Genomic DNA, 47,623 nt, shown 5'->3' with positions numbered 1-47,623 from the left:
AAAAAACCCCCATTTGGTTATTAGTTCTTCGACAGTTCTATTATACCAAAATGGAGGTTTTTTTCTTTTTGATTAAATCTTTGTGGTTTCCATTTTTATGGAAATGTTTTTCAGTGGTCTCAGGCCCTTCATAAAGACACTATCTACCCACTCTATCTCAACAACGTCCGCATGAGCCTTTCACGAAGACATTACCTACCCGCTCTATCTGAAAAATGTCCTTCACATGGTCGTTCATCAAGAATACATTTTTCTAAAACCAAGTCAAGACCCTCCAAAAAAAAACAAAAATGCCCCAAAATGGTCGCCTAAAAGACAACCATTTGAGACATCACAACGTTATGCTTTCGCTTTTAAAGTTTCAAGTAATTCTTCAATGTAGTGCTGTGCGCTTTGAGCAGCAATACTGCCATCGCCTGTTGCAGTTACAATTTGGCGAAGTGTCTTTTCGCGAATATCTCCAGCCGCGAAAATACCAGGTACCTTTGTTTCCATCTGGTCATTCGTTTCGATATAGCCATTTTCGTTCGTAATTCCAAGCTTTTCGAATGGCTTAGAAAGTGGCACCATACCAATATAAATGAAGACACCATCTGTTTTGAACTCTTGTTCTGAGCCGTCAACCGTGTTCATTAAAGTAACACTGCCTACTTTTCCACCATCCTGGCTATGAATTTCTTTAACCGTATGATTCCAGATGAATTCGATCTTTTCGTTATCGAATGCACGTTGCTGCAGGATTTTCTGAGCACGTAATTCATCACGACGGTGAACAATCGTTACCTTCGATGCAAAACGAGTTAAGTAGACACCTTCCTCGACTGCTGAATCTCCGCCACCGACAACAAGCAATTCTCTTTGTTTGAAGAATGCTCCGTCACATACTGCGCAGTAAGAAACGCCACGTCCACCAAGCTCTTTTTCACCTGGTACTCCAAGCTTTTTATACTCAGCACCAGCCGAAATAATGACGGCACGAGCCTTATATTCTTTAGAGCCTGCGATAACCGTTTTGTATTCTTCCCCATCAATGACCTCTTTGATATCGCCGTACGCATATTCCGCACCGAATTTTTTCGCGTGCTCGAACATTTTCGTAGATAAATCAGGTCCTAAAATGGATTCGTAGCCTGGATAATTCTCAACATCTTCTGTGTTAGCCATTTGCCCACCAGGTATTCCACGCTCAATCATTAATGTCGAAAGGTTTGCACGAGATGTATATACAGCAGCTGTCATTCCAGCTGGACCAGCTCCAACAATAATCACGTCATAAATTTTTTCTTCAGACATGTGTACCCCACTCCTTTGTAAAAAAACAACCTGCGAATAGTATTTCCTATCTACTCATATCCTATAAAACGACAGCCATTAAGTCTAAGATTATGCTCACAGGTTGTAGCTTTTCACAATTTTTATATATTTTTGCACGGTGGATAGGGATAGCTCATATTGGTCCGCCACAAACTGTTGCGATACCTTCTCTTTGTGAAGCTTTCTCCATGTATATTCCAAAGCCGCTGCAAGAGCTTTTTCGTTTTTTAGATTTTGGACATCTTCGGCTTTTGCCCATAATAAAAAACACATCATAAAAAGTGTAGCATTGGCTTTTCCAATCGGTTGGTGGAATTGATACAACGCCATAGCCGTTTGGTGAGCAATATGTGTATCTATCTTTCCTGTTAAGAATTGCAGATACTCTTTTTCCACTGAACTATTTGCCTTAAAAGAAGACAGAATCTCAGCCTTTTTAGCGGAAAATGAAGATAGAAATAGACCAAATAAGCGCTCTTCTACATGGGTCTCTACTAGGTATTTCTCAGCAACCCGTTGACTACTCTCAAATCCTTGAACAGTCGACTTCGACTTATTCCAAGGCTCTTGCCCTTCCTTTTCCGGATTAATCTGAAGAACCTTCTGCCAGCTTTTTTCAGCCGTTTGCATTCTTCCAGTATAATAAGCCGAATAAGAAAGCCAATAGTAAAACGGACCTTCACCTTCAAATCCTTGCTTGTAGAGCTTTTTTAACCACGAATAAGCTAATTCATAATCGCCGATTAACGCGAAAGTTGTTCCAAGCTTAAATTGGTGCTCAGCAGACATCGGCACTACTTTTTCAAGAATTTCCTTGATTTCTTTGACCGTGCCCCAATCCTGCTCGTAAAAAGAGAACACCGCTTTATTACATAAGGCATGAAGATTGCCATGATTTTTTTCCAAGACTTCATTTAGAAGATCAGCCGCTTGCTGCTTCTGACCTAAATAATAATAGGCCAAGGCTAAGTTATTGTAGGCAGACCAGTATTCTGGAAACTCCTCAATCACTTCCTTTAGAAGCTTCACCGCATTTGGAAAATCTCCTAGTTCAAGAAGTTCACGCGCTTCTTCTTGCTTCGAGATCAAATCATCATGCTCGTAAAAGTCCTCTTCCATGTCTTCTGCTTCAAGCGTCAAGAGGTCGAGAAGATCCTCTGCATCTTCCGCGAATTCCCCATCGCCTTCAAGTCGCATATAGAGAGAAGCATGCTGGTAAGCATCCTTAAATAACCCAAGGTGAGCATAATTGTTAGCGAGAAAATAGTGGCATTCCACCATGTCCTCATCCCATTCTTCTAGAATCATATGAAGGAGACGATTCGCCTCTTGATATTTTCCGTTTTCTGAAAGGATAATCGCTAATTGGCAAGCGATCATCGGCTCCCCTGGCTCGAGCTGCATCGCTCGTTCTAAATATTTAAGTGCTTTATGATTATCACGTCGTTGGTAAGCCTTCAACCCTTTTGTGAAGTAATACTCACCCGTCGGTGTAAAAGATAGCAGTATTCCTGTTGTTGATTTTGTTGCTTTCGAGTCTTTACTCATGGAATCCTCCATCATTTCAAGATATACCAAAGAAGTATACCACAAATAAGGGGTATTTGGTACCTTTGCAGGAATCGTAATCCGTTACTGTTGATGGACATTTTGCCACATTTGTCCAGTCCGATTTTACAGTTTAGAGTACTATTATTTCCGCACTCAAAAACCTTGGAGCAATAGCACCCCGAGCTGAAAAATAGCGGGAAAATTTACGGTTAATTAAGCAATTGGCTTTAAAAAAAGCTAAATAGACGGAAAGATTCCGCCTATTGACTCGAAATATTCGAAAATGAGAGCTATTGCGGTTGCCTAATCGGAAAATTTCCGCTTATTTGCCTCGAAACAAGCTCCATTCTACATATAACGGAAAAAACTCCGCTTATATTGCTATTTTGATACAACAACCCGACTGTCATTGCTACTCTTTCGATTCATGACGCTTATTAAGAACCTTCAAAACTTCAGTAAAAGGAAGCTTTTGCTCTTCTAGAAGAACGAGTAAATGGTATAGGAGGTCCGCTGCTTCCCATTTTAACTCTTCCGCATCACGATTCTTCGCCGCAATGATGACTTCAGACGCTTCCTCGCCAACCTTTTTCAAAATCTTATCGACGCCTTTTTCAAATAAATAGGTTGTGTATGCTCCTTCTGGACGTTCCAGTTCACGAAGGTGAATAACTTGTTGCAACGACTGTAAGATTCGATAGTCTTCAAGACTACTAGCCACCGAATCCCCAACTAGACTCTCTGTAAAGCAACTAGTGGTCCCATTATGACAAGCTGGACCCTCAGGCACAACGAGTACCACAAGGGCATCCTGATCACAATCGTATTTGATTTGCACAATTTTTTGCGTATTTCCGCTTGTTTCCCCTTTATGCCATAGCTCTTGACGTGAACGGCTGTAGAACCACGTCTCCTTCGTCTCCAGCGACTTTTCTAGAGAGTCACGATTCATATAAGCAAGGGTCAGCACTTCCTTCGTGCCCGCATCCTGGACAATGGCCGGAATTAATCCTTTTTCATCAAACTTGAGCTGTTCCAAATTCATCGCACGTTCACACCCTTATTTTTCAAAAATGTCTTCACTTCTTCTACCGATGTTTCTTTATAGTGAAAAATCGATGCCGCTAGAGCCGCATCTGCTTTTCCCTCATCAAAAGCTTCCGCAAAGTGCTCAGCATTGCCAGCTCCACCAGAACCAATAACCGGAACCGAGACCGCTTCACTAACTGCTTTCGTCAGTGCCAAATCAAATCCCTTTTTCTCACCGTCACAATCCATGCTTGTAAGGAGGATTTCCCCTGCTCCGCGGCGCACCGCTTCCTTCGCCCAAGAAATCACTTCTAAATCGGTCGCCACTCTTCCCCCATGTGTGTACACCCGCCAAGAGCCAAGCTCTTCATCGTATTTCCCGTCAATCGCGACAACAATGCATTGGGAGCCAAAAAAATTGGCACCTTCTGTGATCAGATCCGGATTTTGCACGGCTGGGGAATTCAATGAAACCTTGTCCGCGCCCGCACGCAACAGAACCTTCATTTCCTCTAACGATTTAATTCCTCCCCCAACGGTAAATGGAATCGCAAGTTCTGATGCAACAGCCTTTACTACTTCAACCATTGTTTTTCTTCCTTCATGTGAGGCAGAAATATCAAGAAAGACTAACTCATCCGCCCCTTGTTCATCATAAAAACGGGCAAGTTCAACTGGGTCTCCTGCATCACGAAGCTCAACAAATTGAACCCCTTTGACCACGCGTCCATCCTTTACATCGAGACATGGAATAATTCGTTTCGTTAACATTTACCTCACCTCCACCAAAGCTTCTGCCACCGAAAATCTGCCTTCATACAGGGCCTTTCCAACGATTGCCCCTTTGACGCCGCTTCCCTCGTATTTCTTTAAGGCCGTTAAGTCAGTTAACTGACTGACACCACCTGAAGCGATGACTTCCTTCTTCGTTACAAGCGCCATTTCTTCTACGGCCGCAAGATTCGGACCAGACAGCATTCCATCGGTCGCAATATCGGTAAAAATAAACGTCTCCGCTCCCGTCTCGGCAAATCTTTTACCAAGATCAATTGCCTTCATCTCTGAAGTGTTAAGCCAGCCATGGGTCGCGACATACCCATCTTTCGCATCAATGCCAATCGCGATTTGACTTCCATATTTACGCACCATTTCCACCGCAAATTTCGGATTGGAAATGGCAATGCTCCCGATAATGACTCGGTCAACTCCATTTTCGAGATAGTGAAGAATATCGTCCTCTGTGCGAATTCCACCGCCAATTTGCACCTTAGCATTCAACTTTGAAGCAGCCTCCAAAACGAAACGGTCATTCACCCGCTTGCCATCCTTCGCACCGTCCAAGTCAACCATATGAATCCAGCTTGCACCCTCATCCGCAAACTTCTGAGCCATATCAAAAGGGGAATCCCCATAAACTGTTTCTTTTTCATAATCTCCTTGAAGAAGGCGGACGCACTTGCCGCCGCGCATATCAATTGCTGGATAAATGGTAAAGCTCATAGTTGAGACATCCTTTCCTTTGTTAACTCGGTAAAATTGCGAAGCAGCTCCATGCCAAGCTTGCCGCTTTTTTCAGGATGGAATTGCATGCCAAACACATTGCCACGCCCAACTACCGCTGGTACTTCCACATCGTATTCACAGCTTGCAATGACCACGTCCTGAGCAGAAGTTTTCACATAATAGGAATGCACAAAGTAAACAAAATCCTCTTCAATATTTGCTAGAATCGTAGATGAGTTGTTGAATATCAGCCTGTTCCAGCCCATATGAGGAACCTTATAATCTTCCCCAGTAAAACGAACGACTTCCCCTGGTAAAATAGCGAGACCTTTGGTCAGCTTATTCTCCTCACTTTGATCAAATAGAAGCTGCATCCCGAGACAAATACCGAGAAGTGGTTTGCCCGATTCAACGAACTGCTGGATCATTTCCGTTAAGCCCGTCTCATTTAATCGTTCCATCGCATCTGGAAAAGCTCCGACTCCTGGTAAAATAAGAGCGTCTGCTGAGAGCAGTTGTTCTTTTTGCTCTGAAATGAAGTAGTTGACACCTAGTCTTTCCAACGCCTTGCTAACACTGAACAAATTCCCCATCCCATAATCAATGATTCCGATCATTTATAACATTCCTTTCGTGGAGGGGATTCCTTTGATTCGTGGGTCAATCGTTGTGGCCTCATCTAAAGCACGAGCCAACGCTTTGAAAATCGCTTCGATAATGTGGTGAGTATTTTGGCCATAATGGACGATGACGTGTAAATTCATTCGTGCCTCTAACGCTAACTTCCAGAGGAACTCATGGACAAGCTCCGTATCAAAGGTTCCAACCTTTTGACTCGGGAACGTCGCACGCATTTCGAGATGCGGACGATTGCTCAAATCGACAACGACTTGGGCAAGGGCTTCATCCATTGGAACAAAAGCATTGCCATAACGTTTGATGCCTTTTTTATCACCCAGGGCTTCTCGTAACACCTGACCAAGGCAAATCCCAATATCTTCGGTCGTATGGTGATCATCTACATCTGTATCACCATTGGCCGCAATCGTTAAATCGAATTGACCATGCTTCGTAAATAAATCAAGCATATGAGTCATAAACGGGACACCTGTTTCAAGGTTGGATTTCCCTTCTCCATCTATATTCAACGAAAGCTCAATACTCGTTTCATTCGTTTTTCGCGTGATACTTGACGTTCTGCTCATCCTTCATTCCTCCTAACCTATTTCCACCGAGCTTCAATCGCTCGGGCATGAGCTTCTAGCCCCTCTAAGCGGGCAAAGGAAGCAATTTTTTGACCATTCTCTTGAAAAGCTGATTCGCTATACATAATCACACTTGATTTCTTTTGGAAGTCCTCTACATTGAGGGGACTGGAAAATCTCGCTGTACCATTCGTCGGCAAAACGTGATTTGTTCCAGCAAAATAATCACCAACCGGCTCAGAACTGAATCTTCCGATAAAAATCGCTCCAGCATGTTTGATCTTTCCGAGTAGCTCCATCGCATTTGCTGTCATGATTTCAAGGTGTTCAGGGGCTAGTTGATTAACAGTTACAACTGCCTCATCCATATCGCGTGCTATGTAAATGGCACCAAAGTTCTCTATTGCCTTTGCTGCAATCTCTTTTCGAGGCAACTCAGCCAGTTGCTTTTCTACCTCAGCAGCTACTTCATAAGCTAACGTTTCGGAAGTCGTAACTAGCACACTACATGCTCGCTCGTCATGCTCTGCCTGCGATAGCAAATCTGCCGCTACCTCGTTTGCCCGAGCTGTTTCATCTGCTAAAATACTAATCTCACTTGGTCCGGCAATCATGTCAATGTCCACATCCCCGTAAACCTCACGCTTCGCAAGAGCCACATAGATGTTTCCCGGTCCCGTAATTTTATCAACCGGAAGAATCGTTTCGGTCCCATAGGCTAAGGCAGCAATGGCCTGCGCTCCGCCAACTTTATAAATTTCCTTAACGCCTGCTATATTCGCGGTCACGAGAACTGCCGCAGGAATTTTTCCATTCTTCCCAGGTGGAGAAACCATCACAATTCGTTTCACCCCAGCCACTTTTGCAGGAACAACATTCATCAAAACAGAAGAAGGATAAGCAGCAGTTCCACCCGGCACATAGAGACCAACTGAATCAAGTGGAGTCACCTTTTGTCCAAGAATCGTGCCGTTCTCCTCTGTCGTCATCCACGATGGACGAAGCTGTTTTTCATGAAAGGTGCGGATGTTAGTAGCAGCTTCCTGAATGATTGCGACCATCTCATCATCAAGGTCCGCATAAGCTTCATCGATTTCTTCCATTGATATGAGGAGCGAGTCAAGCACCGCTCCATCAAATTGCTCAGTATATCTTTTAACAGCTGCATCGCCCTCTTTTTTCACCTGCTCAATAATGGCCTTTACAGCTAAAAGCTGTTCTTCCGTGCCACTGTCAACCGTCCTTTTAATAGAAAGAGTGTCGGACACCTGTAGGATTTTCATCTTAATTTCACCCCTTCTTGCATTACGCTCGTAAGTCTCTCCACAAGCTCATTAATCCGCTCATCCTTCATCCGATAACTGACTGGATTGACAATTAATCTGGAAGTAATATCAACAATCCGTTCATATTCCACGAGTCCGTTTTCGACAAGGGTTCTGCCCGTTGAAACAATATCAACGATTCGGTCCGATAACCCGATAAGAGGAGCCAATTCAATCGAACCATTCAACTTAATGATTTCTACCTGCTCCCCTTGCTCGCGAAAGTAACGGGCCGCCACATTCGGATATTTGGTCGCTATCTTTGGGGCAACATCATTCATTCGCGTTCCCGGAAGGCCTGCGACCGCTAAATAACATTTACTAATCTGCAAATCTAGCAGCTCGTACACATCTCGTTCTTCCTCAAGCATGACGTCTTTACCGGCAATTCCTAAATCAGCCACTCCATGCTCTACATATGTAGGAACATCCATTGGCTTTGCTAAAATAAAGCGAAAGCGTTCCTCTTCCACATCTATAATCAATTTTCGTGAATCCTCAAATTCAGGTGGGAGTTCATAGCCTGCCTGGCGAAGAAGGTCTGCTGCTTCTTCAAAAATTCTTCCTTTTGGCATAGCAATCGTAATCAAGTCTTTCACGATTCGTTCCCCCTCCCTGCTTTTCCGATTAAAAAGGTTACTTCTCCATACTGCTCAGTGAATTGATCGATATTTTTTACTCCATTAATATCCTGAAGCGCCACTTTTACACCTTCACCGCGCTTATCTCTGGCAAGTTGAAAAGCTTCCTTTCGGCGTTCATCCGAAAATAGAATGCAATGAGCCGGTTCTGCCTTTTTCAACTCTCCTAATGCTTCAAGTAATCGGTCTACTCTTAGCGCAAATCCAGTCGCTCCTGTTGTTTTGCCGAATTTTTCAACGAGAAGATTGTAGCGTCCCCCGTTTCCAATAGGAAATCCAACCTGGTCCGCATACACCTCAAATAATATCCCCGTATAATAGCTCATGTGACTCACGAGTGTTAAATCAAACTTGAGCTTCTCTTGTTCACCGTAATCAACTACGATTTCCCAGAGCTGCTGGAGTTGGAGAAGCGCTTCTCTTCCTTTTCCGTTCTCGAGTAGGCTCTGCGCAAAATCAAGAACTTCCTCTCCACCCTTGAGCTTTAGAAAGTCCAACAGTCGTTGCTTATCTATCGAAGAAAGATTTAATCCTTTCACATGTTCTCTATAGCCTACAAAATTTTTTTCATATAAAAACTTCGTCAAAGACTGGGCTCGTTCCTCTGTGCCTAAAATTTGCAGGAATAACTCTTGTACAAATCCAATATGGCCAACAGAAATTTGAAAATTTTCTAGGTTTGCTTGCTTGAGTGCTGAAACCATCAGAGCGATCACTTCTCCATCCGCACTGACCGTTTCATCGGCAATCATTTCAACCCCAATTTGTTCAAACTCAGCTGGCCTTCCACCTTCTCGTTGCTGGGCTCTGAACACACTCGCTGAGTAGGCAAGTCTTAAAGGCAAATCCTCTTTTAATAGTTTCGACGCCGCCACCCTCGCAATCGGTGCCGTCATATCTGGACGAAGGACAAGCGTGTGTCCCTGACTATCTAGTAATTTAAAAAGCTGTTGGTCTAAAATGGCTGATGCCGTTCCAACCGTCTCGTAATATTCAAGAGCGGGCGTCTCCATAAATTGATAGCCCCACTGCTTCATTTCATTTCCAATTGCGTTTCGAACCTGGCTTTTTGCTTCATATAGCTCAGGTAATGTATCTCTCATCCCTAAAGGCTTTTCAAACATAAATAGCTGGCTCACAATATTCCCACCTTTGAAATTTTCCGAATCCTTTAGTTCGCTAACATATTAGCAAAGTGAAGTTATATGTAAGTTTACTCCTCGTGTAAGGTTCCGTCAACCATAAATTTCTAGTTCATTGGTAGGCTATTAGGTGAATTGGTTACTTGTACGCAGGTGTTCTTTCAGTCTAAAAGAGGGATCAAGATTTCGAAAATCGAATTATTATCTTGTATAAAAAACGAAACGATCGGAGGCATTTTTTATCTTGTTTCTCAAATCTAAAACCAATCATCATTATTCTTCAGTTTTAGAGCATGTTCATAACACATTTAATCAGGTAATTTGTTCTGGGTCCTCAGTTATCGTCATACATAAAGACTCTGTTGTTTTAGAGGAATATATCGGAAAACAATCGAATAAAAGTGACGCAAGGATAGTTAGCTCAGATACTCAATTTCATGTAGCTTCAGTTAGAAAAAGTTATATCGGATTTGCCGTCGCATACGCTGTGTATTACGGTCATATAGAAAACATAGATGACCTCGTCTTAAAATATCTTCCGGAACTTGATGAGACTATCTGGAGGGCCACAACAATCAGGCATTTATTAACTCATACACACGGTTTACACCAAAAAGACGGAACGGTTATACGTGAGTATCCCGTTGGGGAAAATTGGACATACCGACAGATTGGCATTGACACTTTAACTCAAATAGTTAAAAAAACGACTACAAAAACTGTATCCGATATTATTCACGAGCTAGTATTCGAGCCACTCGGTTTAATGGAATCCAATTGGTATGCGCAAAAACATGAAAAACTGGTAGATGTAATCCTTAGTGATGAGCAAGACAAAAATTGGAGATCAAGCGACAGCACAGAAGGCGACAAGATGAACATGTACGTATCAGCACGTGACTTAGCCTACTGGGGATATTTACATCTCAACCACGGGCAAATTGGCGGTAAACAAATTGTTCCCAAAGAGATCATACAATTGGCCACATCCGTACATAGCCCAGCGCTGATAGATCAAGACTTACCGCAAAATGGTTTTTTATGGTTTGTGAAAGATTTAAACGCTAGGAAATCGGAGATAGGTGCAGAAGTTCCAGAAGGTTCATACCAGATACTAGGTTATACAGGTGTAACTTTGCTCGTAATCCCACAAGAAGAGCTTGTTGCAGTAAGGATGTTTAATAGTTTTGGTTCACCGGATGGCTATGACTATTTATCTGATGTTAGGTCTTTCGGAGACACCATAATGAAATGTATACAAGAAATAAAGAGAACCTCCGTATAAATTAATCAATGTGTAAAAAATAATTGATTTTATTAGGGAGTGAAAAAATGAACCTAGTTAATCCAATTGCTAATGGCAATACTGCCGATCTTTTTCTTTACGATGATAAAATCATTAAAGTATTTAAAGATCATTTGCCCCCAACCGAAGCATTATATGAAGCAAAGAAACAAGAATACGTCTACACATGTGGACTAAGCGTCCCTAAAATATTTGAAATAACAGAGATTAATAGTAGACCGGCAATCATTATGGAATATATACATGGGGAAACTGTAGGCGATCTATTAATGAACAATATGGAGGAGGCTGAACATTACATAAGCATCTGTGTGGATGATCAGCAAAAACTTCATGATATGGTGGTCGACTCGGATTCACTTGAGCCAATGTCAGAGAAACTGTATCGTCAGATTGAAATGCCATCTCTACTAAATGAGAAGCAGAAGTATAAATTGTTAAGAAGATTAAACTCAATCGAATATGAACCAAAGCTGTGTCATGGAGATTTTCACCCTTTTAATTTAATCATGAACGAGGAAAAAGTTTATGTGATAGATTGGGTGGATTCCAGTTTTGGAGATATTCGCGCAGACGTTTATAGAACCTATTTATTATTTTCACAGACTTCGGTGAAATTGGCAGAACTATATTTAAACTATTACTGCAAAAATACTGGGTTAACAAGAGATGAGATTTTCCAATGGGCACCTATAATTGCAGGAGCAAGATTAGCCGAAAAAGTTTCTTCAGAAGACAACAAACGTTTAGTGGAAATCGTTTTACGATACTTATAAAGGGAGATACTAAAAATGGATAGAAGTACAAAAACTCCTCAACCACCCTATTATGCAGTGATATTTACTTCAGAACGGACTGATGGAGATAAAGGCTATAGCAAAATGTCCGAAAAAATGTTGGAATTGGCTTTTCAGCAACCAGGTTTTTTAGGGGTAGAAAGTGCAAGAGATATCGAACTAGGGATAACTGTTTCATATTGGGATTCCCTAGATGCTATAAGAAGTTGGAAAGAAAACTCACCCCATCAAATTGCACAAGAGAAGGGCAAAGAAGTTTGGTATAAAAACTACAAGGTCAAAATCTGCAAAGTTGAGAGAGAATACTCTTTTAAAATGGAATAAATACTTTGTTTATTTTTTAAATTTTCTAACTTTTATAAGATATTAATTATATAATTAAGAAGAAATTCAAGCTAAATTAACGAGGTGATGATACGTATGAGTAATCTAGCAACAATAACTGTAGAAACCACAGTCAATGCACCAGTGAGTAAAGTGTGGGAAATTTGGACCGAACCGCAGCATATTACGAAATGGTCTTTTGCTTCTGATGATTGGCATGCACCATTTGCCGAAAATGATTTAAGGGTTGGCGGAAAATTCGTTACACGAATGGAAGCAAAAGACGGAAGCTTCGGTTTTGATTTTGGTGGAGTTTATGATGAAGTTAGGAAAAACGAATTCATTGCTTACACGCTTGGAGACGGAAGAAAAGTAACGATCACTTTTATCGCTCAAGATAACTACACGAAAATCATTGAAACTTTTGATGCAGAAGCCACGCATCCCATTGATCAGCAACAAGAAGGTTGGCAGGCTTTTCTAGACAATTTCAAGAAGTATAGTGAGCTTACACAGGAAAATTAATCTGAATTACAGATACTCTTTTTTCAAATCCCTCTTCTTGTAATATCTTAGCCTTAGCTAGTTTAGTTAATAGGCGCATCGATAATTTAATAGTTCCATAAACGAAGAATAAAAAGAAGGGAAAGAGGAAAATCCAAGGAAACAGGCCCGGATTGCCATTACCACCCACTATACCAAACTCACTATTGATATTTAGTGTTTGTGTCATATGATTACTTACATAAAACAGCAAACCCGAAATTAAAATGCTTATGCTGTAGAAGATTTTAAACATATTCCACCTACTTTTAATGTCAATTTAGAGAATCTCTACCTTCTCCAGCAGCTATGCCTTTCCTTAATAAAAAAGGACATTACCATTCAATAGATGTAATGTCCTTCTTTTCATTTCTTCCCGTATATCATATCATCAGCCCAACGTTCTGATAGCTCTTCTTTGGTATATATGACTTTCATTGGATTTCCACCGACGAAAGCACCCGCTGGAACATCTTTGTGTACGAGTGTTCCTGCTGAAACGAATGCGCCGTCGCCAATTGTGACTCCTGGAAGAATCGTTGAATTTGCGCCAATCATTACTTCGCTACCAATTCGAACCTCGCCTAAGCGATATTCCTTAATCAAATATTCGTGCGCGAGAATCGTCGTGTTGTAACCAATAACCGTATTGCGTCCGACACTTATTTTTTCAGGGAACATAACATCAAGCATAACCATTAAGGCGAAGGACGTCTGTTCTCCCACTTTCATTCGTAAAAATGTTCGGTAGAGCCAATTTTTCATGCCGAGAAATGGCGTGTAGCGCGCCATCTGAATGACCACAAAGTTTTTGACAACCTTCCAAAAAGGGACGGTTTTGTACACATGCCACAAGGAATTCGCGCCTTCAACAGGATAGCGAGTGGTCCTTCTCATGGCTCTTCTACTCCGACAATCTCAAGCAAATCTTTCATATGATCTAGCATAAAATCTGGGTTGTATTGTTCAAGGAACGCTTTCCCTTTTAACGACCAAGCAACGCCAGCCGTCAACGTGCCGGCATTTTGTCCACCTTCGATATCATGGTAATTGTCCCCGATCATAATCGCTTCTTCCGGCTTCGAGCCAAGCTGCTCTAGTGCTTTTAGAACCGGCTCAGGATCAGGCTTCGCCTTCGACACATGATCAATGGCCACTATCACCTCGAAAAATGGGTCAAGCTTCGTTAACTTCAGCCCTTTTTCCACAACCTCTAATCGTTTTGTCGTGACGATTCCAAGCTTGAAACCTTTTTCCTTCAATATAGAAATCGTTTCATGAACGCCTTCAAATTCTGTTACAAGCGAATCATGTTTGGAAATATTATATTCCCGATAGATGCGGACCATTTCTTCCGTTTTCTCTTTATCCATCGAGTCGAACGTTTCCACTAATGTAGGACCCATGAATGGAAGTACGTCCTCCCTTTTATACTGGTCAGGGTAATAGATTCCCAGTGTGTGTAAAAAGGATTGGATGATCAATTCATTTGTATCAATTAATGTTCCATCTAAATCAAATAGTAAAGTAGTAATATTTCTAGTACTCATAGGTCGTTTCCTTTCTTTTCGAAATTCCCGCTCGGTTCCAAATCGTTGCGACAATAACCGTAATCACGATTGCCATCACTAAGCGAATAGTTAGCAGTGGCAATACTGGAATGCCCAATGGAACAAAGATCAACGTGTCTTCAACCACTGCGTGACAAGTTGCTAAAAAGATAACAGCAAGCGTAGCATCTTTCTTACTCACGCCTTCTTCTTTTACCGCCTGAATCATCACGCCTGCTCCATAAGCCAAGCCGAATAATAGGCCCGCAACCAGAGTCGTAGACGTATTTTCTTTCATTCCGAGCGCGCGGGTCACAGGGGCCATCCATTTTGAAAAAATCGCAAGCCATTTCAAATCTTTCAGGATTTGAATTGCAACCATTAACGGAATGACAATGATAGCAAGCTGGACAATCCCAAGCACTGCTTTTTCCACGGCATGAAAAATCATATTCCATAAACCAGTGGCACTTTCTTCAGTCGGTATCAAGCCGTATTTCGCAGCCTGATTTCCACCGTGCCAAACTAAGTTGATAACGATTGCCGAGATAAAGGCTAAGCCAATGCGCACCACAAGTGCGACCCACAGCTTAACCCCCACTCTCGTGACAACACTTGATTCGATAAACATATTGTGAGAAAAAGACAGCATCACAGCAATAATGAACACTTCTTTTACCGATAAATCAAGGGTGAAAATGGCCCCGATCGCTGCATAGATATTAAGAAAATTTCCGATTACAAGTGGGATCGCTGCATCCCCAGATAGACCGATTAGCCCCATCAGTGGCGCAATCAAATCAATGATCCATGGTAAAATCGGGGTATGCTGAAGAAAAGCAACAACAAGTGTAACGGGAAAAATAATTTTTCCCAACGTCCAAACTGTTTGAAGCCCTACTAGAAGCCCTTTCCGAATTGACTGAAGCCACATGTTTTACGTCTCCCTTTTTATGCCGAATGATCTAAGTATCTCTCATTCGCAAGACCTTTTACTCTTCTAAAAACAAGTAAAGCAACCGCCCCGATCACGAGCGCGATTGAAATCGTTTGTGCGATGCGCAGGTGTTCTGTCAGCATCAAGCTATCCGTTCTCATCCCTTCGATAAAGAATCTGCCGATTGAATACCAGATGACATAGGACAGGAACATTTCCCCTCTACGCAGATTCACTCGACGTAATGAGATTAATAGGATAAACCCTAACAGATTCCACACTGATTCATATAAAAAAGTAGGATGATAGTAAGTACCATTTATGTACATTTGATTGACAATAAAGTCTGGTAAAAATAAATTCTCTAAAAACGCACGGCTCACTTCCCCACCGTGAGCTTCTTGGTTCATAAAGTTTCCCCAGCGGCCAATCGCTTGGCCAAGAATGATGCTTGGCGCTGCAATATCAGTCAGTTTCCAGAAGGAAATGCCTTTCTTTTTCGCAAAAACATACGCCGTAACGACTGAACCAATCAATGCACCATGAATGGCAATTCCACCATTCCAAATCTTGATGATGTCGCCAGGATTTTGGGAATAATAGCCCCATTCAAAAAGCACATAGTAAATACGAGCAGAAATAATCGCAATCGGAATTGCCCACAGCATTAAATCCGCAAAAGTATCCTTCTCTAGCCCTCTTCTTTCCCCTTCGCGAATCGCAAGGAAAAGAGCTAGAGCAAGTCCAACACCGATAATAATTCCATACCAATGAACATCAATTGGTCCTAATGAAAAAGCAATTGGGTTAAGAGGTTTTATAGTTTCTTCCATTCTTCCGTCTCCTTTGTTTCTAAAAATTTTTATCTATCTTCGTGATCCCCATCTTCAATAACATCGGATAAGCGGCTCGCAAATTGTTCGGCTGCATTCACACCCATTCGTTTTAAACGAAAATTCATCGCCGCCACCTCAATGATAACAGCCAAGTTTCGTCCTGGACGAACCGGCACTGTTAACTTTGGAATAGATGTATCAATGATTCTCATCGTTTCTTCATCCAAACCTAAACGGTCGTATTGCTTCGTTTGATCCCATAGTTCTAGGTTGATAACAAGGGAAATTTTCTTAAAGCTTCGAACTGCGCCAGCTCCAAACAATGTCATTACATTGATAATGCCCAAACCACGAATTTCGAGAAGATGTTCAATTAACTCTGGAGAGTTTCCTACCAATGTATCGTCATCTTCTTGACGAATTTCAACGCAGTCATCAGCCACGAGTCGGTGACCTCTTTTTACTAGCTCAAGTGCCGTTTCACTTTTACCGACACCACTTTTACCAGTGATCAAAACACCCACACCGTAAATATCGATTAACACGCCGTGAACAGCGGTTGTTGGCGCAAGCTTTGTTTCTAAAAAGTTTGTTAAACGACTGGAGAAACGAGTCGTTTTTAATTTTGCTCGTAAAACCGGAACCGCTTCTCGCTCAGATGCTTCAATCAATTCATCTGGTACTGGCATATCCCTTGTCACAATAATAACAGGCGTAATATCTGTACAAAGTCGCTCGAGTCTGTCAGCTCGCGTTTCTGGATCTAATTTTTGAATGAAGGTTAACTCGGTCTTACCTAAGAGTTGTACCCGCTCCGCTGGATAATAATCAAAAAAGCCTGCCAATTCAAGACCTGGCCTTGAGATATCCGTCATCGTAATCGGGCGGTTAATCCCTTCTTCACCACTGATTAATTCAAGTTTAAATCTGTCTAAAATGTCCTTAGTGCGTACCTTTGGCAATGGGTACTCCTCCCTTGATGGCTGTATCTATTACTCATCACTTCGCATGAAGTGTTTCTAACTTAATAAAAGTTTCACTCTATTTTAGCATTTTTTTACGGATAACCAAATTTGTATGTACGAGTTTAATTGACCATATCCATTTTCGCCTCTCAAACATATGATAATAGTGTATACCATATCGGGAAAAGGAGGGTGTTAGAACATGAAAATATTATTAGATGCAGGCCACGGTTACAATACTCCAGGAAAAAGAAGTCCAGATGGTATGCGCGAATACGAATTTAATCGAGTAGTTGCGAGCTATGCGAAGTCCCTTTTGGAAAACTTCGAGGATGTGACAGTGTATTTTTCTCATTCAGACACGAAAGACGTCTCTCTTCAGGAGCGCACGAATAAAGCAAATCACCTAGATGTCGATTGTTTTGTCTCCATTCATGCAAATGCCTATGGGACGGGCTGGAACAGTGTCAGCGGGATTGAAACCTATGTATACAAAACGAAGCCAGCGGTAGCCACAGCCTTGGCTGAAAAGGTGCAAAGAAACTTAATTGTGGCAACAGGACTCACTGATCGCGGTGTAAAAACGGGGACCTTCCATGTCCTTAAGGCTACAGCAATGCCAGCTATTATCGTCGAGTGTGGATTTATGACAAACAAAGAGGAAGTTCAGTTGCTTCGTTCGGATGTCTATCGGAGAACTTGTGCGGAGGCCATTGTTAAAGGGATTCAGGGGCAATTCAAACTGAAGAATAAATCAGATAAGACGTATAAAGTCTTAGCGGGGCCGTTTCCTGAAAAAACAACCGCCACTGAATTGGTTGAGAAACTGAAAAAGGATGGCTACCAAGCCACGATTATATCTGAATAAGCTCTATTTTTTTGATTTTCTACAGGTGTACCCACTTAACCGGAGAAAGTCCGTTTATTTTGATGAATAAATGGATATTAGGTGAAATTGACGGAAATTTTCCGCTTAAATGACCTAAAGAGCCTTAAAATCCTGAAAATGAATAGCTTTACCGGAAAAATTCCGCTTATTTGTGGGAGAACAGGTGAATTTCTTGATTTAACAGGACTTTTTCCGCCTATTTTTCAATCTATTAAAATCGACACCCACCTTTCTGAATAAAAAAGGGCCGATGCTGTAAAAGAAGTTTCCTCGAGGAGTCGAGTTTTTCCTTCACAACCATCTAGCCCTTTTACTTTTTCTGTTTCTTATCCAATATAAAATTCTGAATGACAAGATTGATAATAGACATAATCGCCGAAATGAAAATGGCCATTCCCAGTCCACTGATTTCAAAAGCATCTCCGATAATCGCATCTGTTAAAAGCAACGTTACGCCATTAATCACAAACAAAAACAATCCAAGCGAGACTAAGGTAATCGGTAATGTCAAAATAATTAAGATTGGCTTCACCAATATATTGAGGATAGCAAGGACAATGCTCGCTCCAATGGCAGCTCCAAAGCCTTCAATGTAAAAAGAATCCCCGAAATATCCTGCCAACGCGATAAACAATACCGCATTTATTAAAATCCCCAAAATCCACTTCATAAACAACATCCTTTTATGTCAAAAGATCTTTTATATAGATTTTACTCTTTTTAGAGAAATCGAGCCCGTTTTTGCGTCGGCTCCAATTCTCGTAATTTGTTCAGCATGTGAAACTGGTAGAAAACGAAGCAGCTTCTGCATCACTTCACTTTTTTCCTCAAGCACCTGAATGCCACTTCGGTCAATATCATTAAAATTTCCTAGATTCGATTTCAGCTCACCGGAAATCACTGATGCTTCTGGAATATACAACTTAATACCACCCGCTGCCGTTTTCACCTCAATGATTTCACAGTTTGTATTGTTCACAGAACAATCAATGCCACCATTGAAGGATTGAACGTCGAGCTTTCGAAAGTTTCCATCGATTTTAATCGCTCCATTGAGTGTTTCCATTTCGAGATCATCAATGTTTCCATCACGAACCTCAATTTGACCGTTCGCTGTCTCCGCATCTACGTACTTGCTCGTGAGACTATACAGATTGATTTTTCCATTGGCTGTTTTCACATGATACTTTTCTACATGTAAGTTTTCACTATCGACTGAACCGTTAAACATTCTTATCTTAACATGTTCATACTCCGATTGTGGAATATAAAGTGTTGCTTGGACTTTCATCCACTTTTGCTGAGTATTAAAACGAAGTTTGCCCCCGTCAATCGCAAAAGTGACATCTTTCAAGAACGTATCGCGAGCTTCTTCTTGAGAATCGACGCGGTATACCTTTGCCTCGCACTCCACGCTAACATCCTGCTTCTCCCACGGAACGATTTTCACAGAACCGTTGGCGATGTCCACATCTATCTCCTTCAAATATACGTCACTCTCTTGAAAGTTATGAGAAATCTCCGTTGATTGTCCAAAATTAAAATCCAAGTCGATATCCTTTATCTTTTGAATCGCAGTATCCACGAATTCAAAGATTCTATCCTTTGCTGCGTGAAACTTTTGGTTGGCAAAAGGATCATCCTTCTTCGCTTCTTCAAATTTCACATTCGTCGATAGCTCTCCAGTTACAGGATTTTTCTCAGATTGTCCGAGTGCATCTAATAACTCAAGCGCCTCATTGACAGAAAGCTTCCCTTCTTTTACCATTGTTAAAATTCGTGTTCTTTCTTGTTCCATGGCTATTTCCTCCCTAAATCTCTTTATATTATGGTTTCCTTACTTAATACTTGAATACCTTTGACAATATTCCAAATGAAGATGATTATGCTCAAAATGATGGAAATAATGATCCCAACGAAAAGCATAATTGGGACTTCACCCTGATGGATTCCAATGATGTCAGCAAATGCTGCAAAAATGATGATCGGTACCGGAATGAGTAATAGTAGGTGTGAGATAAGTGCTTTCTTAGCATGATGCTTCACTTCCTTATCACCCGATACACAAAGCACTACGATTGGGACGATAATCCCGGCAAAAAATATACTAAAATAGCTCAATGCTGCTAATAATTTGTTTGATTCCATGTCTTTTTCCCCCTCCTCTAATAGTACGATCTTCAAAAAATAAGGTTTCATGCCGTGGGTGTATTTTTTAGTACGTCTGAGGTCTGATTTAGTTTGGTAACGGTTCTCCTTTACCAATTTATGCTAAAATTCAATTGTAGGATTTTGTTTTGGGAAAGGGATGGGATGAATTGGCGATATTCGTAGGATATGCAATTGCCATTATTGGCTCAGCTATGGCTTTTCAATTAACGAAAGGAAAATCCAAGAAAAGAAAATATATAGTTTGGGGCATCACCACCATGTTTGCGCTTGCACCGTTCTTCTCTTTTGCAATCGGGCTGAGCTATGCCTTTATTGTGCAAAATGGTTGGGCAGGAATGATTATGTGGTTGTTGTTTCCTATTATATTTATTATTGGACTAGGGCTGTTATTGGTGGGGATATTTAAGAGGAATTGGGCAGTTACTGAATGAAGAAAAGTCCTGCCAGACCGATTCTGAAGGACTTTTTGAGCATCGATTAAACAAACTATAAATAATCCGATATGAGACTATCATTGCTTTCATTATAGACATACTTGCTGATTGGACGGCCAATCGCCCCATAGGATATGTTGGTCTCCAAAACCCCAATGTCTTCTAGGAAATTTAGATATTTTCGAATTGACACTCTTGTTATACCCGTACGCTTGGCAATTTCGAGAGTGGAAAACTCTTGTTCACCAATATCTTTTAATTCGTCCCAAATTAGACTAAGCGTATGCTTTGTTAGTCCTTTTGGAAGATCCAGCGAGACTTGTAATTTTTCTTTTTGCAAAAGTATTTCATCTAGTTCTTGCTGATTAATTTGATTTGAATGACACCCGAGAAATTCCACTTTTTGCTGATAGGCAATGAGTGCCTCCTTTAAACGAGTAAACGTGAACGGCTTGATTAAATAATCAATTGTGCCAAAGCGCAATGCACTTTGAATTGTCTTAATATCAGAAGCTGCGGTTATTAAAATGACATCCATTCTAAAATCGGACTCGCGAATATAAGCTAATAAAGTAAGGCCGTTATCTCCAGGCATGTATACATCCAACAAAATCAATTCTACTTCATTGCTTGCAAGGAAGTGCTTTGCATCCTTCACTGAGGAAGCAATTGCTGCGGCTTGAAATCCCTCAATACTCTCCAAATAACGTTTATTTAACTCGGCTACCATTGGATCATCTTCAACGATCAACACGCGAATCATGTTACTCACCTTCCAAAATATAAGGAATTGTTACTGTAAATATCGAACCTTCCGATTTTGAGCTGGATATTTTTATGCTCCCCTTTAATTTTTCGATAGATTGCTTCACCAAGAAGAGGCCGTAGCCACGATGCTCTCCCTTTGTTGAAAAACCTTTCTCAAAAAGCATTGGTTCGTGTTCCTTTGAAATGCCTTCACCGAAATCACGCATCTCAACAATTATGTTTGAGCTTTGGAAATCTAGGAGAAGAACGATATGCTTATGGACTCCCTTTTGTGATGCATCCATAGCATTATCAATGAGATTTCCTATTATCGTGATCAAGTCATGCGAAAATTGCGGGTCTTTAAATCCAGGAAACATATTTTGGATCGATAGCTCAAATTGGATACCCTTTTCTCGTGCATAGCTCAATTTACCAAGTAGAAAGCCGACAAGAGCTGGTTCATTCAGTTTTTTGGTAATATTTCTTATATCATTCTGAGTATCTTCCACTGTTTTTTCTATGAACTTCTCAAGTTCGCTATATTCCTTTAAATGAATCATCCCTAAAATACAATGAAGCTGATTCATAAATTCATGAGATTGGGCTCTCAGGGCGTCCGCATATAATTGCACACCTGTCAATTGTTCAGCCAGCTGTTTGATTTCACTCTTATCTCGCAACGTATTAACGGCTCCAACGATCTCACCATCAACAATAATCGGTACAGTATTACTCATGACCTCACTACCATTGACGAGTTGCTCCTGATCTAAATAGGGCTTCCCTGTTTTGAGGGTTTGTTTCAACTTAGAATTAATTAAATAAGAATCTACTTTTTTTCCGATCGGATTATCCTTCAATCCTAACTTTCCGAATAAATTCATTGCTGATTTATTTACTAACGTAATATTTCCGTCCTGATCCACAGCGATTATCCCTTCATGAACCGATTCAATCAGTGCTTGTCTCTCATTTAAAATTCTCGCAATTTCTGATGGTTCAAGACCTAACAAAACACGTTTTACAAAATAAGATAACAAGACTGCACAAATCGTGCCAAAGATCATACCAATGCCGATACCCAAAAAAATATTTTTTCGGATCATGCTCAGTACAAGCGAGATTCGCTCCAAGGAAATCCCGACAGCAACAGCACCAATTTGTTGATGGTTTTGGTCAAAAATAGGGGTAAAGGCTCGCAGTAACTTTCCTAAGGTGCCTTCAGATATGGAAGAATACTCCTTACCAACTAGTACATCCTTTTCATCTCCTCCCACAAACTTCTCGCCGATTTTACTCGAATCAGGATGAGACTTTCTTATTCCATTCATATCGAGGACGACAATAAATTCTACATTCGTGGAGGTCTGGATTTTACGCGTAAAATTTTGAATTGTGGGTACAGAAGTTTCCTCTTTCAAAGCATCAATAATTGTAGGTGTCTGGGCAATCATTCTCGAAACGTTTAAAGCCTTTTCCTCTTGGCTCGCCACTATTCGAGCTGATATGGTACTATTGATAAAATAACCAGTAACTAAGATAGAAAAACTAACCACGATACTTACGAGAAGAATGATCATATATTTCAGCTTCATTTTCTTCCATTTCATGTGGAAACACCTCATCAGTTGTCAACTTAATAGGTTACTAGCGTTATCATAGCACAACCATTCGCCCCTAAATTGTTCGATATACGAGCAAAAAGTGAACCTTTTATTGCAAAAATAGGAAAAGGTCTTCACAAAGAAGACCTCAAATTCCCTATATAGCGATGATACCTACCTGTCTGAATCGTAACCTTAATAAAGCTTTCTAACCGTTCCTTCCAAGTTTGATTAATATTCTCTGAATCAAATATTGCTTTTCCATCCTTCACTTCTATCCATTTTTGTGTATCATCATCTTGAAAATAGCCTGTAACGGATGTTGATAGCTCGTGAAAGGAATCCGTACTTGAATAGATGATCCCATGATAAATATAGCTCTCTCCATATTGATCATGGATCCAATCGTCATGCATATTGATTAACCAGAGCATTCCTCTATCTACGCTCCCGACTAGTTTTGCTCTTTTTTGGTAGAGTCCCTTCATGCCTTAAATCCCCTTTTAGAGATCTTGTTATACCGCTTGTATTTTTCTTTGCAATGCAGGAATAGCATCTACGACGTGGCGATCAATCGCAAGTTCCTCTGGACTGATCCCTAAAGCTAAGCCTATTAATTGGGGCAAATGGATTATCGGCATTGTAATGTCTTGATCAAATCCTTTTTGTGCATCAGGTTGATAAGCATCCAACTGCATTTGGCATAACGGACACGGAGTCACGATGCAATCTGCCCCAGCCTCTTTCGGGGACAAACAATTAATTCCTGTCATTGTCATCACTTCTTTTTGGGCTGGAAAAACAGCGTGGAAACCACAGCAAGCAAGCCTTTGGTCAAATTCTACACATTCAGCTCCTAGGGCTTCTGCAACCATTTCCATTGATTGTGGGTTGCGATGGTTTTCAAAGCCCATCACATCTGGTGGCATCAAAATATGACAGCCGTAAAAGTTAGCTACCTTTAAGCCTTTTAGCGGGACCTTTACTTTTTTCTTAAGATTTTCCAAACCATAATCCTCAAGAAGTGCCCAGAGCAAGTGGGTAACTTCAACTGTTCCTTTGTACTCTAACCCCGTTCGCTCCAATCCTACATTTACCTTTTCTTTAAGATTTTCGTTTTTATCCATTTTCAGCTTTGCTGTACGGAGCATTAGCGTACATGTATTACAAACGGTTATTAATTTGGATACCCCTAATTCTTCAGCTAATGCGATATTTCGAGCATTGATCGATGTGGATAAAAATCCATCTATGTCTTGAATATGACTTGCCCCACAACAGGTCCAGCCATCTAATTCGATCAGTTCAATTCCTAAGACAGCAGCAACCTTTTTGGTCGAAATCATAAGTTCCTCTGCCGCTGATTCTAATGTGCAGCCTGGAAAGAATGCATATGTTAATGTCATGACTTAACCTCCTCAGCATACTCGTATAACCTTCTCACTTCATGAATACCGGAAATTTGCTTTGGCATATGAAGTGGGTTGATTTTTCCCTTTTTGATCATTCGTAACGCAAATGGAATTTTTGTTAATGCTGTTTGTACTAAACCATCTGTTTTGATTGGAAGCATTGTTTCATTTAATCGGCCCTTATTTTTTACGTCATCATGAAAGGCATATGCATGCTTTGCTCCTTGGTTATTCACTGCACCCATTTGCATCGTGGATGAACGTAAATACGCAATTTGATCTGTTAATGGGATTGATTTTGGACATTGAGATACACACTGCATACAATGAAGACATTTCCACAAATCGTTTTCAAGTACAGGCTGAAGATGATCTTGTGGTGAACCATCTCTAGAATCTACGATATAACGATAGGCCCTGTTTAGAATAAACGGTTCAAGATAGCCTTCTTGATTTACAGCTAGCTGATTACATTCTGAAGCACAGACACCACAGAGAATACAATCTGTTGGAGCTGCGATTTGATGGAACTCCTCTTCACTTTGCAGAAAGCCGTGTTCATTGCTTCCTTTTTCACTCGGAATGATCCAAGGCTTAACCTTTTCCATCTTCTCCATCTTCGGTTCCCATACAATGACTAAATCCTTAATGACATCAAAATTCTTCAGCGGTTCAAACGTCAAATTCATCGTCTTGTACGTATCCAAAACCTCGTCTAGTGACGTATTACAAGCGAGAAAGGCGTTGCCATTGATTTGTACAGCACAGCTACCACAAATGGCATGACGACAAGCAGAAGTAAAATTCAAAGTTGGATCCTGTTCTTCCCGAATCATCGTCAGCAACCAAAGAATCGTTTTTCCTTTTTCATACGGTACTTCGTATTTTTGATAATAGCTTTCACGTCCATCAAATCTCTTAATTTTTACCGTAATCTTTTCCATTAGTATTTCCGCTCCTCCGGTTGATATTTTGTAATCTTTACCGGTGCATACTCCAGTCGATATTTATTCCCGTTTTTATAAATGAGCGTATGTTTTAAAAATTGCTCATCATTCCGGGTTGGATAATCTCCTCGAGAATGGGAGCCTCTGCTTTCCTTTCGATTCAGGGCACCCATCGTAACAGCTCGAGCAAGTTTTAAAATATTGCCGATTTCTACATAATTGATAAAGGCCATATTATATTTTTCAGCAGGATCTCCTGCATAGGCATCCTTATATTCTTCAATCAGCTCATCTACCGTTTCCAAAGCCTTCGCCATATCTGACTCTGTCCGGAAAATTCCTACGTTGTACCACATCGTTTCCGCTAAGCGATTGCGAATGTCAAACATGCTTGTTCCAACCGTGTTTTCTCTAATTGCTTTAAATTTTGCATTCCACTCTGTAGCTTCTTGTTCAAGCTTAGTCGTACCTCCGAAGATTCTCCGTTTCGCAGATTCCTTCGCTCCAATACCAGCATACTTTCCAAATAGGACGACATCTGCGACAGAATTTCCACCTAAACGGTTCGCACCATGAATGGAAACAGAGCAGCATTCCCCAGCAGCGTGGATGCCATCAATTGGGGTACTACATGTTTCAAAGTCAGAAACATGAATACCTCCCATTGTGTAATGACAGCTCGGGCGAATTGGTACTGGTTCCTTTATAAGGTCGACTCCTTCGAACTCCATTGCCAGTTCACGAACCTGAGGAAGACGTTCCATAATTTTCTTTTCACCTAAATGGCGAAGGTCCATTAATACATAAGATGTCATTCCCTCTCCGAATCCACGACCTTCTTTAATTTCGGTTTCTATCGATCTCGACACAAGATCACGAGGTCCCAGCTCCATTTTTTCAGGTGCATAGCGAGCCATAAAACGCTCTCCAACTCTATTAATTAAATATCCACCTTCTCCACGGCATGCTTCTGAAAGCAGCACTCCTGTTTGGGCAAGACCTGTTGGATGAAACTGAATAAACTCTGGATCCTTAATCGGAATTCCCGCCTCAAAGCACGCAGCCGTTCCGTCCCCCGTCATATTAATGGCATTCGTCGTTCTGCTCCAATAAATTCGTCCAAACCCACCAGAGGCAATGACAACGGATTTAGCCTGAATCGGATAGATTTTTCCTTCTCGAATGTCCATCGCAACTAAGCCTTCAAATTCTCCATTTTCTACAACAACAGAGAGTAAGAACCATTCATTCAAAAATTGAACCTTATTTTTCAAGCATTGTTCATATAAAGCATGGAGGATAACATGACCGGTTTTATCAGCGGAGTAGCAGGTTCTTGGACTGGAAGCACCACCAAATGGTCTTTGCGCCACATGCCCATTTTCATCGCGAGAAAATGGAACGCCGTAAAAATCTAATTCAGATATGATCTCTGGCATTCTCGACGTAAAAAATTCAACTGCATCTTGGTCCGCCAAAAAGTCACTACCTTTTACTGTATCCCTAAAATGCTTTTCAGTAGAATCGGTATTGTCCCTGTATCCCATTGCAGCATTGATGCCCCCTTGGGCAGCCCCTGTATGTGAACGAGTAGGAAATATTTTGCTAAGGACGGCTACTTTCAAATTTTTATCTTTACTGGCTGATAGTGCAGCCATCATTCCTGCACCACCAGCACCTACTACAACAACATCAAACTTCAACATCGGTGTCCCTCCTCATCTTCGTGTCCAAATTAATCCACCACTTTATATTGCTGAACACCTAATTCGTATAAGTTATTACCCTCTGAATCTATCGCAACAATACAAGGATAGTCCTCCACCACTAATCGGCGAATCGCTTCAGGCCCTAATTCATCAAAAGCGACCACTTCCGCCTCTTTGACGGAATCAGCAATTAACGCCGCAGCTCCTCCAATTGCAGCAAAATAGACAACATTATTAGCGATCATCGATTCAATCACTTCTCGACTACGAGGACCTTTTCCAATCATGCCCTTTAAGCCTTGCTCCATCATTATTGGCGAGTATGCATCCATCCGTCCGCTTGTTGTTGGTCCGCATGAACCAATGACCTTCCCTGGTTTGGCAGGGGTGGGACCAGCATAATAAATAACTTGATTTTTGAAATTGACCGGTAACTCCTCACCCGCTTTAATCGATTCGGTTAAAAGTTTATGGGCAGCATCACGGGCCGTATAAATCACACCGGAAATCGATACTTGGTCCCCTGCTTTTAAGTCCTTCACAACTTCATCTGTTAAAGGTGTCGTGACCTTATTAATATTCGTCATCTCTGTTCCCCTCCGTTTAAAGAATGGCTTCTTTATGTCTTGCCGCATGGCAATTTAAGCAAACAGTAACTGGCATCGTAGCAATGTGAGTAGGATAGGTCTCAATATGGACAGCTAAGGCTGTTACCTTACCACCAAATCCTTGTGGACCGATTCCTAATTTATTGATTTCAACTAGTAATTCTTCTTCAAGCGCTTGATATGCTGGATTTGAATGAGGCTGACCAGCTTCACGTGCCAATGCTTTTTTTGCTAATAGGGTGCTCTTATCCATAGTTCCACCAATTCCAACACCGACAATAACTGGAGGACAAGGGTTTCCACCTGCTTGCGTAACAGCTTTGATGATAAAATCTTTTACTCCCTCTAAGCCTTCTGCTGGTTTCAGCATCTTTAATGCACCCATATTTTCACTTCCAGCCCCTTTAGGAAGCACTTGGATTTTCACTTGATCACCGGGAACCAGTTCTGTATAAATCACAGCCGGTGTGTTATCTCCTGTATTTTTTCGATTTAGGACTGGATCTTCAACAACCGACTTTCGAAGATAGCCCTCTTGATAGCCCTGACGAATCCCTTCATTAATAGCATCATTTAAGCTTCCACCGATAAGGTGAACATCCTGACCAATTTCAACGAACACAACGACTATCCCTGTGTCCTGACACATTGGTGCATGCTCAGCTCGTGCTAACTCTACATTCTTAACAATCTTCTCCAAGCTGTATTTGCCAAACTGAGATTCCTCTGTAGCTACCGCTTCTTTTAATAATTTTTCAACATCCCTCGGTAGATCACAGGCTGCTTCTATACTTAAGGTCTTTACGACTTCTGTTATTTGTTCTACTGTTATTTCTCTCATTTTGAACCCTCCATTTTTACTAGCTTGCGATATAGCTAGTTTTTATTTCTGATTATTGTCCACTAAATACGAGTTGTTCAGAGCTTTCGCATTGGCTACAAATCATGACTGGCACTTTTAACTCATAGTCGTCATCTGCACCATGAAAATAATCAATGGTACTACTCTTCAGTAAATCTGCTTGACAGCAATTCGATTTCAAGGTTAACACCTCCGTTTTTAGGAATCTATCAATCATAAATCGTATTGTTTTACCATAACCCGAGAATCTTCCACCAAATCCCACCAATCACTGCCCAAATGATGATGTGGATAAGAGAAATTGCAAAGCCGATTGACCACCATTTATTTTGGGATACGTAACCCGAGCCAAAGAATACTGGCGCCGGTCCTGAGCCGTAATGAGTAATACAGCCAAATAGGTTTCCGAAGAATCCTAGTATGAGCGCTGTCAGCATCGGTGGTGCACCTGCCGCCATTGCTACTGCTAGAAATGCCGCATACATCGCACTCACATGTGCTGTACTGCTGGCAAAAAAATAATGAGAATAGAAGTAAATCAACGCTAGAGCTCCGAGCGCCCAAATCCAAGAGAGTCCACTTACCGCTCCGCTCATCATGTCACTGAACCACGGAATCATCCCTAATGTATTTAAGAAGGATGCCATCATTACAAGAGCAGCAAACCAAACTAATGTATCCCATGCTCCTTCTTCCTTCTTAATATCATTCCAAGTTAAAACAGAAGCTAATAATAGGACTGATAGTCCTATCAGAGCTGTTGTTGTAGCATTAATTCCAATACTTTCACCAAAAATCCATAATCCTAAAATGAGTAGAAATACAGCAATCATGCTCCATTCTGATTTACTCAGTGTTCCCATTTCTTGTAGTTTTTTCGTTGCAATTTCGGCTGCTGCAGGTGTTTCCTTAATTTCTGGTGGGTACACCTTGTAAATAAAGTACGGTACAACGATCAAGCTGACGATACCAGGAACCAGAGCCGCTATCGCCCAGCCCGTCCATGTTATTTTTACTCCAGCGTCTCCTGCTAGAGTAGCTGCTAAAGGGTTTGCTGCCATCGCCGTTAGAAACATTGCTGAGGTTATCATGTTTCCTTGAAAGGCTACCTTTGTTAAGAACGAGCCAATTTTTCTCTCCGTCCCATCTTCTACTCTTGAGCCAAATGTCTCTGAAAGTGAGCGAATGATTGGAAAAATAATTCCTCCACCACGAGCCGTATTACTTGGCATAGCTGGAGCTAAAATTAAATCGCTAATCAATAAAGAATAAGAGAGTCCTAATGTTTTCTTCCCGAATTTTTTCACAAACATATAAGCAACTCGGTTACCTAGACCTGTTTTAATAAATCCTCTTGAAATGAAGAATGCGATAACAATGAGCCAAATCGTCGTATTTTGAAATCCACTTAATGCATCTTGCAACTCTAAAGTACCTGTTAAAACAACGGCTGTGATTGAGAGAATCGCTACTCCTCCCATTGGCATTGGCTTAATAATTAACCCAACAATCGTCGCAACAAAAATTGCGAACAAATGCCAAGCCTTTGGGTCTAATCCAGCGGGGGCACCGATGAACCAAATAATCACCCCGACTGCAAAAGTGATCAGTAACGTAACAAAATTTACTTCTTTACTTGATTTTTCTTTTTTTGACTTAATCTTTGAAGGATTTTGAGGCTGAGCTAACTTCCGTACTGCCGCTCCCATTTTTTTCACTCCCAAAATATTTTTTTGTTACAGGCAGAGAATTGTGCTCCTGCTTATGTGAATATATTCACACGTTTTTTCTTTATCGTGAAATACCGATTTTCTATAAATATATAGATTAAAACTATAAGTGAAACATTTCACAAACTTATCTCTAAAAAAACACAATCATCGTGAAATTAACTTTCAATCATTGTGACTTTCACACTTTTCTATTTTGTTGTTCAGTACAAAAATATTCCCTAATAAAGGCTATCACCATTTGACAGTCGTTCGATAAAACCCTGCCTTTCTTCCAAGCGAGTCCAATATTGATGTTCAATCGTTTCTTTAATGGTATGGCGACTATGTCTCGATGATCCTTAACGTACATATCCATTAGTAAGGATAGTCCAAGACCATTAGCCACCATCGCTTTCACTGTTTCGACTTTATCTGATGTAAAAATAATATTTGGCTTGATGCTAGACGGAAAACAATATTTTAGTAGTGCATTATGATGAACGTATTCTTCCGTAAGCATGATAAATTTTTCTTTGATTAGATCATTGCACTGAAGTGATTTTTTGCTGTGTAAAATGTGATTTCTTGGAACACAGATCACGAGCTGGTCCTCAACCAAAGGTACCATTTCGAGTTGCTCTGAGGATTCAGGTAGAATGATAAATCCCATTTCAAGTTCACCATTCTCAATCAAATTTTTAATAGCCACAGATCCCTTTTCGGTTACTTCGAATTCTATATTTGTGAATTTTTCTTTGAACCCCATGAAAACATTTGGAAACATTTGAGCACCAATCATTGGTGGTAAACCTATTTTAACGACCCCGGTATCCAATTCATTTATTTCAACAATCGCTTGGTTCATTTCAGACAAAATCTCTGTAATACGCGAATGGAAAATTTCACCCTTTAACGTTAGGGAAACACTTTTCGTCGTTCTATCAAGTAATTTTACACCCAACTCTTCCTCCAATTTATTTAGAGAGTTGGATATAGAAGGTTGGGATACATGTAAAGATTCAGCCGCATGGGTAAAGCTTTTTAGCCTACTGACCTCAACAAAATACTCTAATTGTCTAAGTTCCACTTTTCTCAAACCTCCTGTTTCCATCTTTTCTTGTAAATGTAAGAATTCAATGTCATTATATTTCGCTTTTCAAATGCCATTTAGATATTTAACTTTTGATATCTTTATGTAACTAATGTAAGTGGAATCTTGTAACAAAACGTTCATTTACAGATAGGTACGGTAAGAATAGAGGAAATAATTTAGAGTTGAAATTATGTGCACAAAAAGAGCCAGACCCGAAGGCCTGACTGTTATTGTATTATTTCTTTTTCTTTTAATAGATGGTATGCATCTGCCTCAAACTCGTCTTTGATTTGATACTCTAGGTTTCCTTCGACGATTTTAGCACATCGCCCTCCAAGTGGCTTAAGCAATTCTTTAATTTTTTTTATATCCATTGCTTCTTTCACTGGGTAATTTACTTTCAACTTTACCACCTCCCAGTTCAACTATAGTAAACTATAGGTTCTGAAACAGTGAAAAACATCACTAAATACAAGGAGCTATCATTCATGAAAACTGAAAAAGAGAAAATGTTAGATGGCGAGCTCTATAATGCAGCCGACCCAGAATTAGTAAGTGACAGAGTAAACGCTAGAAAGTTAACAAGATTATATAATGAAACACTAGAAACTGATTTAGATAAGAGAACTGAATTATTGAAGGAATTGTTTGGCTCTACTGGAGAAAGCTTGTACATAGAACCGACATTCCGCTGTGACTACGGCTCTAATATCCATGTTGGGGAAAATTTCTATGCTAATTTTGATTGCGTCTTTTTAGACGTTTGCGAGATTCGCATTGGCGATAACTGTTTTGTTGCACCAGGCGTTCACATCTACGCAGCGACGCATCCTCTTAATGCGCAAGAACGGATTTCAGGAGTAGAATACGGGATTCCAGTAACAATCGGTGACAATGTCTGGATTGGCGGAAGAGCAGTGATCAATCCTGGGGTTAAGATTGGGAACAATGTCGTTGTTGCCTCTGGTGCAGTCGTTACAAAGGATGTACCTGATAATGTGGTCGTAGGTGGAAATCCTGCGAGGGTCATTAAAGCGATTGATTAGATTTATTTTTTGAGGGGTTTGGGTCATGAGAACACTATTTTCATTGGAGCTTGTGACAGTGTCTTCATGGATTTTTCATGCGGACACTGTTCGTTGGATTCTTGCAATAGTTGGCTTCATGAATGCTCCATGCGGACACTATTCGGAAGTTTCCTCCAATAGTTGTCTTCATGACGCGTTCATGTGGACACTATCCGGAAGTTTCCTCCAATAGTTGTCTTCATGACGCTCTCATGCGGACATCTTTCACTGCATTCTTGCAATAGTTGGCTTCATGAACGCTCTATGCGGACACTATCCGGAAGTTTCCTCCAATAGTTGGCTTCATGAACGCTCCATGCGGACACTATCCGTGGGATTCTCCCAATAGTTGTCTTCATGCTCGCTCCATGCGGACACTAATCACCGGATTCTCTCAATAGTTATCCTCATACCCTTCCCAAAATAACCATTTGATCATTTCATATAGTCTTCCACCAATTCAAAACATCTCTCTTCGGTAAGGTCGCTCAAGACCGCCACATATTCTAACTGTTCCATCGTTCCGCCTTCGTATTTTAGAGATGCCTCTTTTGCAGTTTTATCTCGATATTTTATCCATTCCCGTTGTTTGATTCTTAATTGTTCCATCTCTTCTGAAGAAAGTTGATGTTTTAGGACGCCATAAATTTCATTCAGCAACCCATCCCAAACTTCGTATCGTTTTCCTTCTGCACCCTTCATTCCATATGTACTATCATCTTCAAGATTTTCCCGTAACTCATCTGTTTCTTTTTGAGTATCATTTAATTTCATGAGATATTCTGCCTTAAGACTAGCAACTACTTCTTTGTCATTTGTATCATTAGTATTAGGAGCAGAATTGTCTTCATCTACAGTATGTTCTCCCGAATCTTCATTTGTAATTTGAGCTGGTTGTGACTTATTATCCAAAGTAGAACTTGCCTCATTAGATGTGTTTCCACAAGCGCTCAATAATACAACCGTCAACATTCCTATAGCAAACTTACGATGTTTATTTTCCATTCTAAAATATACCTTCTTTTGTCATCTAGATTTTAAGCATGGAATTCCCCCCCTATATTTTAACATAATCTTCCTATTTATTTCTCCCCACAAAAAAACGAGTACAAAACCACCGAAGTGATTTCATACTCGCTCTATTAATTCACAGCACTCTTTTCCTTTTCCTGTATAAGTTCCTTCATGCGTTGACGATCGCGTTCTAGAATTGGTTTTAGGTATTTTCCTGTATGGGACTCGAGGGTGCCTGCTACCTTTTCAGGTGTACCAGTAGCAACAATCGTTCCGCCCTTATCTCCACCTTCAGGTCCTAAATCAACCAAATAGTCAGCCGCTTTGATCACATCTAAATTATGCTCGATGACCAGTACTGTATCGCCGTTTTCCACAAGACGTTGAAGCACGACTAACAATCTAGAAATATCGTCGACATGAAGTCCTGTTGTTGGCTCATCAAGAATATAGAACGAGCGACCAGTCGAACGACGATGGAGCTCGGACGCAAGCTTCACACGTTGCGCTTCCCCACCAGAAAGTGTTGTCGCTGGCTGCCCAAGCTTCACATAACCAAGACCCACATCAAAAATTGTTTGCAGCTTACGCTGAATTCTTGGGATATTCTCGAAAAATTCAAGGGAATCCTCAACTGTCATTTCTAAAATATCGGAAATACTCTTTCCTTTATATTTCACTTCTAACGTCTCACGATTGTAACGTTTTCCATGACAAACCTCGCATGGTACATACACATCTGGAAGGAAGTGCATTTCGATCTTGATGATTCCATCTCCACGACAAGCTTCACAGCGTCCACCTTTAACGTTAAAGCTAAAGCGACCTTTTTTATAGCCGCGAACCTTTGCCTCATTTGTCGCAGCAAATAGATCACGGATATCATCGAACACACCAGTATACGTTGCAGGATTTGAACGTGGTGTACGACCGATTGGAGACTGGTCAATATCAATGACCTTATCTAAATGCTCAATTCCTTTAATCTCTTTATGCTGACCTGGTCTAGTTTTTGCGCGATTCAGCTTTTGAGCTAACGCTTTATGTAAAATTTCATTTACGAGCGTACTCTTACCTGAACCAGAAACACCTGTAACCGCAAGGAACATCCCTAGTGGAAATTTCACACTGACATTTTTCAGGTTATTTTCCTTTGCACCTTTAATCTCAAGGAAACGTCCGTCTCCCTTTTTCCGTTCAATCGGAAGTGGGATAAACTTTTTACCAGAAAGATATTGCCCCGTTAAAGAATTCGGATCTGCCATTACTTCTTCCGGTGTTCCTGCAGAAACGATTTGACCCCCATGCACACCCGCTCCTGGACCAATATCAATCAAATAGTCAGCGGCAATCATTGTATCTTCATCATGCTCAACAACAATAAGTGTGTTGCCAATATCGCGCATGTTTTTCAAAGTATCGATGAGGCGATCATTATCTCGTTGATGGAGACCAATGGACGGCTCATCTAGAATATACAGTACGCCCGTTAAACGTGAACCGATTTGGGTAGCAAGACGAATACGTTGCGCTTCTCCACCAGATAAGGTTCCGGCAGCACGGTTAAGCGTTAAATAGTCTAGCCCTACATTAATAAGGAAGCCTAATCTTTCACGAATTTCACGGAAAATTGCACTAGCAATTTGCTTCTCTTTTTCCGTGAGCGTGATGCCATCAATTTGATCAAACGCTTCTCTGATTGATAAAGAAGTAACATAGGAAATGTTTTCGCCATCGATAAGTACGGCCAAGCTTTCTTGCTTCAAACGATCGCCTTTACAAGTTGGACATGGCTGCTCGGCCATATACTTTTCCATTTGCTCGCGGATGTAATCAGAGCTTGTTTCTTTAAAACGGCGTTCCACATTGCCAATGACGCCTTCAAATTGAATGTAGTTCTCACGGATTTGACCAAAATCATTTTCGTAACGGAAATAGATTTTATCCGTTTCAGAACCGTAAAGTATCTTATCAAGATCACTCTGTGGCAGGTCTTTCACTGGAATATCCATATTAATGCCAAAATGGTTGCACACCGCTTCTAGCAATTGCGGATAATATTGAGAGCTAACCGGTTCCCATGGTGCAATCGCCCCTTGTTTTAACGTGAGGTCCGGATTCGGGATAATCAACTCTTTATCCACTTTCAGCTTCGCACCTAAACCATCACAATCTGGGCATGCCCCAAACGGACTGTTAAAAGAGAACATCCTTGGCTCCAACTCTCCAATTGAAAATCCACAATGCGGACAAGCATGATGTTCGCTAAATAAAAGCTCCTCTTCACCCATCACATCAATGAGGACTTTTCCTTCTCCAAGTCTTAGTGCGGATTCCAAGGAATCTGCTAAACGAGCACTGACGCCTTCTTTGACGACAATGCGGTCAATAACCACTTCGATAGAATGCTTTTTATTTTTATCAAGAGAGATTTCTTCTCCTAAATCAAGCATCTCCCCATCTACACGTACACGGACATAGCCCTGCTTTTTAATATCCTCAAATACCTTTACATGAGCACCTTTTCGTCCCGAAATAATCGGTGCGAGTACTTGAAGCTTTGTGCGCTCTGGATATTCCATGACACGGTCGACCATTTGCTCAATCGTTTGGGATGTAATTTCAATACCATGAATCGGACAAGTTGGTCGTCCTACTCTGGCAAATAAAAGACGCAAATAATCATAGATTTCTGTTACTGTTCCAACAGTCGATCGAGGATTTCGACTCGTCGTTTTTTGATCAATTGATATCGCTGGCGATAATCCTTCAATCGTATCGACATCTGGCTTGTCCATTTGTCCTAAAAATTGGCGTGCATATGCAGACAAGGATTCCACATAGCGACGTTGTCCTTCTGCATAAATCGTGTCAAACGCAAGCGAGGACTTTCCTGAACCTGAAAGTCCTGTCAGCACTACAAGCTTATCTCTCGGAATCGTTACATCAATGTTTTTTAAGTTATGGGCTCGAGCGCCTTTTACGACTAATTTATCCATTGCCATTGTTTCTTTATCCCTCCGCCTTCAGCTCTAAAATCAGATCGCGCAATTCAGCCGCTCTTTCGAAGTTGAGGGCTTTTGCTGCTTCTTTCATTTCTTTTTCCATATCGGAAAGCACTTTTTCTCGTTCTTTCTTACTTAAAGCACCAAGCTTTTTAGCTGGTGTGTACTCTTCTGTTTCCTCTGCTGCCATTGTTGCTCGGATCGCATCGCGAATATCCTTTTGAATCGTCGTTGGCGTGATGCCATGCTTTTGGTTGTATTCCTCTTGAATAGCGCGACGGCGCTTCGTTTCACTAATCGCTAGTTCCATTGAATTCGTGATTTTGTCTGCATACATGATGACGTGTCCGTTCGCATTACGAGCCGCCCGTCCAATCGTCTGGATGAGGGATCGTTCTGAACGCAGGAAGCCTTCTTTATCCGCATCCAAAATCGTTACTAGAGAAACCTCTGGAATGTCTAATCCTTCTCTTAAAAGGTTGATTCCTACTAAAACATCATATTTTCCGAGACGGAGTTCGCGAATGATCTCAATCCGCTCAAGTGTCTTAATCTCTGAATGCAAGTAATTGACCTTGATACCAATCTCTTTTAAATAATCGGTCAAGTCCTCTGACATTTTTTTCGTCAACGTCGTCACAAGAACACGTTCATTCTTCTTCACACGTTCTTGGATTTCGCCAATCAGATCATCTATTTGTCCTTCAATCGGTCTAACGTCAATAGTTGGATCAAGCAATCCTGTTGGACGAATGATTTGCTCCACCATTTCAGGTGTGTGCTCGATTTCATATGGCCCTGGTGTTGCCGAAACATACACAGCTTGGCTAATATGCTTCTCAAATTCTTCAAATCGTAAAGGTCGGTTATCGAGTGCAGAAGGCAGACGGAAGCCATGATCCACAAGCACTTGTTTCCTTGCTTGGTCCCCGTTGAACATGCCGCGAACCTGTGGCAGAGTCACGTGTGATTCATCAATCACTAAAAGGAAGTCCTCTGGAAAATAATCAAGTAATGTATATGGTGTTGAACCAGCTGGTCTCAATGTTAAATGTCTTGAATAGTTTTCGATCCCTGAACAGAAGCCCATCTCACGCATCATTTCGAGATCATAACGGGTTCTTTGCTCGAGGCGCTGTGCTTCAAGCAGTCTGTTGTTTTCACGAAGGTCCTTCAATCGTTCCTCAAGCTCTTTTTCAATATTCTCAATCGCTACACGCAGTTTCTCTTCACGGGTAACGAAGTGGGATGCTGGGAAAATAGCGACATGCTCTCTTTCTCCCATAATCTCCCCTGTTAAGGCGTCTACCTCGCGAATCCGATCAATTTCGTCTCCGAAAAATTCAACGCGCAAACAGTGTTCATCCTTAGAAGCCGGAAAAATCTCGACAACATCGCCACGAACACGGAAGGTTCCACGCTGGAAGTTAATATCGTTACGTTCATATTGGATGTCCACTAATCGGCGAAGGAGTTGATTCCGCTCGATCTCCATTCCTGTTCTTAAGGAAAGGACCATCTCTCGATATTCTTCTGGCGAACCCAAACCATAAATACAAGATACGCTGGCAATGATAACAACATCTTGTCGCTCAAACAAAGCTGAGGTCGCCGAGTGACGCAATTTATCAATCTCATCATTAATACTTGAATCTTTTTCAATAAATGTATCAGTCGAAGGCACATACGCCTCCGGTTGGAAGTAATCATAATAGCTGACGAAGTATTCGACCGCATTATTCGGAAAAAACTCTTTAAACTCACTATATAATTGCCCAGCAAGGGTTTTGTTATGGGCGATAACAAGCGTCGGTTTGTTAATTTCCTTAATCACATTCGAAATCGTAAAGGTCTTCCCTGTCCCAGTTGCACCGAGTAGAGTTTGATGCTTTTTCCCTTCTCTAATCCCTTGGACAAGCTTTCGTATCGCTTCTGGCTGATCTCCCTGAGGTGAATATTTTGAGACAAGTTCAAACTGCTCCTTCATAAAAAAAGCCTCCTTCTCTACACAGTAGCTTATTTTTCGTCCGAAAAACTCATATTCCCATTCTACCACAATTAACCTAAAACTAACCAATAAAATACGAACGGATATTCGTTTTTTTATTAATTGAATGTAAAAATGACCAATGAATGGAGTTTCACTGGTCACTGTATGTTATCGTTTCGCTTTTGTTGTCATTCGATGGGCATACCAAAACCCAGCAGTTAAGGAGAAGGCATCAATGACAATGAGTAAAAATGAGTTGGTATAGCCTTTATATACAGAAGCGGCGATTAATGCCACGGTAAGGATGAGTCCAATATAGCGATTGTAGGTTACGCGGGTAAATAGCACGACGAGTAACCCGGGTATAAATAGTGCAGATAATATTTTCACGAACACTTGCTACACCTTCTTAATCTAAGAGTCTCTAAGGTAAAGAATACCAAAATCACTAGGGGTTTAGCTAGTGTTGGAATTGAGGGGTGGTGTGGAATTAGGGGAAAAATTAAAAAACATTGTGACAATGATGTAAAAGTGAGATACTTTGTACTTGCTAGAAGACGGTACGTTTCTGCATGTTGAATATCAAACAACAGTTAAGAAACATGACACTTTCCGGTTTGGGGGATACGTACTGGGTTTGTATAATAAATTTAAGGATGATAAACGTTATTCAGCATTTATCTTTAAAAGCGTAATTATTTATGCTCCTCATATTAAAAGAGCTTCTGTGAAATCTTCACTTGATTTAGGATCTATTCTTTATCAATTTGATCCCCTATTTCTTAACGAAGTTCAACAAGAAGAATCGTATCTTCAAATAATAGACAAAATCCGTCAGAATCCCAATGTTCAATTAACAGATGATGAGAAAATGATTATTCTTTACAAACCACTTTTTAATAGAAGAAAAAAGAAATTGAAAGAGATGCCCTTCTTGTTACCCGAGATATTCAAGAATTATCGGATGAATCCGAAAAGGTGCACCTAACAGGAACTCTGTTCATACTAGTAAGGAAGTATTTGAGCGAACGTGGGCAAAAAATAATATGGGAGGCGTTACAACAAATGGATATTATTAAAGAAGAAATCGAAAAACAAATTAAGCAACGTACTAGAGAAGAAAAAAAGGAATTACTGAAAGAACTTTTAATCGAAGCAATTAAAAAAGGCGATTCACAGAAATCGATCGAAAGAATCATCAAAAAGGGAAATTTCACAAGAGGCGAAGTCGAGAAGATCTACCAAGAAATCGACAAAGACTAAGTACTACGCTAGCGCAACTTTTCCCCAGAAGAAAAGCGCCCGAAAAGATTAACTTTTCAAGACGCTTGTCCTGTCTTATTCCTTAATTCATACTCTTTAAATAATCATATTTGCTTTCCAGAAGAATGCTAGAATCCGGGAGCATAGCCCCTTCCTTAAGTTGAAGAATCACTTTATTGAATATCGGGGCAAATCTATCCCGTTCCGCCTCATTAAAAGTGTACTCAAAACCATATTCATAGAGTCCATCTATCTCAAATTTCCAGGCATTTCTTCCAACAAACTTGACTTCTTTACCCATAATCATGGTACTAAACTGGATCATCATATCATTTCGAATAGGGAGATTAATACTGGTCACATATTTGAGCCCACCTATACTCATATCCTCAATGATCGCTTTCGAAGAACCTAGTTTTACATCTTTGTTCATGAATTTGATAATCGTCATGTCCGCAGTTAGCGGATAATCTAGTTTTGCACGGAAGTATTTTCTGCGATTTTCAATTGCTTCATTTAAGGCATTCGTTTGTAATGGTTGAATGACTTCCTTTTTAAGAAGCGATTCAAGCCTTGTCTCCGATACAGGCCTGCTATAAATATATCCTTGGATTTGTTGGCATTCTTGTTGAAGAAGGAAGGTGAGCTGTTCCTTTGTTTCTACTCCTTCAGCCACAATATTGATATCAATTTCTTTTGATAAAAAGATCAGACTCTTCACAATGGCATCATTCGTACTCTCCAATGTAATCCCATCAATAAAAGACTTATCAATTTTAAGCGTATCAATATCTAAATCCTTCAAATAAGACAAGGAGGAATAGCCTGTCCCAAAATCATCTAAAGCAATTTTGACACCTAATGCTTTTAATTCAGTAATAATATTTTTTGTTGCTTCGGTATTTTTAATGATCGTTTGTTCGGTTAATTCTAATTCAATTAACATCGGCTCAATTCCTGCCTCATGAATCGTTTGCTGAACCGTTTTAACAAAGTCTGTCTTTAACAATCTTTTCGGAGAGACATTTACTGAAACAGGAACCACCGGAATACCTTGTTTTTGCCATTGGGCAAGCGTCTCACAAACATCCTTCAGTACCCAATCACCAATTTTGAAAATAAAACCATTTTCCTCTGCTAAAGGGATAAATTCACCCGGTGAAACGATTCCCCACTCTGGATGATTCCAGCGGACAAGCGCTTCCGCACCTACGATTTTAGATGTCTTTGGATTAACTTTTGGCTGATAATGAACGTACAACTCTTCGTTTATAATCGATTTTCTTAAGTCTCGTTCCAAATGGTACTGTTTGAAGGATTCAACATTCATGGAAGGAGAAAAAATTCTCCAATCATTTCGTCCACCTTCTTTCGCTTTATACAAAGCGGCGTCGGCATTTCTTATCAGCGTATGCGGGTCTTTTCCGTCTTTTGGATACGTACTTATTCCAATACTCGTCGTAACAAAAAGCTCATAATCTTCTATATAAAAAGGCTTCTCAATCTCCCTAATAATTTCATTTGCTAGTTTTATTGCATTTTCTAGGGAGGATATATTATTCATAATGATTGTGAACTCATCGCCACCAATACGAGCAAGGAATGTATCTGACGATAAATATTTTCTCAACCGCTTGGAAAAACTCACGAGAAATTTGTCCCCAATTTCTTGCCCCAATGTATCATTAATATACTTAAAGCGGTCTAAGTTTAAATAAAACACAGCAAACTTCATGTTTCTATCCGCAGCGTTTTGGATTAGTTCACTTAATTTTCTTTCACAAAATCTTCTATTCGGTAAATTCGTTAAATAATCATGATCAGCGATATAGGCCAAGGATTCTGTATAATCCATTCTCTCTGTAATGTCTCTTACGATTCCATCTAGTTGAACGAGATTTCCATCCTGATCAAGATGTGGAATGGTTTGATCATCAAGCCATTTGAGTTGTCCTTTTCCATCAATAATGCGATATTGATGGTTTATTTCTTCTCCGGTAGCTAATTGGAGTTGTTTTTTTTCTACCTGTTCTCTATCGTCCTCAAGAATAAATTCTTTCCATACTAGGGGATTTTCTTTAAAACTTTCGATACTCACACCATAAATCTCTCTTACCCCTTTAGAGCAAAAGGTGATTTCATTTGCATGAATATCATATGACCAAATCCCTGCTGCTAAGCGATCGGAAACAGATTGGAACCGTTCTTCACTTTGCTCTAGCTTTGACTCTAATTCTCTTTGCTCAGTAATATCTTGAATCGTACCGAAAATACGGTCTACTTCCCCCTCTTCATCAAGAATGACATTAGTTCGAACGAAAACAAATCGTACCTTGCCATCGCCTCGAACAATCCGGTGCTCAAAATCGAGCTCTGTCTTTTCATCTAATATTTTTTGGAAATTCTTACGATAAGTCCGTTTATCCTGCGGATATACATATTCAAGAATATTTTCCCAATTTAATTCAAATACATCTTTTTCAATTCCAACAATTTCATAGACTTGCTTGTTCCAATAAGTTCTATTGGTTTTGATGTCATACTCCCAATTCCCAATATTGGTCACCCTTTGTGAATTCTCAAGCTGATTACTTATATGAGTGATCTTGTTTTCGAAAGTTTTAACAGTGGTCATATCCTTGCATATTACAAAGATGGAAGTCTCAGATGGAATAAACGTAATTTGAAGTGGTATCTCCTTACCCGATTTCTTATGACGCATTGCCGTATCAAAAGTAGTTTTATATCCTTGCGTAGCTTTACGAAAATGATGTCGTACCTTTTCGCTTTTCTTAGATTGGAACAAATCGTTAGCTAGTAATTCAGCTTCTCTTTTTCTATATCCCAATAAAGATGTTATCTCATGATTTAGCGAAATCACTTTCCCTTCAAAATCGGTTATAAAGATTGCTTCAGGGTAATCTGTAAAGAGCGTATAAAATTCTTCAACAACTTCTGGCGTTGTATCCTTTTTATTCGATAATAGATTCAATAGTCCCATGTGCACATCTCCTTAAAACCTAACAAAAGGTATTCAATTGGAAAAAATGTAATTTATTTGAGTCTTAAATCCTATCATATATGAAAAATTCGCTATTTTAAGATGTTTTAATAGTACAAATATTGAAAGCGATATTATTAGCGGCTATTCTGTAGTTCATATCCAGTACGTATGCATCGATAAAAAGCATTGATTAACTCATCCAGTTCCTGGCTACAAAGGATCGTCTCTGAGCTGTGCAATCCTTTTTCCGTTGCCACCTCAACTAGTTTTCTTTTTTTCTCTGAGATTTCTTGTAGTATCATTTTTCCTTCATTCAAATTATTCATATCCGTTCCCCTCCTGAAAATCACCTGATTTTGTTATCTTCATTTTGGAGAATGTACAGCGTTTTGATAATCCCCGCCTATTCCCATTTCTTTGAAATTTCCTTTTTTAGGATTACACTCCTATTTGAATAGAAAACTCTCCTGGACAGATGTATTGATACTCATCGCTTATTTTGGATACCACCTGAAACTCGACTAAAAGATCTAATTGTTGAGCAATTTGAGCATCATCCACACCAAATCGCTCACTCAAAGTATGTGGATCCAATCCTTTTTGAATATAGAGGACACATAAACACATCAACCATGGATTTTTCATCTTGCCCCCCTTATCTTCTTACTTCAGTATTTCCTTAAGTTGTGCTTTCATTTTGCTAGAATTACGGGGTTAAAACCATCCTCCCTACTTCCTTTTAATAGAAATAGGAATAGACTCCTATTGGATCAAAAAAGAAGACTGCCGCTCGAGAATCATCTCGGAGGACAGTCTTCTATTTGGGGGAGTACCCCATTTGATACACCTTCGCAATGGCTTGTGCACGGTCTGTGACTCCAAGCTTTTGCAGGATATTCGTCATATGATTTTTCACCGTATGGTCACTGATAAAAAGCGACTGGGCAATTTCACGATTGTTCAAGCCATTCAGGACCTGAGCCAATACTTCCATTTCACGATTTGATAGATTCAGCTTTTTTTTTATTTCTTCTTCCTCAAGGCCAGCTGCGACCTGTTCCTCTAAAGGAATGACCATCTCGACCATATAATTTCTTGATTCCCACTCCTCAAATTTATGTAAAAGTGGGTCATCTTTTATACGAGGATCAAGCTTCACACCTATATGGTGTAGGAGAATGAATAAAACCTTAAGCGAAACATGCTCTACTTCATTCGTATGGTAAAATTGCGCCATTAACTCTTGCGTTTCTTTTTCAACGATAGAATCTTGCCAAATCTCTTCCTCATAAAAGGACAACACAATCGCATTTTTAATGGTATGGATTTGCTGAGAGGTTAGACCAATATGCTGACCGAATCCGCTCACCAAATCTATTGCCTGCTGGGATAGTTCATATTTTGCTGGCTGCTGTTTTTCTAATAGTTTCGTAAAAACATGGATGATCTTCTCATCAGATTGTGGCGCTTGTTCTTTTTCCAACAAAGAAATAGATATTCCACCAACAATGCCCATACTCGACAGGAATGGGATATACGGAGTTACTTCCTCCTCATTGCGAACGCCAATACTGAGGACCCCAAATACCTGGCTCCGAAATGTAATCGGCATTTCATACACAAGGCTTCCATTATCAAGTTGATGAAAAACACCTTTCGTCATGTTTACATTTTCGGCAGCGAAATACCTTTTCCCTAAATCTCTGCCATAATAAGCTAAAAAGTCATTTTTCATTCCACGTGATAGAATGGATAGCTTACATTCCTCCTGCACATCTTTATACAGGACGCAGGCAAAAGTTCCAGATAGAAGATTCATTCCCATATCAATCAGGATATAGAGCACTCTCTTCATGTTCTGCACATTTGTCATCGCGCTGAAAATTTCGTTAAAGGCTGATAGCTGTAGGAGATGATTTTGAAAGCTATCTCTCATGGTTTGCTGGTTTAGAAAAATTCCAATAAGAGAGGCCAAGTGTCGGATATCCGTCACATCAAAATGAGCCTCTTCCTTTTCACTTCCTCCGAACAACAGCGCCTTCGTCTGTCCCCCGATTTTAATTGGCTGACAATACAGGCTTCTTGGAAAAAGACCGTTTTCCTTGTAAGGTAAAAGCCGCGGATCTTCCTGAATGTTCGTCCAATGAGAATATTCTTCAGTCACAATCACTTGGCCAAAAAATCCTTCTCCTATTGTAATTTCTTTCCCCTTAATAGGTGCATTCCTAGAATCAAGAAAATGTAGAATAACATATTTCTCATGTTCTTTTTGTAAAGCTACGCCAATAAAATCAAGCTCTGAGCGTAGCTCCTTAAATTGATGTAAGAGCAAATCTAGATTAAAACTTTCATTCGAAATTTGTTCAGCAACCCATTCCGTTTTCGAAGTTTTCCTTTGATAAACATCTACATGTTGTTGTGATTGATAGATCGATTGAATGGATTCAGAAAGTTGTTGGAAGGCGGATAAAATTTCCTCTTTTTCTTCCTTTGACACAATTGGGAACATCTCTAAATAACCCACAAAATGGACACCTTCAGAATGTTCCAGAAGATACTTTTTTACAACTTCTACCGTCCCTTCCTCAACGAGGACACCGCCAATTAAATAAAAAGGCTTGGACAAACCTGTTTCAACAGGTGCAATTAACGTCTTCAATCCTGGGATAATCTCAACAAAAACAGTATTCTTTATCTTTGATGGATTTGGAATGAGATCAACGATTTGCTTAAATAACGCGTCTTCAAAAAGCCGTTTCGGATACGAGACCTCCGTCTGTGAACAGCGGTTTTCATCGACCATTAAAATCATCATACCAAGCAGGTGAGCATAACCATTCTGAAGGTTTTGGACCGCCTTATTTAGTCCCATATCGCTTCTCTCTGAAATTGAAACGTGTCTGGTTGCAGATATCGATAGATTGCCTGCTCGCCATCGCCGATTTTTTCTAGGATGGAGACTGTTACCAAGTGCTCTAATATTTGTGCTAATTCGGTTGTTCTTCTTCCAAGCCTTGAGGCTAATCCTTCGACCGTTTCAAACGTGTAAGGATTTTCTTCGAAGAAAAGCGTACACTCTACTTTTAGGGGATTAAGCTGTAACATTTGTGTCCCCCCTCCTATATCAGATTAATATATGGCTTTGTATTTATATTCTCGACAAGCAATGGATTGGACATTTTGCCCATTGGTGATTTTAAAAGCTGAACATATTGATAGCTTCCTTCCACCCATGTTTTGATCACTCCGTTTGACGTACGCTCGATAAAGCTCGATAACTCCGAACCCAATTCGGTAAAATTAGATAATGATAGAACACTGAACCCGGATGCATTTAACTTCGATATTTCTTCCGTAAAGTAGGTTTGTAGAAACTCTTTGCCTCGTTGAGACACGATTGTATTTAAATCGTAATAGACAAACCATTTTTCATTTCGTTCAACACTCGCTTGAATATGTGGGGCAAGAATCGCTTGAACCTCCGTGCGATATTCATCATTATTCAGTTCAGAGACATCGATGATGGCATCTTCAAAGCCTGGTGGAATCGGTCGACGATAATGCTCGATAAAGAAAATCTTCTTTTTCTCCACATATTCTTTTAAAGAAACACCGTACAGTCCATATAAAAACTCCAGATCATTAATCGTAGACAGACTAGATAGTAAAATGATTAAACTTTCACCAGCTAATAGGCGATTAGCAGCAATCGAGACAGCCAAGTACTTATAATTGGCTTTGCTGTTTGTGTCTAAAATAAAGGCTGACCCTTCTGGGATTCCTCCATCTAACATCTGATCTAGCTTTAGAATTCCTGTAGTAATAGCTGTAGCATTGTACAAATGAGCCTTGTCCTCCACCATGGAGAATGCAGGCAGCAAATGAATTCCGTGATCGGTAATTCGGTAAATATGCTCCCCCTCAATGATCTTGCGTCCTCTCATTTTGAACACTTCTAATGTACGCTTGCGATAATGCTCCTTGTAATCCTTGAGCGCTAAACGGATAACGCCATCTACGACATAGTTAATATATGAAGTTTCTGGATCGGTAGTAGATGTTTGCTCTTGAATGAGCAGGGATGTCAGGTTGAACTTTCTCAAAATATTGCGAAGTTTATAGAGGGTTTTTCTTTTTGTCTCGACACTTTCGTCACCGATTTGGAACAAACTTACACTGTCGATGGCAACGCGCTTACAGCCAATCTCATTGATGATTTGCTCAAATAAGCCGTTTTGTGTTTCCATTTGTTCAAGTAGCACTTGCGGAGAGATGCATAGCACTCTCATTTTATTTTCGCGTTCTAGGGCTTGGATATCCCATCCGAACGCTTTCATTTCTTTATATAATTGACCAGGTAGCTCTTCAAATGTAATGTACAAGCCTGGTTCATCGTACTGCACAGCACCATTGTAGAGAAATTGCATACTTAAATTGGTCTTCCCTGTTCCAGGCAATCCTTCTAGTAAAATTGTAGCTCCTGTTGGAAATCCACCATTAAGTAGAAAGTCAAGTCCTTGAATACCTGTGGAAGTATACTGATTCATAAAGTGCTCCCCCTTGCTTTCCCCTTTGTATTGATTCCTATCATTTTGTAGAAATCTAGCAAAATTGTGATAATTCTATTATACCTGTTAGAGGGCTGCGATTAAATACATTTCCGAAAAAATGTAAACAATGTATGCGTAGTGGAAACTACTTTACAGGTAAGAAGACCTATTAACAGCAGCCTTAGGAGTGGCTCATGCAGACACTAATTAGTGGAAACACGGGAATAACGTCCGCATGGAGCTTTCATGAAGACACTATTTAGCGGAAACACTGGATTAACGTCCGCATGGAGCTTTCATGAAGACACTATTTAGCGGAAACACTGGATTAACGTCCGCATGAAGCTTTCATGAAGACACTATTTAGCGGAAACACTGGATTAATGTCCGCATGAAGCCCTCATAAAGACAACTATTGCAAGAAGCCAGTGAAAGATGTCCGCATGAAGCCTTCGAGACCACTGAAAAAGTGGGGTATTTTTTTAGATACTTTGATCGGAAATCGAAAATGAGAGATTATATAGCTGCTTTAGAGGATAGTATGCCTGCTATCCTCTTTAAATTTACCGC

General features: G+C 40.4%; 49 protein-coding genes. 9 read left to right on the top strand and 40 right to left on the bottom strand.

What is annotated here, in order from left to right; all coding sequences use genetic code 11:
• Positions 1 to 339: 339 nt before the first annotated feature.
• The 10 genes from trxB to FA727_RS23025 all read right to left on the bottom strand — a co-directional run bounded on the left by trxB (position 340) and on the right by FA727_RS23025 (position 9,707).
• Positions 340 to 1,293: a thioredoxin-disulfide reductase gene (trxB, locus tag FA727_RS23070; protein ID WP_136833809.1), complete on the bottom strand. Its 954-nt coding sequence runs from the start codon at positions 1,291 to 1,293 to the stop codon at positions 340 to 342.
• A gap of 96 nt (positions 1,294 to 1,389) precedes the next feature.
• Complete coding sequence (locus FA727_RS23065) at positions 1,390 to 2,862, bottom strand: tetratricopeptide repeat protein (protein WP_136833808.1); 1,473 nt, start codon at positions 2,860 to 2,862, stop codon at positions 1,390 to 1,392.
• A 415-nt stretch (positions 2,863 to 3,277) separates the two neighbouring features.
• Positions 3,278 to 3,910 carry a bifunctional phosphoribosyl-AMP cyclohydrolase/phosphoribosyl-ATP diphosphatase HisIE gene (gene hisIE / locus FA727_RS23060; protein ID WP_136833807.1) on the bottom strand — a complete coding sequence of 211 codons (633 nt, stop codon included), beginning with the start codon at positions 3,908 to 3,910 and terminating at the stop codon, positions 3,278 to 3,280.
• Positions 3,907 to 4,665 (bottom strand): imidazole glycerol phosphate synthase subunit HisF, encoded by a 759-nt coding sequence (gene hisF, locus FA727_RS23055; RefSeq protein ID WP_136833806.1) that lies wholly within the window; start codon positions 4,663 to 4,665, stop codon positions 3,907 to 3,909. The genes hisIE and hisF overlap by 4 nt, the downstream gene beginning before the upstream one ends.
• Positions 4,666 to 5,394, bottom strand: a complete 729-nt coding sequence (hisA, locus tag FA727_RS23050; RefSeq protein ID WP_136833805.1) for a 1-(5-phosphoribosyl)-5-[(5-phosphoribosylamino)methylideneamino]imidazole-4-carboxamide isomerase — start codon at positions 5,392 to 5,394, stop codon at positions 4,666 to 4,668. It abuts the gene before it with no gap.
• Positions 5,391 to 6,014, bottom strand: coding sequence for an imidazole glycerol phosphate synthase subunit HisH (gene hisH / locus FA727_RS23045; RefSeq protein WP_136833804.1), 624 nt, complete (start codon positions 6,012 to 6,014; stop codon positions 5,391 to 5,393). The genes hisA and hisH overlap by 4 nt, the downstream gene beginning before the upstream one ends.
• Positions 6,015 to 6,602 carry an imidazoleglycerol-phosphate dehydratase HisB gene (gene hisB, locus FA727_RS23040; protein ID WP_136833803.1) on the bottom strand — a complete coding sequence of 196 codons (588 nt, stop codon included), beginning with the start codon at positions 6,600 to 6,602 and terminating at the stop codon, positions 6,015 to 6,017.
• Between the two features lie 17 nt (positions 6,603 to 6,619).
• Positions 6,620 to 7,885: a histidinol dehydrogenase gene (hisD, locus tag FA727_RS23035; protein WP_136833802.1), complete on the bottom strand. Its 1,266-nt coding sequence runs from the start codon at positions 7,883 to 7,885 to the stop codon at positions 6,620 to 6,622.
• The gene (gene hisG / locus FA727_RS23030; protein ID WP_136833801.1) at positions 7,882 to 8,526 is read right to left on the bottom strand and encodes an ATP phosphoribosyltransferase; all 645 of its coding nucleotides are present in this window, start codon (positions 8,524 to 8,526) and stop codon (positions 7,882 to 7,884) included. The genes hisD and hisG overlap by 4 nt, the downstream gene beginning before the upstream one ends.
• Positions 8,523 to 9,707: an ATP phosphoribosyltransferase regulatory subunit gene (locus FA727_RS23025; protein WP_136833800.1), complete on the bottom strand. Its 1,185-nt coding sequence runs from the start codon at positions 9,705 to 9,707 to the stop codon at positions 8,523 to 8,525. The genes hisG and FA727_RS23025 overlap by 4 nt, the downstream gene beginning before the upstream one ends.
• A 247-nt stretch (positions 9,708 to 9,954) precedes the next feature.
• Here FA727_RS23025 and FA727_RS23020 point away from each other — a divergent pair, with 247 nt between their 5' ends.
• The 4 genes from FA727_RS23020 (at position 9,955) to FA727_RS23005 (ending at position 12,662) form a co-directional block, all read left to right on the top strand.
• Positions 9,955 to 10,995: a serine hydrolase domain-containing protein gene (locus FA727_RS23020; protein WP_136833799.1), complete on the top strand. Its 1,041-nt coding sequence runs from the start codon at positions 9,955 to 9,957 to the stop codon at positions 10,993 to 10,995.
• A 47-nt stretch (positions 10,996 to 11,042) separates the two neighbouring features.
• A complete protein-coding gene (locus FA727_RS23015; RefSeq protein WP_136833798.1) occupies positions 11,043 to 11,792 on the top strand; it encodes a phosphotransferase family protein in 750 nt (249 codons plus the stop codon).
• 15 nt (positions 11,793 to 11,807) lie between these two features.
• Complete coding sequence (locus FA727_RS23010; RefSeq protein ID WP_136833797.1) at positions 11,808 to 12,137, top strand: antibiotic biosynthesis monooxygenase family protein; 330 nt, start codon at positions 11,808 to 11,810, stop codon at positions 12,135 to 12,137.
• A 96-nt stretch (positions 12,138 to 12,233) separates the two neighbouring features.
• Positions 12,234 to 12,662, top strand: coding sequence for an SRPBCC family protein (locus tag FA727_RS23005; RefSeq protein WP_136833796.1), 429 nt, complete (start codon positions 12,234 to 12,236; stop codon positions 12,660 to 12,662).
• Between the two features lie 384 nt (positions 12,663 to 13,046).
• Here FA727_RS23005 and FA727_RS22995 read toward each other — a convergent pair whose 3' ends face one another.
• The 5 genes from FA727_RS22995 to hprK are packed head-to-tail and all read right to left on the bottom strand — an operon-like array spanning position 13,047 to position 16,965.
• Complete coding sequence (locus FA727_RS22995; protein WP_136833794.1) at positions 13,047 to 13,577, bottom strand: acyltransferase; 531 nt, start codon at positions 13,575 to 13,577, stop codon at positions 13,047 to 13,049.
• Complete coding sequence (gene ppaX, locus FA727_RS22990) at positions 13,574 to 14,230, bottom strand: pyrophosphatase PpaX (RefSeq protein WP_136833793.1); 657 nt, start codon at positions 14,228 to 14,230, stop codon at positions 13,574 to 13,576. Before ppaX ends, FA727_RS22995 begins: the two co-directional genes overlap by 4 nt.
• Positions 14,220 to 15,164: a nucleoside recognition domain-containing protein gene (locus FA727_RS22985; protein WP_136833792.1), complete on the bottom strand. Its 945-nt coding sequence runs from the start codon at positions 15,162 to 15,164 to the stop codon at positions 14,220 to 14,222. Before FA727_RS22985 ends, ppaX begins: the two co-directional genes overlap by 11 nt.
• Before the next feature lie 17 nt (positions 15,165 to 15,181).
• On the bottom strand, positions 15,182 to 16,000 hold the full coding sequence (lgt, locus tag FA727_RS22980) for a prolipoprotein diacylglyceryl transferase (protein WP_136833791.1): 819 nt from the start codon (positions 15,998 to 16,000) through the stop codon (positions 15,182 to 15,184).
• 29 nt (positions 16,001 to 16,029) lie between these two features.
• Entirely contained in the window at positions 16,030 to 16,965 is a 936-nt protein-coding gene (hprK, locus tag FA727_RS22975; RefSeq protein WP_136833790.1) for an HPr(Ser) kinase/phosphatase, read from the bottom strand.
• A gap of 205 nt (positions 16,966 to 17,170) precedes the next feature.
• Here hprK and FA727_RS22970 point away from each other — a divergent pair, with 205 nt between their 5' ends.
• Entirely contained in the window at positions 17,171 to 17,836 is a 666-nt protein-coding gene (locus FA727_RS22970) for an N-acetylmuramoyl-L-alanine amidase (RefSeq protein ID WP_136833789.1), read from the top strand.
• A 331-nt stretch (positions 17,837 to 18,167) separates the two neighbouring features.
• Here the strand turns inward: FA727_RS22970 and FA727_RS22965 are convergent, their stop codons facing one another.
• From FA727_RS22965 to FA727_RS22955, 3 genes are read right to left on the bottom strand one after another with little or no spacing between them, the layout of a single operon-like run.
• Positions 18,168 to 18,527, bottom strand: coding sequence for a phage holin family protein (locus tag FA727_RS22965; protein WP_136833788.1), 360 nt, complete (start codon positions 18,525 to 18,527; stop codon positions 18,168 to 18,170).
• A 30-nt stretch (positions 18,528 to 18,557) separates the two neighbouring features.
• The gene (locus tag FA727_RS22960; RefSeq protein ID WP_136833787.1) at positions 18,558 to 19,655 is read right to left on the bottom strand and encodes a DUF4097 family beta strand repeat-containing protein; all 1,098 of its coding nucleotides are present in this window, start codon (positions 19,653 to 19,655) and stop codon (positions 18,558 to 18,560) included.
• Between the two features lie 23 nt (positions 19,656 to 19,678).
• Complete coding sequence (locus FA727_RS22955; RefSeq protein WP_136833786.1) at positions 19,679 to 20,005, bottom strand: magnetosome magnetite crystal formation protein family; 327 nt, start codon at positions 20,003 to 20,005, stop codon at positions 19,679 to 19,681.
• A gap of 170 nt (positions 20,006 to 20,175) precedes the next feature.
• Between FA727_RS22955 and FA727_RS22950 the strand changes: the two genes are divergently transcribed.
• On the top strand, positions 20,176 to 20,460 hold the full coding sequence (locus FA727_RS22950; protein WP_246042025.1) for a hypothetical protein: 285 nt from the start codon (positions 20,176 to 20,178) through the stop codon (positions 20,458 to 20,460).
• A gap of 55 nt (positions 20,461 to 20,515) precedes the next feature.
• Here FA727_RS22950 and FA727_RS22945 read toward each other — a convergent pair whose 3' ends face one another.
• From FA727_RS22945 to FA727_RS24490, 12 genes are all read right to left on the bottom strand, one after another.
• Complete coding sequence (locus tag FA727_RS22945; protein WP_136833785.1) at positions 20,516 to 21,226, bottom strand: response regulator; 711 nt, start codon at positions 21,224 to 21,226, stop codon at positions 20,516 to 20,518.
• A gap of 1 nt (position 21,227) precedes the next feature.
• On the bottom strand, positions 21,228 to 22,823 hold the full coding sequence (gene dcuS / locus FA727_RS22940; protein WP_158318953.1) for a DcuS/MalK family sensor histidine kinase: 1,596 nt from the start codon (positions 22,821 to 22,823) through the stop codon (positions 21,228 to 21,230).
• Positions 22,824 to 22,951: 128 nt separating this feature from the next.
• Positions 22,952 to 23,305 (bottom strand): molecular chaperone GrpE, encoded by a 354-nt coding sequence (locus tag FA727_RS22935; RefSeq protein ID WP_136833783.1) that lies wholly within the window; start codon positions 23,303 to 23,305, stop codon positions 22,952 to 22,954.
• A 27-nt stretch (positions 23,306 to 23,332) separates the two neighbouring features.
• Positions 23,333 to 24,223, bottom strand: a complete 891-nt coding sequence (locus tag FA727_RS22930) for a CoB--CoM heterodisulfide reductase iron-sulfur subunit B family protein (RefSeq protein WP_136833782.1) — start codon at positions 24,221 to 24,223, stop codon at positions 23,333 to 23,335.
• Complete coding sequence (locus FA727_RS22925) at positions 24,220 to 25,173, bottom strand: succinate dehydrogenase/fumarate reductase iron-sulfur subunit (protein ID WP_136833781.1); 954 nt, start codon at positions 25,171 to 25,173, stop codon at positions 24,220 to 24,222. Before FA727_RS22925 ends, FA727_RS22930 begins: the two co-directional genes overlap by 4 nt.
• Positions 25,173 to 26,882: an FAD-binding protein gene (locus tag FA727_RS22920; RefSeq protein ID WP_136833780.1), complete on the bottom strand. Its 1,710-nt coding sequence runs from the start codon at positions 26,880 to 26,882 to the stop codon at positions 25,173 to 25,175. The genes FA727_RS22925 and FA727_RS22920 overlap by 1 nt, the downstream gene beginning before the upstream one ends.
• Before the next feature lie 29 nt (positions 26,883 to 26,911).
• On the bottom strand, positions 26,912 to 27,472 hold the full coding sequence (locus tag FA727_RS22915; protein WP_136833779.1) for a Fe-S-containing hydro-lyase: 561 nt from the start codon (positions 27,470 to 27,472) through the stop codon (positions 26,912 to 26,914).
• A 16-nt stretch (positions 27,473 to 27,488) separates the two neighbouring features.
• Positions 27,489 to 28,334 (bottom strand): fumarate hydratase, encoded by an 846-nt coding sequence (locus FA727_RS22910; RefSeq protein WP_136833778.1) that lies wholly within the window; start codon positions 28,332 to 28,334, stop codon positions 27,489 to 27,491.
• A gap of 52 nt (positions 28,335 to 28,386) precedes the next feature.
• A complete protein-coding gene (locus tag FA727_RS24210) occupies positions 28,387 to 28,572 on the bottom strand; it encodes a hypothetical protein (protein ID WP_158318952.1) in 186 nt (61 codons plus the stop codon).
• 13 nt (positions 28,573 to 28,585) lie between these two features.
• Positions 28,586 to 30,064 (bottom strand): anion permease, encoded by a 1,479-nt coding sequence (locus FA727_RS22905; RefSeq protein ID WP_136833777.1) that lies wholly within the window; start codon positions 30,062 to 30,064, stop codon positions 28,586 to 28,588.
• Positions 30,065 to 30,266: 202 nt separating this feature from the next.
• Entirely contained in the window at positions 30,267 to 31,154 is an 888-nt protein-coding gene (locus FA727_RS22900) for a LysR family transcriptional regulator (RefSeq protein WP_158318951.1), read from the bottom strand.
• A 233-nt stretch (positions 31,155 to 31,387) separates the two neighbouring features.
• Complete coding sequence (locus FA727_RS24490; protein ID WP_246042024.1) at positions 31,388 to 31,573, bottom strand: hypothetical protein; 186 nt, start codon at positions 31,571 to 31,573, stop codon at positions 31,388 to 31,390.
• Between the two features lie 75 nt (positions 31,574 to 31,648).
• On the opposite strand from FA727_RS24490, the gene FA727_RS22895 reads away from it, so the two are divergent.
• Entirely contained in the window at positions 31,649 to 32,206 is a 558-nt protein-coding gene (locus FA727_RS22895; protein WP_136833775.1) for a maltose acetyltransferase domain-containing protein, read from the top strand.
• Positions 32,207 to 32,662: 456 nt separating this feature from the next.
• On the opposite strand, the gene FA727_RS22890 is transcribed toward FA727_RS22895, so the two are convergent.
• From FA727_RS22890 to FA727_RS22875, 4 genes are all read right to left on the bottom strand, one after another.
• Positions 32,663 to 33,232 (bottom strand): lysozyme inhibitor LprI family protein, encoded by a 570-nt coding sequence (locus FA727_RS22890; RefSeq protein ID WP_136833774.1) that lies wholly within the window; start codon positions 33,230 to 33,232, stop codon positions 32,663 to 32,665.
• Positions 33,233 to 33,369: 137 nt separating this feature from the next.
• Positions 33,370 to 36,246: an excinuclease ABC subunit UvrA gene (gene uvrA / locus FA727_RS22885; RefSeq protein WP_136833773.1), complete on the bottom strand. Its 2,877-nt coding sequence runs from the start codon at positions 36,244 to 36,246 to the stop codon at positions 33,370 to 33,372.
• A 7-nt stretch (positions 36,247 to 36,253) separates the two neighbouring features.
• Complete coding sequence (gene uvrB / locus FA727_RS22880) at positions 36,254 to 38,233, bottom strand: excinuclease ABC subunit UvrB (RefSeq protein ID WP_136833772.1); 1,980 nt, start codon at positions 38,231 to 38,233, stop codon at positions 36,254 to 36,256.
• A 171-nt stretch (positions 38,234 to 38,404) separates the two neighbouring features.
• The gene (locus FA727_RS22875; protein ID WP_136833771.1) at positions 38,405 to 38,632 is read right to left on the bottom strand and encodes a CsbA family protein; all 228 of its coding nucleotides are present in this window, start codon (positions 38,630 to 38,632) and stop codon (positions 38,405 to 38,407) included.
• 145 nt (positions 38,633 to 38,777) lie between these two features.
• On the opposite strand from FA727_RS22875, the gene FA727_RS22870 reads away from it, so the two are divergent.
• Together FA727_RS22870 and FA727_RS22865 are read left to right on the top strand one after the other, a co-directional pair.
• Positions 38,778 to 39,224: a hypothetical protein gene (locus FA727_RS22870; protein ID WP_136833770.1), complete on the top strand. Its 447-nt coding sequence runs from the start codon at positions 38,778 to 38,780 to the stop codon at positions 39,222 to 39,224.
• Between the two features lie 77 nt (positions 39,225 to 39,301).
• A complete protein-coding gene (locus FA727_RS22865) occupies positions 39,302 to 39,499 on the top strand; it encodes a hypothetical protein (RefSeq protein WP_136833769.1) in 198 nt (65 codons plus the stop codon).
• Between the two features lie 82 nt (positions 39,500 to 39,581).
• Here FA727_RS22865 and FA727_RS22860 read toward each other — a convergent pair whose 3' ends face one another.
• The 6 genes from FA727_RS22860 to FA727_RS22835 all read right to left on the bottom strand — a co-directional run bounded on the left by FA727_RS22860 (position 39,582) and on the right by FA727_RS22835 (position 47,050).
• Positions 39,582 to 42,500: an EAL domain-containing protein gene (locus tag FA727_RS22860; protein ID WP_136833768.1), complete on the bottom strand. Its 2,919-nt coding sequence runs from the start codon at positions 42,498 to 42,500 to the stop codon at positions 39,582 to 39,584.
• Between the two features lie 137 nt (positions 42,501 to 42,637).
• Entirely contained in the window at positions 42,638 to 42,829 is a 192-nt protein-coding gene (locus FA727_RS22855; RefSeq protein WP_136833767.1) for an aspartyl-phosphate phosphatase Spo0E family protein, read from the bottom strand.
• Positions 42,830 to 42,941: 112 nt separating this feature from the next.
• Positions 42,942 to 43,148, bottom strand: coding sequence for a hypothetical protein (locus FA727_RS22850; RefSeq protein WP_136833766.1), 207 nt, complete (start codon positions 43,146 to 43,148; stop codon positions 42,942 to 42,944).
• 172 nt (positions 43,149 to 43,320) lie between these two features.
• On the bottom strand, positions 43,321 to 45,375 hold the full coding sequence (locus tag FA727_RS24860; protein WP_246042023.1) for a LuxR C-terminal-related transcriptional regulator: 2,055 nt from the start codon (positions 45,373 to 45,375) through the stop codon (positions 43,321 to 43,323).
• Complete coding sequence (locus tag FA727_RS22840) at positions 45,366 to 45,608, bottom strand: hypothetical protein (protein WP_136833765.1); 243 nt, start codon at positions 45,606 to 45,608, stop codon at positions 45,366 to 45,368. Before FA727_RS22840 ends, FA727_RS24860 begins: the two co-directional genes overlap by 10 nt.
• A gap of 14 nt (positions 45,609 to 45,622) precedes the next feature.
• Positions 45,623 to 47,050 (bottom strand): DUF7125 family protein, encoded by a 1,428-nt coding sequence (locus FA727_RS22835; protein ID WP_136833764.1) that lies wholly within the window; start codon positions 47,048 to 47,050, stop codon positions 45,623 to 45,625.
• Between the last annotated feature and the right edge of the window lie 573 nt (positions 47,051 to 47,623).

Origin of the sequence: Robertmurraya kyonggiensis (genome assembly GCF_005116465.1) — a bacterium.
Lineage (GTDB): Bacteria > Bacillota > Bacilli > Bacillales > Cytobacillaceae > Robertmurraya > Robertmurraya kyonggiensis.
This window is presented reverse-complemented; position numbering and strand designations above follow the sequence as displayed.

What these genes read in the sequence shown, in the direction of transcription:
- trxB (WP_136833809.1), bottom strand. Translation starts at nt 1,293, where the DNA reads ATGTCTGAAGAAAAAATTTATGACGTGATTATTGTTGGAGCTGGTCCA.
- FA727_RS23065 (WP_136833808.1), bottom strand. Translation starts at nt 2,862, where the DNA reads ATGAGTAAAGACTCGAAAGCAACAAAATCAACAACAGGAATACTGCTA.
- hisIE (WP_136833807.1), bottom strand. Translation starts at nt 3,910, where the DNA reads ATGAATTTGGAACAGCTCAAGTTTGATGAAAAAGGATTAATTCCGGCC.
- hisF (WP_136833806.1), bottom strand. Translation starts at nt 4,665, where the DNA reads ATGTTAACGAAACGAATTATTCCATGTCTCGATGTAAAGGATGGACGC.
- hisA (WP_136833805.1), bottom strand. Translation starts at nt 5,394, where the DNA reads ATGAGCTTTACCATTTATCCAGCAATTGATATGCGCGGCGGCAAGTGC.
- hisH (WP_136833804.1), bottom strand. Translation starts at nt 6,014, where the DNA reads ATGATCGGAATCATTGATTATGGGATGGGGAATTTGTTCAGTGTTAGC.
- hisB (WP_136833803.1), bottom strand. Translation starts at nt 6,602, where the DNA reads ATGAGCAGAACGTCAAGTATCACGCGAAAAACGAATGAAACGAGTATT.
- hisD (WP_136833802.1), bottom strand. Translation starts at nt 7,885, where the DNA reads ATGAAAATCCTACAGGTGTCCGACACTCTTTCTATTAAAAGGACGGTT.
- FA727_RS23015 (WP_136833798.1), top strand. Translation starts at nt 11,043, where the DNA reads ATGAACCTAGTTAATCCAATTGCTAATGGCAATACTGCCGATCTTTTT.
- FA727_RS23010 (WP_136833797.1), top strand. Translation starts at nt 11,808, where the DNA reads ATGGATAGAAGTACAAAAACTCCTCAACCACCCTATTATGCAGTGATA.
- FA727_RS23005 (WP_136833796.1), top strand. Translation starts at nt 12,234, where the DNA reads ATGAGTAATCTAGCAACAATAACTGTAGAAACCACAGTCAATGCACCA.
- FA727_RS22995 (WP_136833794.1), bottom strand. Translation starts at nt 13,577, where the DNA reads ATGAGAAGGACCACTCGCTATCCTGTTGAAGGCGCGAATTCCTTGTGG.
- ppaX (WP_136833793.1), bottom strand. Translation starts at nt 14,230, where the DNA reads ATGAGTACTAGAAATATTACTACTTTACTATTTGATTTAGATGGAACA.
- FA727_RS22985 (WP_136833792.1), bottom strand. Translation starts at nt 15,164, where the DNA reads ATGTGGCTTCAGTCAATTCGGAAAGGGCTTCTAGTAGGGCTTCAAACA.
- lgt (WP_136833791.1), bottom strand. Translation starts at nt 16,000, where the DNA reads ATGGAAGAAACTATAAAACCTCTTAACCCAATTGCTTTTTCATTAGGA.
- FA727_RS22970 (WP_136833789.1), top strand. Translation starts at nt 17,171, where the DNA reads ATGAAAATATTATTAGATGCAGGCCACGGTTACAATACTCCAGGAAAA.
- FA727_RS22965 (WP_136833788.1), bottom strand. Translation starts at nt 18,527, where the DNA reads ATGAAGTGGATTTTGGGGATTTTAATAAATGCGGTATTGTTTATCGCG.
- FA727_RS22960 (WP_136833787.1), bottom strand. Translation starts at nt 19,655, where the DNA reads ATGGAACAAGAAAGAACACGAATTTTAACAATGGTAAAAGAAGGGAAG.
- FA727_RS22955 (WP_136833786.1), bottom strand. Translation starts at nt 20,005, where the DNA reads ATGGAATCAAACAAATTATTAGCAGCATTGAGCTATTTTAGTATATTT.
- FA727_RS22945 (WP_136833785.1), bottom strand. Translation starts at nt 21,226, where the DNA reads ATGATTCGCGTGTTGATCGTTGAAGATGATCCAATGGTAGCCGAGTTA.
- dcuS (WP_158318953.1), bottom strand. Translation starts at nt 22,823, where the DNA reads ATGAAATGGAAGAAAATGAAGCTGAAATATATGATCATTCTTCTCGTA.
- FA727_RS22935 (WP_136833783.1), bottom strand. Translation starts at nt 23,305, where the DNA reads ATGAAGGGACTCTACCAAAAAAGAGCAAAACTAGTCGGGAGCGTAGAT.
- FA727_RS22930 (WP_136833782.1), bottom strand. Translation starts at nt 24,223, where the DNA reads ATGACATTAACATATGCATTCTTTCCAGGCTGCACATTAGAATCAGCG.
- FA727_RS22925 (WP_136833781.1), bottom strand. Translation starts at nt 25,173, where the DNA reads ATGGAAAAGATTACGGTAAAAATTAAGAGATTTGATGGACGTGAAAGC.
- FA727_RS22920 (WP_136833780.1), bottom strand. Translation starts at nt 26,882, where the DNA reads ATGTTGAAGTTTGATGTTGTTGTAGTAGGTGCTGGTGGTGCAGGAATG.
- FA727_RS22915 (WP_136833779.1), bottom strand. Translation starts at nt 27,472, where the DNA reads ATGACGAATATTAATAAGGTCACGACACCTTTAACAGATGAAGTTGTG.
- FA727_RS22910 (WP_136833778.1), bottom strand. Translation starts at nt 28,334, where the DNA reads ATGAGAGAAATAACAGTAGAACAAATAACAGAAGTCGTAAAGACCTTA.
- FA727_RS24210 (WP_158318952.1), bottom strand. Translation starts at nt 28,572, where the DNA reads ATGATTGATAGATTCCTAAAAACGGAGGTGTTAACCTTGAAATCGAAT.
- FA727_RS22905 (WP_136833777.1), bottom strand. Translation starts at nt 30,064, where the DNA reads ATGGGAGCGGCAGTACGGAAGTTAGCTCAGCCTCAAAATCCTTCAAAG.
- FA727_RS22895 (WP_136833775.1), top strand. Translation starts at nt 31,649, where the DNA reads ATGAAAACTGAAAAAGAGAAAATGTTAGATGGCGAGCTCTATAATGCA.
- FA727_RS22890 (WP_136833774.1), bottom strand. Translation starts at nt 33,232, where the DNA reads ATGGAAAATAAACATCGTAAGTTTGCTATAGGAATGTTGACGGTTGTA.
- uvrA (WP_136833773.1), bottom strand. Translation starts at nt 36,246, where the DNA reads ATGGCAATGGATAAATTAGTCGTAAAAGGCGCTCGAGCCCATAACTTA.
- uvrB (WP_136833772.1), bottom strand. Translation starts at nt 38,233, where the DNA reads ATGAAGGAGCAGTTTGAACTTGTCTCAAAATATTCACCTCAGGGAGAT.
- FA727_RS22865 (WP_136833769.1), top strand. Translation starts at nt 39,302, where the DNA reads ATGGATATTATTAAAGAAGAAATCGAAAAACAAATTAAGCAACGTACT.
- FA727_RS22860 (WP_136833768.1), bottom strand. Translation starts at nt 42,500, where the DNA reads ATGGGACTATTGAATCTATTATCGAATAAAAAGGATACAACGCCAGAA.
- FA727_RS22855 (WP_136833767.1), bottom strand. Translation starts at nt 42,829, where the DNA reads ATGAATAATTTGAATGAAGGAAAAATGATACTACAAGAAATCTCAGAG.
- FA727_RS22850 (WP_136833766.1), bottom strand. Translation starts at nt 43,148, where the DNA reads ATGAAAAATCCATGGTTGATGTGTTTATGTGTCCTCTATATTCAAAAA.
- FA727_RS24860 (WP_246042023.1), bottom strand. Translation starts at nt 45,375, where the DNA reads ATGGGACTAAATAAGGCGGTCCAAAACCTTCAGAATGGTTATGCTCAC.
- FA727_RS22840 (WP_136833765.1), bottom strand. Translation starts at nt 45,608, where the DNA reads ATGTTACAGCTTAATCCCCTAAAAGTAGAGTGTACGCTTTTCTTCGAA.
- FA727_RS22835 (WP_136833764.1), bottom strand. Translation starts at nt 47,050, where the DNA reads ATGAATCAGTATACTTCCACAGGTATTCAAGGACTTGACTTTCTACTT.